The organism is Winogradskyella ludwigii, from assembly GCF_013403985.1.
GTDB lineage: Bacteria > Bacteroidota > Bacteroidia > Flavobacteriales > Flavobacteriaceae > Winogradskyella > Winogradskyella ludwigii.
The window spans coordinates 1-57,671 of sequence record NZ_JABFDF010000006.1 but is presented as its reverse complement, the minus strand read 5'-3'; the positions used below and the strand labels follow the sequence as shown (position 1 = coordinate 57,671).

At 32.4% G+C, this 57,671-nt stretch carries 52 protein-coding genes and 3 tRNA genes; 28 read left to right on the top strand and 27 right to left on the bottom strand.

Going from position 1 to position 57,671, the window contains the following annotated elements:
• Positions 1–98 precede the first annotated feature (98 nt).
• Complete coding sequence (locus HM981_RS14085; RefSeq protein WP_179339447.1) at positions 99–869, bottom strand: SDR family NAD(P)-dependent oxidoreductase; 771 nt, start codon at positions 867–869, stop codon at positions 99–101.
• 469 nt (positions 870–1,338) lie between these two features.
• On the opposite strand from HM981_RS14085, the gene HM981_RS14080 reads away from it, so the two are divergent.
• The 3 genes from HM981_RS14080 (at position 1,339) to HM981_RS14070 (ending at position 2,774) form a co-directional block, all read left to right on the top strand.
• Positions 1,339–1,494 carry a YqaE/Pmp3 family membrane protein gene (locus HM981_RS14080; RefSeq protein ID WP_179339446.1) on the top strand — a complete coding sequence of 52 codons (156 nt, stop codon included), beginning with the start codon at positions 1,339–1,341 and terminating at the stop codon, positions 1,492–1,494.
• 6 nt (positions 1,495–1,500) lie between these two features.
• Positions 1,501–2,142, top strand: a complete 642-nt coding sequence (locus tag HM981_RS14075; protein ID WP_179339445.1) for an SDR family oxidoreductase — start codon at positions 1,501–1,503, stop codon at positions 2,140–2,142.
• Between the two features lie 71 nt (positions 2,143–2,213).
• Positions 2,214–2,774, top strand: coding sequence for a type 1 glutamine amidotransferase domain-containing protein (locus HM981_RS14070; protein ID WP_179339444.1), 561 nt, complete (start codon positions 2,214–2,216; stop codon positions 2,772–2,774).
• Between the two features lie 107 nt (positions 2,775–2,881).
• Here the strand turns inward: HM981_RS14070 and recG are convergent, their stop codons facing one another.
• The 6 genes from recG to HM981_RS14040 all read right to left on the bottom strand — a co-directional run bounded on the left by recG (position 2,882) and on the right by HM981_RS14040 (position 10,673).
• Positions 2,882–4,984, bottom strand: coding sequence for an ATP-dependent DNA helicase RecG (recG, locus tag HM981_RS14065; RefSeq protein ID WP_179339443.1), 2,103 nt, complete (start codon positions 4,982–4,984; stop codon positions 2,882–2,884).
• A gap of 183 nt (positions 4,985–5,167) precedes the next feature.
• Positions 5,168–6,628, bottom strand: coding sequence for a class I adenylate-forming enzyme family protein (locus tag HM981_RS14060; RefSeq protein ID WP_179339442.1), 1,461 nt, complete (start codon positions 6,626–6,628; stop codon positions 5,168–5,170).
• 11 nt (positions 6,629–6,639) lie between these two features.
• Positions 6,640–7,620, bottom strand: coding sequence for an NAD(+) synthase (gene nadE, locus HM981_RS14055; protein ID WP_179339441.1), 981 nt, complete (start codon positions 7,618–7,620; stop codon positions 6,640–6,642).
• 2 nt (positions 7,621–7,622) lie between these two features.
• Positions 7,623–9,620 carry an asparagine synthase (glutamine-hydrolyzing) gene (gene asnB / locus HM981_RS14050; RefSeq protein WP_179339440.1) on the bottom strand — a complete coding sequence of 666 codons (1,998 nt, stop codon included), beginning with the start codon at positions 9,618–9,620 and terminating at the stop codon, positions 7,623–7,625.
• Positions 9,621–9,642: 22 nt separating this feature from the next.
• Positions 9,643–9,891 (bottom strand): acyl carrier protein, encoded by a 249-nt coding sequence (locus HM981_RS14045; RefSeq protein ID WP_179339439.1) that lies wholly within the window; start codon positions 9,889–9,891, stop codon positions 9,643–9,645.
• A 170-nt stretch (positions 9,892–10,061) separates the two neighbouring features.
• Positions 10,062–10,673 carry an acyltransferase gene (locus HM981_RS14040; RefSeq protein WP_179339438.1) on the bottom strand — a complete coding sequence of 204 codons (612 nt, stop codon included), beginning with the start codon at positions 10,671–10,673 and terminating at the stop codon, positions 10,062–10,064.
• 399 nt (positions 10,674–11,072) lie between these two features.
• Here HM981_RS14040 and HM981_RS14035 point away from each other — a divergent pair, with 399 nt between their 5' ends.
• The 3 genes from HM981_RS14035 (at position 11,073) to HM981_RS14025 (ending at position 15,178) form a co-directional block, all read left to right on the top strand.
• A complete protein-coding gene (locus HM981_RS14035) occupies positions 11,073–13,046 on the top strand; it encodes a M1 family metallopeptidase (protein ID WP_179339437.1) in 1,974 nt (657 codons plus the stop codon).
• Positions 13,046–13,930 carry a patatin-like phospholipase family protein gene (locus HM981_RS14030; protein ID WP_179339436.1) on the top strand — a complete coding sequence of 295 codons (885 nt, stop codon included), beginning with the start codon at positions 13,046–13,048 and terminating at the stop codon, positions 13,928–13,930. The genes HM981_RS14035 and HM981_RS14030 overlap by 1 nt, the downstream gene beginning before the upstream one ends.
• A gap of 90 nt (positions 13,931–14,020) precedes the next feature.
• On the top strand, positions 14,021–15,178 hold the full coding sequence (locus HM981_RS14025) for a lycopene cyclase family protein (RefSeq protein WP_246286279.1): 1,158 nt from the start codon (positions 14,021–14,023) through the stop codon (positions 15,176–15,178).
• Between the two features lie 20 nt (positions 15,179–15,198).
• Here HM981_RS14025 and HM981_RS14020 read toward each other — a convergent pair whose 3' ends face one another.
• Together HM981_RS14020 and HM981_RS14015 are read right to left on the bottom strand one after the other, a co-directional pair.
• On the bottom strand, positions 15,199–15,441 hold the full coding sequence (locus tag HM981_RS14020; RefSeq protein WP_179339435.1) for a hypothetical protein: 243 nt from the start codon (positions 15,439–15,441) through the stop codon (positions 15,199–15,201).
• A gap of 41 nt (positions 15,442–15,482) precedes the next feature.
• On the bottom strand, positions 15,483–15,941 hold the full coding sequence (locus tag HM981_RS14015) for an SRPBCC family protein (RefSeq protein WP_179339434.1): 459 nt from the start codon (positions 15,939–15,941) through the stop codon (positions 15,483–15,485).
• Between the two features lie 256 nt (positions 15,942–16,197).
• On the opposite strand from HM981_RS14015, the gene HM981_RS14010 reads away from it, so the two are divergent.
• The 10 genes from HM981_RS14010 (at position 16,198) to HM981_RS13965 (ending at position 31,712) form a co-directional block, all read left to right on the top strand.
• Positions 16,198–18,141: a peptidylprolyl isomerase gene (locus HM981_RS14010; RefSeq protein ID WP_179339433.1), complete on the top strand. Its 1,944-nt coding sequence runs from the start codon at positions 16,198–16,200 to the stop codon at positions 18,139–18,141.
• Positions 18,142–18,184: 43 nt separating this feature from the next.
• Positions 18,185–19,003: a peptidyl-prolyl cis-trans isomerase gene (locus HM981_RS14005; RefSeq protein ID WP_179339432.1), complete on the top strand. Its 819-nt coding sequence runs from the start codon at positions 18,185–18,187 to the stop codon at positions 19,001–19,003.
• On the top strand, positions 18,966–20,408 hold the full coding sequence (locus tag HM981_RS14000) for a peptidylprolyl isomerase (protein WP_246286277.1): 1,443 nt from the start codon (positions 18,966–18,968) through the stop codon (positions 20,406–20,408). The genes HM981_RS14005 and HM981_RS14000 overlap by 38 nt, the downstream gene beginning before the upstream one ends.
• A gap of 6 nt (positions 20,409–20,414) precedes the next feature.
• Entirely contained in the window at positions 20,415–21,368 is a 954-nt protein-coding gene (locus tag HM981_RS13995) for an AAA family ATPase (protein WP_179339430.1), read from the top strand.
• Between the two features lie 322 nt (positions 21,369–21,690).
• On the top strand, positions 21,691–24,465 hold the full coding sequence (locus HM981_RS13990; RefSeq protein WP_179339429.1) for a bifunctional aconitate hydratase 2/2-methylisocitrate dehydratase: 2,775 nt from the start codon (positions 21,691–21,693) through the stop codon (positions 24,463–24,465).
• A 216-nt stretch (positions 24,466–24,681) separates the two neighbouring features.
• On the top strand, positions 24,682–26,952 hold the full coding sequence (locus HM981_RS13985; protein ID WP_179339428.1) for an aconitate hydratase: 2,271 nt from the start codon (positions 24,682–24,684) through the stop codon (positions 26,950–26,952).
• Between the two features lie 118 nt (positions 26,953–27,070).
• Positions 27,071–29,335 (top strand): T9SS type A sorting domain-containing protein, encoded by a 2,265-nt coding sequence (locus HM981_RS13980; RefSeq protein WP_179339427.1) that lies wholly within the window; start codon positions 27,071–27,073, stop codon positions 29,333–29,335.
• 115 nt (positions 29,336–29,450) lie between these two features.
• Positions 29,451–30,122 carry a Crp/Fnr family transcriptional regulator gene (locus HM981_RS13975; RefSeq protein ID WP_179339426.1) on the top strand — a complete coding sequence of 224 codons (672 nt, stop codon included), beginning with the start codon at positions 29,451–29,453 and terminating at the stop codon, positions 30,120–30,122.
• A gap of 70 nt (positions 30,123–30,192) precedes the next feature.
• Entirely contained in the window at positions 30,193–31,062 is an 870-nt protein-coding gene (locus HM981_RS13970) for an anti-sigma factor (protein WP_179339425.1), read from the top strand.
• 74 nt (positions 31,063–31,136) lie between these two features.
• The gene (locus HM981_RS13965; protein ID WP_179339424.1) at positions 31,137–31,712 is read left to right on the top strand and encodes a TlpA family protein disulfide reductase; all 576 of its coding nucleotides are present in this window, start codon (positions 31,137–31,139) and stop codon (positions 31,710–31,712) included.
• A gap of 19 nt (positions 31,713–31,731) precedes the next feature.
• Here the strand turns inward: HM981_RS13965 and HM981_RS13960 are convergent, their stop codons facing one another.
• The 7 genes from HM981_RS13960 to HM981_RS13930 form a co-directional block, all read right to left on the bottom strand.
• Entirely contained in the window at positions 31,732–32,178 is a 447-nt protein-coding gene (locus HM981_RS13960) for a sterol desaturase family protein (protein WP_179339423.1), read from the bottom strand.
• Positions 32,179–32,197: 19 nt separating this feature from the next.
• Positions 32,198–33,037 (bottom strand): phytoene/squalene synthase family protein, encoded by an 840-nt coding sequence (locus HM981_RS13955; RefSeq protein ID WP_179339422.1) that lies wholly within the window; start codon positions 33,035–33,037, stop codon positions 32,198–32,200.
• 101 nt (positions 33,038–33,138) lie between these two features.
• Positions 33,139–34,599: a phytoene desaturase family protein gene (locus tag HM981_RS13950; RefSeq protein ID WP_179339421.1), complete on the bottom strand. Its 1,461-nt coding sequence runs from the start codon at positions 34,597–34,599 to the stop codon at positions 33,139–33,141.
• The gene (locus tag HM981_RS13945) at positions 34,592–35,503 is read right to left on the bottom strand and encodes a MerR family transcriptional regulator (RefSeq protein ID WP_179339420.1); all 912 of its coding nucleotides are present in this window, start codon (positions 35,501–35,503) and stop codon (positions 34,592–34,594) included. The genes HM981_RS13950 and HM981_RS13945 overlap by 8 nt, the downstream gene beginning before the upstream one ends.
• Positions 35,504–35,657: 154 nt before the next feature.
• Positions 35,658–35,741, bottom strand: a tRNA-Leu gene (locus HM981_RS13940).
• 56 nt (positions 35,742–35,797) lie between these two features.
• Positions 35,798–35,870 (bottom strand) — tRNA-Lys (locus tag HM981_RS13935).
• Between the two features lie 282 nt (positions 35,871–36,152).
• A tRNA-Lys gene (locus tag HM981_RS13930) sits at positions 36,153–36,225 on the bottom strand.
• Between the two features lie 128 nt (positions 36,226–36,353).
• On the opposite strand from HM981_RS13930, the gene HM981_RS13925 reads away from it, so the two are divergent.
• Positions 36,354–36,875 (top strand): shikimate kinase, encoded by a 522-nt coding sequence (locus HM981_RS13925; protein WP_179339419.1) that lies wholly within the window; start codon positions 36,354–36,356, stop codon positions 36,873–36,875.
• Here HM981_RS13925 and HM981_RS13920 read toward each other — a convergent pair.
• From HM981_RS13920 to HM981_RS13910, 3 genes are all read right to left on the bottom strand, one after another.
• A complete protein-coding gene (locus HM981_RS13920) occupies positions 36,867–37,370 on the bottom strand; it encodes a phosphoribosyltransferase family protein (protein ID WP_179339418.1) in 504 nt (167 codons plus the stop codon). The two genes, HM981_RS13925 and HM981_RS13920, sit on opposite strands and share 9 nt — an antisense overlap.
• Positions 37,371–37,463: 93 nt before the next feature.
• Complete coding sequence (locus tag HM981_RS13915; RefSeq protein ID WP_179339417.1) at positions 37,464–38,048, bottom strand: methyltransferase domain-containing protein; 585 nt, start codon at positions 38,046–38,048, stop codon at positions 37,464–37,466.
• 39 nt (positions 38,049–38,087) lie between these two features.
• Positions 38,088–38,465 (bottom strand): RNA-binding S4 domain-containing protein, encoded by a 378-nt coding sequence (locus tag HM981_RS13910; RefSeq protein WP_179339416.1) that lies wholly within the window; start codon positions 38,463–38,465, stop codon positions 38,088–38,090.
• A gap of 134 nt (positions 38,466–38,599) precedes the next feature.
• On the opposite strand from HM981_RS13910, the gene HM981_RS13905 reads away from it, so the two are divergent.
• The gene (locus tag HM981_RS13905) at positions 38,600–39,682 is read left to right on the top strand and encodes an FKBP-type peptidyl-prolyl cis-trans isomerase (protein ID WP_179339415.1); all 1,083 of its coding nucleotides are present in this window, start codon (positions 38,600–38,602) and stop codon (positions 39,680–39,682) included.
• Positions 39,683–39,770: 88 nt separating this feature from the next.
• On the opposite strand, the gene HM981_RS13900 is transcribed toward HM981_RS13905, so the two are convergent.
• From HM981_RS13900 to HM981_RS13890, 3 genes are all read right to left on the bottom strand, one after another.
• Complete coding sequence (locus tag HM981_RS13900) at positions 39,771–40,358, bottom strand: outer membrane beta-barrel protein (protein ID WP_449489496.1); 588 nt, start codon at positions 40,356–40,358, stop codon at positions 39,771–39,773.
• A 64-nt stretch (positions 40,359–40,422) separates the two neighbouring features.
• Complete coding sequence (locus HM981_RS13895) at positions 40,423–41,376, bottom strand: transketolase family protein (protein WP_179339413.1); 954 nt, start codon at positions 41,374–41,376, stop codon at positions 40,423–40,425.
• Between the two features lie 19 nt (positions 41,377–41,395).
• Positions 41,396–42,241, bottom strand: coding sequence for a transketolase (locus tag HM981_RS13890; RefSeq protein WP_179339412.1), 846 nt, complete (start codon positions 42,239–42,241; stop codon positions 41,396–41,398).
• A 368-nt stretch (positions 42,242–42,609) separates the two neighbouring features.
• On the opposite strand from HM981_RS13890, the gene tgt reads away from it, so the two are divergent.
• The 10 genes from tgt (at position 42,610) to HM981_RS13840 (ending at position 52,989) form a co-directional block, all read left to right on the top strand.
• Positions 42,610–43,740 carry a tRNA guanosine(34) transglycosylase Tgt gene (gene tgt, locus HM981_RS13885; RefSeq protein ID WP_179339411.1) on the top strand — a complete coding sequence of 377 codons (1,131 nt, stop codon included), beginning with the start codon at positions 42,610–42,612 and terminating at the stop codon, positions 43,738–43,740.
• A gap of 105 nt (positions 43,741–43,845) precedes the next feature.
• Complete coding sequence (locus tag HM981_RS13880) at positions 43,846–44,868, top strand: LptF/LptG family permease (RefSeq protein ID WP_246286297.1); 1,023 nt, start codon at positions 43,846–43,848, stop codon at positions 44,866–44,868.
• Positions 44,855–45,763 carry a DMT family transporter gene (locus HM981_RS13875; RefSeq protein ID WP_179339409.1) on the top strand — a complete coding sequence of 303 codons (909 nt, stop codon included), beginning with the start codon at positions 44,855–44,857 and terminating at the stop codon, positions 45,761–45,763. Before HM981_RS13880 ends, HM981_RS13875 begins: the two co-directional genes overlap by 14 nt.
• Positions 45,764–45,903: 140 nt before the next feature.
• Entirely contained in the window at positions 45,904–46,857 is a 954-nt protein-coding gene (locus tag HM981_RS13870) for an acetyl-CoA carboxylase carboxyltransferase subunit alpha (RefSeq protein WP_179339408.1), read from the top strand.
• A 168-nt stretch (positions 46,858–47,025) separates the two neighbouring features.
• Complete coding sequence (gene dnaB, locus HM981_RS13865) at positions 47,026–48,561, top strand: replicative DNA helicase (protein ID WP_179339407.1); 1,536 nt, start codon at positions 47,026–47,028, stop codon at positions 48,559–48,561.
• Positions 48,562–48,632: 71 nt separating this feature from the next.
• Positions 48,633–49,667, top strand: a complete 1,035-nt coding sequence (locus HM981_RS13860) for an AI-2E family transporter (RefSeq protein ID WP_179339406.1) — start codon at positions 48,633–48,635, stop codon at positions 49,665–49,667.
• 255 nt (positions 49,668–49,922) lie between these two features.
• Complete coding sequence (locus tag HM981_RS13855) at positions 49,923–51,107, top strand: asparagine synthetase B (protein WP_179339659.1); 1,185 nt, start codon at positions 49,923–49,925, stop codon at positions 51,105–51,107.
• Positions 51,108–51,227: 120 nt separating this feature from the next.
• The gene (locus tag HM981_RS13850) at positions 51,228–51,881 is read left to right on the top strand and encodes a T9SS type A sorting domain-containing protein (RefSeq protein ID WP_179339405.1); all 654 of its coding nucleotides are present in this window, start codon (positions 51,228–51,230) and stop codon (positions 51,879–51,881) included.
• A 391-nt stretch (positions 51,882–52,272) separates the two neighbouring features.
• Entirely contained in the window at positions 52,273–52,545 is a 273-nt protein-coding gene (locus HM981_RS13845; protein WP_179339404.1) for an EF-hand domain-containing protein, read from the top strand.
• A gap of 21 nt (positions 52,546–52,566) precedes the next feature.
• Positions 52,567–52,989, top strand: a complete 423-nt coding sequence (locus HM981_RS13840) for a secondary thiamine-phosphate synthase enzyme YjbQ (RefSeq protein WP_179339403.1) — start codon at positions 52,567–52,569, stop codon at positions 52,987–52,989.
• On the opposite strand, the gene HM981_RS13835 is transcribed toward HM981_RS13840, so the two are convergent.
• From HM981_RS13835 to thrS, 5 genes are all read right to left on the bottom strand, one after another.
• Positions 52,963–53,766 (bottom strand): HAD family hydrolase, encoded by an 804-nt coding sequence (locus HM981_RS13835; protein WP_179339402.1) that lies wholly within the window; start codon positions 53,764–53,766, stop codon positions 52,963–52,965. The two genes, HM981_RS13840 and HM981_RS13835, sit on opposite strands and share 27 nt — an antisense overlap.
• A gap of 107 nt (positions 53,767–53,873) precedes the next feature.
• Entirely contained in the window at positions 53,874–54,218 is a 345-nt protein-coding gene (gene rplT, locus HM981_RS13830; protein WP_179339401.1) for a 50S ribosomal protein L20, read from the bottom strand.
• A 103-nt stretch (positions 54,219–54,321) separates the two neighbouring features.
• Positions 54,322–54,519 (bottom strand): 50S ribosomal protein L35, encoded by a 198-nt coding sequence (gene rpmI / locus HM981_RS13825; protein ID WP_115818017.1) that lies wholly within the window; start codon positions 54,517–54,519, stop codon positions 54,322–54,324.
• A gap of 124 nt (positions 54,520–54,643) precedes the next feature.
• Positions 54,644–55,192: a translation initiation factor IF-3 gene (infC, locus tag HM981_RS13820; protein WP_179339658.1), complete on the bottom strand. Its 549-nt coding sequence runs from the start codon at positions 55,190–55,192 to the stop codon at positions 54,644–54,646.
• Between the two features lie 38 nt (positions 55,193–55,230).
• The gene (thrS, locus tag HM981_RS13815) at positions 55,231–57,171 is read right to left on the bottom strand and encodes a threonine--tRNA ligase (protein ID WP_179339400.1); all 1,941 of its coding nucleotides are present in this window, start codon (positions 57,169–57,171) and stop codon (positions 55,231–55,233) included.
• Between the last annotated feature and the right edge of the window lie 500 nt (positions 57,172–57,671).

Sequence of the window (57,671 nt, the reverse complement as noted above, 5' to 3'; positions counted from 1 at the left end):
CAAAACACTAGGCGTTATTTAAGGCCTAGTGTTTTGTTTTTGTTTAATTGGTAATTGTTTGTGTATTAGTGTTTAATTTCGGTTAGTTTAATGTAGAACTACATATTGTAAACGCCTCCGTTAATATCTAGTGTAGCACCAGTAATAAACCCGTCGTATTCTGAAGCTAAATATAAAACAGCTCTTGCTACGTCAGCTGCATTACCAGCACGTTGTATTGGAATACCTGCTGTTGTTGCAGCAGCAGATTCCTTTGTTGTATGTGTATTATGAAATGAGGTTCCAAGTATTAGACCTGGTGCAACAGCATTAACTCGTGTGCCTTGAGGTCCTAATTCTGCAGAAAGTGCTCTTGTAAATGTTAAGATAGCTCCTTTACTAGTAGAATAAGCTAAAGATCCAGGATGTCCTCCTTTACGTCCGGCAAGTGATGCTAAGTTAACAATACTACTAGTTTCATTTTTAGCTAAATAAGGTGCTGCAGCGCGTGTTACAAACATCATAGACGTAAGGTTTATGTCCATTACTTTGTGCCAGAATTCAGCTTCCATTTCACTTAGCATTTTACGTGCTACAAGTGAACCTGCGTTGTTAATTAGTATGTCTAAGCCTCCAAGTGCTTCAACTGTTTTTGCGACTAATGCATTAGCATCAGCTTCTTTTGTTAAGTCACCACTAATAGCAATTGCTTTTTGTCCTTTGCTAGTTGCGTATTCTGTTAATTCGTTTGCGGTGTCAGCACTAGAAAAATAATGAATAGCAACATTGGCTCCGTTATCAATAAAATGTTTAGTGATAGATTCTCCAATACCTTGTGCTCCTGCAGTTATTAGAATATTTTTTCCGGCTAATTTATTGTTGTTTTCCATAGTTTTTGTTTGAAAGTGTTAATGATTGCAGTTAAGTTAGTGCTTATCGCTATTCTTGATAGGCGTTTGTTTTACAAATATAATATAATAGCTCACGTATTTTAAGAAACTGAAGCAGGTGTGTGATTTTTTTAGTATTTCAAATATAAATAAGTGATAATAAGTACTTATGTTTTGTAGTCTGTAATGAATGACTTCTATTCTTTTAGTCTCTTATATAGGTAAAAATCGCGTCTTCGGTTTTAGGTTTTTATAGAGTTATAGGTTCGCTTTAATTTATGGTTGGTTAAGTCAGATGGTTGTAAGGTGAATGTGTTTAATTGTTTTTTTTTTTTTTTAGAGTGTTTTAATGCTAGAAAATAAGAAGATTTTCGATTTTATAATATGCACTAACATAAATGCCATATCAGTTAACCAAAGAAAAGGACTAGGCTTAAATTTGTGTGTAACCAAAAAACAAACAAATAATATGTCAATATTAACAATCATACTTTGCATTCTTATACCACCATTAGCCGTCTTTTTAAAACATGGATTGGGTACCGAATTCCTTATTAGCCTTTTATTAACGCTTGTAGGTTGGGTGCCAGGAGTTATTTATGCATTTTATGTAAACAGCAAATAAAACATTATGGAAAATATATTAGTAGCTGGTGCAAATGGTACCACAGGAAAACAAATAGTAAATTTATTAAAGTCATCTCAATATTTCAATCCGATTGCTATGGTGCGAAAAGAAGAGCAACAAAAACAGTTTGAAGCAGATGGTGTTGAGACTGTGTTAGCAGATTTAACTCAAGATCTTACGCATACTATAAAAAATATTGATAAAGTGATTTTTGCAGCAGGATCTGGAGGGAAAAATGTTGTAGAAGTCGATCAAGAGGGTGCAAAGCGCTTAATGGCTATAGCTAAAATGGCAAATGTCAATAAATTTGTGATGCTTAGCTCGATGGGAGCGGATAATCCTGAATCTGTCGAGGATTTGCAAGATTATATGAAAGCGAAACAAAATGCAGATGAACATCTTAAAGGAAGTGGTCTGAATTATACAATCGTGAGACCTGGTACTTTAAATAACAATAAAGGAAAAGGTAAGATTGAATTAAATGAAAAATTAAACAAGCAAGGTGAAATTAGTAGAGCAGATGTTGCACAAACATTAGTGCGAAGTCTGCATGATGATGCACCACATAATACGACCTTCGAAATAATAGAAGGTGAAACTTTAATTGGTGAAGCAATGAATGAATTGCAGTCTGTGGTTAGTTAGGTGTTACCTATATGTATTCAATCTAATTCGATACAAATAATTTTTAACACAAAACATAAAAACACATCAAGATGAAAGATTTAAATAAGAAAACAGTAGCCATATTAGCAACAAATGGATTTGAAGAAAGTGAATTAAGTGAGCCAAAAAAGGCTTTAGAGAAAGCAGGTGCAGAGGTGCATATCGTTTCTTTAGAGTCTGGTGAAATTAAAGGCTGGTCAGATGGTAATTGGAGTAATTCCTATAAGGTAGATAAAACTTTAAGCGATGTAAGTCAAAAAGATTACAATGCTTTGGTTTTACCAGGAGGACAAATTAATCCAGATCTTTTACGTAAGAATAAGACTGCGGTGTCCTTTGTGAAATCATTTTTTGAAAACCATAAGCCAGTTGCTGCAATATGTCACGCTCCATGGTTGTTAGCAGAAGCAGGAGTTTTAAAAGGACGCAAAATTACGTCATACGATTCTATAAAAACGGATATGATTAATGCAGGATCGAACTGGGTTGATGAAGAAGTCGTTGTAGATGCTGGATTGGTAACGAGTAGGTCTCCTGAGGATTTGCCAGCGTTTAATAGAAAACTAGTAGAAGAAGTTTATGAAGGTAAGCATGAAGAGCAAGTCGCATAATTGAAAACATTTTGCTTTGATTAAGAAAGATAAAAAGGGACGCTAAAAGCGTCTCTTTTTTTGTTTTTTGTTTTCAGTTGAATTATTTAAAATGGGCTTTAGATTGTTTAGGAAATATAATTCCAAATGTTACGATACTTACTCATTTGTCTGTAGGTATGTAGGATTACTTTGTTATCTGCTGAAACTAAACTAGGATCTAACTTAAGCGTGTTTTTAGCATAGTCTCTAGCAACTTGTAAAATATCAGCATCTTTAATAATATCTGCAATTCTAAGGTTTAAAACGCCACTTTGTTGAGTTCCCATAATATCGCCTGGTCCTCGTAGTTTTAAATCTACTTCAGCAATTTCAAAACCGTCACTACTGCGTACCATAGTTTCTAGTCTTGTTTTGCTATTCTGACTTAATTTACGACTTGTCATTAATATACAATAGCTCTGTTCTGCTCCACGACCTACACGACCACGTAATTGGTGTAATTGAGATAATCCAAAACGTTCAGCGCTTTCAATAATCATTACAGATGCATTGGGTACATTAACTCCAACTTCAATAACTGTTGTGGCGACCATAATTTGAGTTTCGCCTTTTACAAAACGCTGCATTTCGTAATCTTTATCTGCTGGTTTCATTTTTCCATGAACAATTGAGATCTGATATTCTGGCATCGGAAATTCTCTAGAGACACTTTCGTAGCCATCCATTAAATCTTTATAATCCATGTTTTCGCTTTCTTGAATTAATGGATAGACGATATAAATCTGTCGTTCTAAAGCGATTTCGTCCTTCATGAATTTGAAAACTTTTAGACGGTTGTTGTCATATCGGTGTACTGTTTTTATGGCTTTTCTACCTGCTGGTAATTCATCAATTACAGAGATATCTAAATCGCCATAAACAGACATTGCTAAGGTTCTTGGAATTGGAGTTGCAGTCATCACTAATACGTTTGGTGGTAACTCATTTTTGTGCCATAATTTAGAACGTTGAGCCACTCCAAATCGATGCTGTTCGTCTATAATAGCAAGCCCCAAATTTTTAAATTTTACTTTGTCTTCAAGTAGTGCGTGTGTACCAATTAAGATCTGTAAATTGCCATTTTCTAGATTTTCATGAATCAACTTTCGTTCTGAAGTTTTGGTTGAACCAGTTAATAATGAAACACTGATTTCTAGTGGTTTACATAGTTCGCTAATTCCTTGGTAGTGCTGAGCTGACAAAATAGCAGTCGGTGCCATTAAGCAACATTGAAAATCATTGTCAAGTCCCATGAGTATTGACATAAATGCAACTATAGTCTTTCCTGAACCTACATCTCCTTGTAAAAGCCTATTCATTTGCGCATTACTGCCTAAATCGAGTCTGATTTCTTTTAAAACACGTTTTTGCGCATTGGTTAATTCAAAGGGTAAATGGTCTTTGTAAAAGGTGTTAAAATAGTCTCCAACTTTATTAAAAGCAAAGCCTTTAATTTTTGATTTATGTATTAGATTCTTAATTATTAATTGCAGCTGTATGTAAAATAATTCTTCAAATTTTAATCGGTATTGAGCTCTTGCTAGTAGCTCTGGAGTCTTCGGGAAATGAACATTAAAAAGAGCATCTGATTTCGAAATTAATTTTAATTCGCTCATCATCTCCGTAGGTAATGTTTCTATAAATCGCCCATTAGTTTCTAAGAATAATTGCTGCATAATTTTAGAGACCACTTTATTGGTGACTCCTTTATTTGACAGCTTTTCTGTAGAAGGATATATAGCCTGCATAGCAGAACGCAAGTTGCTTTCGTGCTCAGATTGTAATTCAATTTCTGGGTGAGGCATACTAAATTTGCCGCTAAACCAATTTGTCTTTCCAAATATAACGTAAGGTTGTCCGGTTTTAAGGCTGTCTCTAATCCATTTTTGGCCTCTAAACCAAACCAATTCCATAGTCCCTGTATCATCTTTAAAAGTAGCAACTAGGCGTTTTCCGCGTTTTTGAGCGACTTCTTTAAAGCCTGTAATAATACCAATAATTTGAACTTCGGCTTCATTGCGTTGTAGATCGTTTATTTTATAATGTTTAGTACGATCTATATAGCGATTAGGGAATAAATTAATTAAATCTTGATACGTTTGAATGCCCAATTCTGAGCGTAACAAATCCGCTCGGTTTGGTCCAACACCTTTGAGATAATCAATGGGAGTTTGTAAATTCACACTCATAGTTGCGAATTTACCAAATTCCTGTGAAGGTTGGAATCTGATACGAGGAGAAATTAATCAATTTATTAAAGAATTAACGTCTCTGTGTCTTTCTGGACAGCGGAGAATCAGATCTTTTTGAAAGTGTGGTTTTAAGAAGAGAGTTTTCAACTTTATAATTATTGAAAATGAAGTTTCAGCGGGTTATTTTATGTTTTTTTTACCTGTGGCATTCATTTTAATTGCTTTTTCAAAAACAATTTTTTGTGGAATTTTATAAAGCGACAAATGTTTAGAGCAGATTTTGAGTATCGTTTCCTTCATATGGTCTTCGTTACTATTTTGATTTAGAACGACAGTAGCTTTTATCGCTTCGCCTAAAAGATCATCGTCAAAGCCAGTAATCATACAATCTACAACCTCAGGTATCGAAAGTATCACTTCTTCAATTTCTTTTGGGCTAACTCTTTTTCCACCCACTTTTATGATTTCTTTTTTTCGTGCTACAATATAAATAAAGTCATCTTCATCCATTTTCGCGATATCACCAGTATATAACCATCCGTTTTTAAGGGTTTGGTTGGTGTCTTCTTGATCTTTAAAATAGCCAAGCATAATGTTTTCTCCGCGAGCAACTAATTCACCTTCTTCATTAGTGTTTACAGTTTCTCCGTTGTCATTAATTATTTTTAATTCAACATTAGGTATCGCTTTTCCGATTGAGCTTGTTTTAGTCGTAATGAATTCAGGAGCTAAATAGGATAGACGCGCTGTGGCTTCAGTTTGCCCATACATGATGTAAAGTTCTTTGTTTGGAAAGTTAGATATTAGCTCTTCGATAAATACAGTATGCAATTTCCCTCCTGCTTGTGTTAAGTATCTTAAATTAGGAAAGGTTTCGGTTTTAAAGCTTTTTGATTTTTTTAATAAGATTTGAAAATGACTTGGTACACCTGCAAATCCTGTGCAGTTGTAATTCTTTAAATCATTTATTACAGAACCTAAGAAAATAAAGCTATTGTTTAAAACCAAGGAGGCTCCAACTTTTAAGTGTGTGTGAAGTAATGACAAACCATAACAGTAAAAGAAAGGTAACACTACACACATTATGTCGTTAGAAGTCAGTTTTAGATATTGAATAATGGAATCTGTATTCGCTATAATATTTTGATGGCTAATCATGACTCCTTTTGGTTCTCCTGTAGAACCTGAGGTAAAAATTATTTCAGCAACACGATTTTTATCAAAATCTGAATCTATAGCAATGATTTCTTGGTGATTAATAATAGATTTGGATTCGTCATCATCAATTAGATGAATATTGGAATCAAATTTTAATCTGCGTTTTAGCGGCTTTGATATGAAAATGGTGGTGCATTCTGTTGTGCTTATGATGTAGTCTAGATTTTCTTGTTCGATTGAAAAATTTACAGGCACACATATGTTACCAGATTTTAGAATGCCTAAATATGCGGTGATGAAAAAGGCAGAGTTTGGGCTAACTAATAAAATATGTTGATTCTCGCCAACAGTTTCTTTGAGATACGATGCAATTTTTAAGCTATCATCATGAAGTTTTTTAAATGAAACGATTTCTTTTGAGCCTAGCAAGAAATCCTTTTCAAGATTTTTAGAAGTATCAAACAGGTGATCAAAAACATTCATGGCTAACAGGTTTAAAATATTGGTCGCATTCTTAAATATTCTGTAGTCTTTCTTTTGCGCTCAAAGTTTTTATAGATGTTTTCGATATCTTGAGTCGTTTTGTTCATGACGTTTGCAACTTCTACTGCTGGATAGTCGTTTTCCCAACCATACCATATTAAATCCATTTGCTCAAATGGCATTTGGTAAAAGAAGTCTTCTTGTGTTTGTTCTGCAGTGTAAGTATCAGTAGTCGGTGTACGGTCAATGATGTCTTGAGGAACGCCTAAATAACTAGCTAATTGATACACTTGTGTTTTGTATAAATGTCCAATTGGCATAACGTCTGCGCCACCATCTCCGTGTTTTACAAAAAATCCTTGTTCTACTTCATGTTTGTTCGGTGTGCCAATTACAGCATAATGTAATCTTTCGGCATGATAGTAAAGCATGCTCATTCTGCTACGTTGTTTAAAATTAGTAGAAGCAACAATTTGAAGGTATTCTTTTACTGGTAATAGTTTGCTAACAATGTCTCCATTTGGTTTTATTACAGTAACAGAAAATACAGGAGGTAGGTTTGAAGCTGCATCTTGTTTAATTTCAATTTTAGCTTTATCAACAGTAGGATCAAAATTGGTAATTACTCTTCCAATGGCGTCGTCTCTTCTTTTGTAACATCCAAATCCTTCTAAAGCCTTTGTAATATCTTCAATCAAAGTATCTGTAACGTCAAATTTAGCAGCTAATTTTTCGGCTAATAATCTACTATCGTCACTAGAGTCTTGCTCAGGAAGCATAATAGCCGTTACTTTTTTAGGTCCAAAAGCTTTGGCCGATAATGCCATGCAGACAGAAGAATCAATTCCTCCACTTATGCCAATTACAGCTCCTCTACGTTGTAATTTACGGCCGACATCATTTTTTAGTTTTGCTATTATTTCATTACAAACAGTTTCTATATTTTCTATGTGAAGAATATCTTTTGAAAAAGGTTTACGTGTTGCTTTCATAGTTAATTCGTTTTGATATCGGATTCGTCTATTATTGTTTTATTCAATACTACAAGGTTGTGTTCTTGTAATTTTGGTATGGATTTGTTAATGAATAAATCATACAAGATTTGAGTAGATAAAATAGCTGTAATTGCCATGTTATCAATTTCAGAGACTTGCTTATTTAATATCATTTTCTTTTTTAATTGGGCAATATGTTTTGGGTTGAAAATACCAAAATCGATTATTTTCTCTTCTGAAAGCATAGTGTTTAGGTAAGGAGGCATATCTTCAGAGAAAAAGGCACTTTGTATGGGTGCTCTGTAGGCTTGTTTTGGTCTGTTTAAAATAGATTCTGGCAATCTATCTTTCATCATTTTTTTTAATAAATATTTTTCATTTAGGCCATTTAATTTTAAATCAGGATTCAAATTCATACAAAACTCAATCACTCTATGATCTAGAAAAGGGTAGCGCCCTTCAATAGAATTTGCCATCGCCATTCTATCCCCTTGAGACGATAATAGATATTTTGACATAAAGAACTTTAGTTCTATCCATTGTGCTTTGGTAAGGTAATCGTAGTCTTTTAGCTTCGGCTCTAATTCTTTTTCAATTTCGGATATGGGATGATGATCCTGAAGCGCTTTTTTGTAGTCTTCAGAAAAATAATTATTAATTCGTGATGTATTGTGCCAGCGCAATAAATGAGAATAAATAGGAGATGTTGTTTCGCTTAATTTATAGCCAAAAAACAGTTTTAATATATTGTTATTTGCTTTGCTTATTTGCGGAATGTATGGATATAATTTTTTGAGCAGTAATGGACGGTATTTAGATTGCGGGTCTTTTGCCCAGAAATGTTTAATCTTAGTTTCTTTAAAAATATTATAGCCACCAAAAAGTTCATCAGCACCTTCTCCTGTTATTACCACTTTAATATTGTGCTCATGGACATGTTTAGCTAAGATGCTCATTGGAGTAGGTGCAGTACGCAACAATGGGCTTTCTGTATGCCAAACAACATCTTTGAAATTCTCTGAAATGTCTTTTGGGCTACAAGTAATACTTGAATGTTCTGTTTTAAAATAGGCTTGTGCTGTATTTTGATATGAAGATTCATCAAAGTCTTTTTCAGTAAACCCAATTGAAAATGTTCTAAGACTATTTGGTGTTATTTTTTTTATAAAGGATGTGGTAATACTAGAATCTAAACCTCCGCTTAAATAAGCAGCTACTGGTACATCTGCTCGTAGTCTTAATTTTACGGCGTCTGTGAAAATGGCTTCAAATTCTTCAGAGGCTTCTTCAGTGGTATTAAATTTGTATTCGTTAGGCTTCTTGATTGGTAATTCCCAATAGCTTTTTATCGTTTTTGAAGTTGCATTACATATCATATAACTTCCAGGAGCAAGTTCTAAGATGTTTTCAAAAGCGGTGTTTGAGGCTGCTGATGTCCAGAATGTGAAATATTCAGATAATGCTTTTGCTGAGATTTTAGGATTAAATTGAGGAAATTCTAAAAAGGATTTAATTTCTGAAGAAAAAATAAAAGAGTCACCAACAGTCGTATAAAACAAAGGTCTAATGCCAACACGATCTCGAGCTAAAAATAATTCTTGCTTAGTTTTGTCCCAAATCGCAATTGCAAATTGACCATTTAATTTGTTAAGAAATTCTGGTCCATATTCTTCATATAAATGAATAATAACTTCAGTGTCACTGTTGGTTTTAAAGCTGTGATTTTTTGCTAGTAGTTCTTCTCTAAGTTCAATATGGTTAAATATTTCGCCATTAAATACAATCCATAAGGAATCGTCGGAGTTAGATAACGGCATTGTGCCAGAAGCCAAGTCAACAATACTTAAACGAACACTACCAAGACCAATGTTTTTAGATAGGAAAATACCACTTTCGTCAGGTCCTCTATGCTTAATTCTAGTAAGCATTTTTCTTAAAGTACTGACTTTGTTGTCTGTACTTGAATTGAAATTAAAAAAACCAGCTATACCACACATATTTTAAGACTAAAATTAGAAATTACATTTTACTCTCAATGAAGCTTAGGATACTATTAATGGATTGAAAATTTTCAACAACTAGCTCTTCGTCATTAGTTGTTAAATTAAACTCTTCTTGTAAAAATTCAATTAAAAACAATAAACCCATGGAATCTAGGATGCCTTCTTCAAAAATTAGCGTATCATCTTTTATTTTTTCTACATCATCAAAAGTAGATTCAATAATGTAATTTTTTACTTTGGTTTTTATGTCAGTTTCTTTCTGCATTATGACGTTGATTATTGTTTGTTTTTAACTACTTACAGTTAATTGTTCTAAATTTTAAATTAATTCATTTCACCTGTTAATCATCAGTTTATTAATTTTGTACGTGAGTTATTACAGGTTGTGATTAAAAAGTTATGCTTTTTGTTTTTCTAATTTTACACAAATAAAGCTTACTTGTTTAAAATTGTATTTTGTTCCAATTCACTTAGGAACTCTTGTTTTTTATCTAGTAGGTTTTTAGATCGTTTTGTGAGTTTTTTTAATGGATTTCCACAATAAATAGTCCAGGAGTTTAAGTTTGAACCAATGAGAGATAAAGCACCAACTGATGCTCCTTCTCCAATAGTAACATTAGGAAGAATAACACTACCAGCACCAATGATGGTATGTTCACCTAAAGTTACTTTTCCGCTTTTCATGGTTTTATATGAATTTGGAACTGTTGGATTCGTTAATGAATTACCAGAATAATCATCAGTTTTACTATATATTTTTACACCTTGAGATAGTCCGCTAAAATCTTTAAGTTCAATGCCATCAGAAGCCAATAAGTGGCAGTACGAAGCAATATGCACATAAGAGCCAATATTTAAATGACCATTTCCGGGCGCTATAATTGAGCAAAATGAATCTATAATTACATGGTTACCTATAGAGATATTGTGTATGCCAAAAATTAAGCAGTTTTTAGCAATTTTAACATTTGTGCCTATAGATTTAAAACCTAATGCTTTTAGATCATTATCGCAGTAGTAACCTATTTCAAATGGGTTTTTAGTCATTAGATTTTGTTTGATTAATAGGGCATATTATAAATAAACATGTTAATACCAAATGTACACATAAAATTAAATATGATTAAGCTATTTGTAACTTGATTAGTAGTTGTTTGTATTAAAAAAGTGTATTAAACTCTTGATTTTTAAAATTTGCAGAATTTATACTATGTTTTTAGGAAATCATTGACGGTTACAGTTATAAGACTTTTTAATTAAGAGTTGAGTCAATGTTGTTGGAGTGAAGTAGCCCCAAGCTGGTCAATTTAAATAATGGTAATGATCAGGAAAATAATCATTTTGTGCTGTTCTATAAATTATAACAAAAGCTAGTATTATGTTAAATAACTTACTTAAGACTATAAGAAAATCGTATTTTGGTCTCATTCATGTTTTATAATGCCTATGAAGAATTTAGTTGTCATTTTTTGTGCTTTTTTTACGAGTTTTTTGGTTGCTCAACAAACGGATTATGTTGATTTTGAACGCGTAGAAGCTATGCTTGTTTTTAATCAATTAAAGGCGGATACAACACAATTCAACAGCTATAATATAAAATTTAAGATCGTTAAGGCAACAGATTCAATCTATTTAGATGCTGTTGATATGACATTTAAAGATGTTGTTTTAGATCGTTCAGAAGTTAAATTTCTTAATGATGGTAAAAAACTGATAATCTTTGGGGATTTTAAAAAAGGAGAGGATTATGACCTTAGTTTTTTGTTTGCTGCTTCGCCTAAAAAAGCCATGTATTTTGTTGGTAGGCAAAATGAGGGACGAAATCAAATCTGGACACAAGGTCAAGGGAAATACACTAGCAATTGGTTACCAAGTATAGATGATGTTAACGATAAAATTGAATTCGATTTAAAATTCAAAGTTCCAAAAGATTATCAAGTTGTTTCTAATGGAGTCTTAACGTCTAAATCTGAAAATGAAGGACTTGTGCTTTGGGAGTATGATATGCAAAAAACAATGTCTAGTTATCTAGTTGCTGTAACTATTGGAGAGTATGCTGTAAAAAGTAAAACATCTAAATCCGGAATTCCTTTAGAATATTACTATTATCCTGAAGATTCCTTGAAAGTAGAACCTACATATCGTTACTCTAAAGAAATGTTCGATTATCTTGAAGACGAAATTGGTTTCGCATATCCTTGGCAAAACTATAAACAAGTTCCTGTGCATGATTTTCTGTATTCAGGTATGGAGAACACGAGTCTTACAATTTTTTCGGATGCTTTTGTAATTGATTCAATTGCGTTTAATGATAAAAACTACGTTAATGTCAATGCACATGAATTAGCCCATCAGTGGTTTGGGGATTTAGTCACAGCAAAGTCTGGAGAGCATCATTGGTTGCAAGAAGGTTTTGCAACGTATTATGCATTGCTAGCTGAACGTAAGATTTTTGGTGATGATTATTTTTATTTCAAACTCTTAGAATCTGTTCTAGATTTAAGTAGGCAAGATCTAACGGGTAATGGAACATCGCTTTTAGATCCTAAAGCGAGTAGTTTAACTTTTTATCAGCGTGGTGCATTAGTGTTACATGTTTTAAAGGATAAAGTTGGCGATCGTGTGTTTAAGCAAGCGGTTAAAAATTATTTAGAGAAACACCAATTTGAAACTGTAGAAACATCAGATTTTATTTCGGAAGTAGAACGGTTATACGGAAGATCTTTAACCAGTTTCGTTAATTTTTGGATTGTAAATAAAGCATTTCCTTACGAAGAGGCTTTTGAAATACTAAAGCGACAATCTGTTTTTATTAATGAGTATGCTATGGTAGATTGTGAAGCGAAATCGTCTAAATGTGCAGAATATCTTAAATATTATGTGTCAGATGAAGCCAAAATCAAGGTTATTTCTCAAGTGCCAGAATTAGTAACTTCAGATACATTTAAAAATAGTTTAAAAGTGCGTCAAGCTATTGCAATGCATTTAACCAAAATACCAGAACATTTAAAAGAAGACTATGAATCTTTGCTAAAGGATAAATCGTACATCACTATAGAAAAGGCACTGTATAATCTGTGGGATAATTATCCGGAAGAGCGACCTAAATATCTTTCTAAAACACGAGAGGTAATTGGTTTTAGTGATAAGAATGTACGCTTACTATGGATTGTTTTAAATTTAAACACACCGTTTTATGATACAGATAATAAGTATGAGTTGTTTAATGAGTTGGTAGGTTATACTAGTGAGAAGCACAATGTAGATCTTAGAATAAGTGCGTTTCATTATTTAGATTTAATGAAGTCGTGTAACGAGGAGTGTCAATCTAATTTAGAAAAAGCGAAAACACATCATAACTGGAGAATGGTTAAGTTTGCTAAAGAATTGTCTAAGAAATTAGAAAAAAATAAAAACTAATGCGAGCTTTAGTCATATCAGGAGGAGGAAGTAAAGGTGCTTTTGCAGGAGGTGTTGCACAATATTTAATTGAGCGTAAAAAGCATAACTATGATATGTTTTTAGGCACTTCTACAGGTAGCTTATTAGTACCGCATTTAGCAGTTAACGAAATTGGAAAGCTTTATGATATTTTTACCAACGTTCAGCAACACGATATTTTTAGTATCAGTCCATTTATTCAGCGAAAAAAAGGAGATCGAGAATATGTGTCTATCGACTTTATAAATTCGCTATGGCAGTTTATGAGACGAAAACGAACATTTGGTGAGAGCAAAGCATTACGAAAACACATTAGAAAAAATGTTACCTACGAAGAGTATTTAAAAATTAGAAAAGAAAAACATGATGTTGTAGTCACGGTTTCTAATTTATCTATGAATCGGGTTGAATATAAGTCTATACAGGAATGTTCTTATGAAGAATTTTGTAATTGGATATGGATTTCATGTAATTATATTCCATTTATGTCTTTGGCAAAAGTAGATGGTTACGAATATGCAGATGGAGGTTTGGGAAGTGTAATTCCTATAAGGGAAGCTATAGAGCGAGGAGCTACAGAGGTTGATGCTATTGTTTTAGAAGCTGAAACTTTAGGTAAACAAAAGGTTTTAGGAAAGAACCCTTTTTCTTTAATGATTAGTTTGTTTGGACACTTATTGAATCAGGTAGAAAAAAATGACGTTATCATAGGTAAGCTTGCTGCTAAACAGAAAAATGTAAAGTTAAATCTATATTATACACCAACAACGCTTACAGAAAACTCACTAATTTTTAGTAAACGTCTTATGGAAAAATGGTGGGAACAAGGTTATAATTATGCAGAGCAGCGGCATGAGAAATAGTCGTTTTGTTGAAGTTATCATTTGCCTGCAGCCTTAAATGATTTCAAAATGCAAAAGCAACACATAGTATTATTTTAGAGTTACAGAATATTGAATAAAATAGAAGTGAAAGAAAGTTACGATTACATCATTGCAGGAGCAGGAGCTTCGGGTTTAATGTTGGCATACAGAATGTCGCAAGATGCCTTCTTTGATGATAAATCTATTTTAATCATAGATAAGGTAAAAGACAAGGGCAATGATAGGACATGGTGTTATTGGGAAAATGGAGTAGGAGAATGGGATTCAATATTAACTAAGACATGGTCTCATATTTTCTTTGGAAGTCATTCGTTTTCTAATACCATTTCAATTTCGCCTTTCGAGTATAAAATGATTAGAAGTGAGGCTTTCTATAAATTGCTTTGGGAGAACATAAATCTGAAACCGAATATTAGTTTTATCGAAGATACAATAGATAGTTTTTCGGAATTAAAAAAAGGAGTTCAAGTTATAACTGCAAATGGTACTTATTTTGGGGCTAAGCTTTTTAATAGTCTACCGGATCCAGAAGCTTACAAGTCTCAAGATAAATATCCTTTAATTCATCAGCATTTTGTGGGTTGGTTTATAAAGACTAAAACGGATACGTTTGATGATTCTGCAGCGACATTCATGGATTTTACAGTGCCACAAAACGGAAACACACGTTTTATGTATGTGATGCCAATAGATAAGAAAACAGCTTTGTTTGAGTATACATTGTTTTCAAAAGAGTTATTGGATTATTCTGAATATGAAAATGCTATAGAAGCATACTTGAAGCGTAAAAAAATATCAGATTACGAAATCATAGAAAAAGAAAAAGGTAATATTCCAATGACGTCTTTCAACTTTCAAGACTTAAACTCAGAGCACATTCTTAATATTGGAACAGCAGGAGGTTGGACAAAAGCTAGTACAGGTTACACGTTTAGTAATACGACTAAGAAAACAAAAGCGCTAATCGATTTTTTATCCAAAGAAAACGACCTGAGAAAATTTCAAAAAAAGACAAAATTTAATTTTTACGATGTAATCTTTTTAGATGTTTTAGCAAACAACAATGAAGAAGGAGCAGCACTTTTTTCATCCATGTTTAAAAAGACAGACATCAAAACTATATTTAAGTTTTTAGATGAAGACTCTTCGCTTTTAGAAGATTTAAAAATTATTCTATCAGTACCACCAAAACGATTTATTCAAGCGTTTTTTAAAAGACTTTTTTAACCTAGTATTAAGCTAATAAATTACTGATTTTCAGAATATACTTGTCCTCTATGAGGTTTTAGTGCGTCTCTAATAGGTTTCATTTCAGTTTCGTCAACAACCAAATACGCTAAAGTGTGCATATCGCTTAGCGTTTCAACTCCAGTAATTGTAATATCTAGTTTGTTATTGGTAATGTATTCTTTAAGATGAATTAAATGATGTTCAGCAGTTTTTTGTCCTGCAGGTCCTCTAAAGTCCCAAATCAATTTTAATTTTCGCATGGTTTAATTCTAAAATTTATCAATTTTAAATTGATGTAATATTAAATAGGTTTGTAAATTGAAATACCATGCTCAACAAAATTTTTAAAGTTGGTCATATGTGTTTTAGTCTGTTGCTTAAATGCAGCAGGCATAAAAAATAACATCATACTCATCTTTAAATTGGTGGTTTGAAATTCATTTTTAGAAACCCACTTAGTGGCACCATTTTCTATCGATTTAAAATAATTCTTCTGAATGTTTCTAACACCTTTAGTCGTGTAAGTTAAATGAAACTCATCAGGACAGCTTCGTTTTGTAACTGTTTCAGTGATTTCCATATTATGGTTTCCAAAACGATAACTCAATTTTATTTTAGATCCAAGTTCATTAGGGATTCCTGAAATATGTTCAGTACTCACTAGGCCTTCTTGCCAATGTTTTAGATTATAGGTTGCGTGCAGGTTTTTAATAACTTCAGAAAAGGGCTTCTCAATTAATATTTCATTAGTGTACAGCATCCATTGTTATTTTTTTACTAGAACTTAAAATTATAAAAAAACTTCGCTATTGCTTTATTTTATCGATGTTTCACATATTTAATTGTTAAAATCCTCGTTAAATAATAAGACTAGTTAATCTGGTATGATTTTTACTACGTAACTAGCAGTTGTTTATATAATAATGCCTAATATTCCACTTGTTAAATACGCTATTTATGTTACATTTGTTCCGTTTAAAAAGTGAATTATTTTAATACCAAAAGAAGATTAAATTATGAGTCTTAAAATTAAATGTTTGTTTTTAGTGCTGTTTGCACTAAATTTTTCTTTTTCACAAGATAAGGATGAGGTTCTTATTACAGTTGACGGAGCGCCTGTAATGGCTTCAGAATTTTTAAGAGTATATAATAAAAACCTAGATCTGGTTCAAGATGAAAGTCAAAAAGATATAGACGGTTATTTAACGTTATTTACAGAATACCAATTAAAACTTAAGGAAGCAAAACGATTAAAGTTAGATGAAGGCAAAACGTATCAGCGTGAGTTTTCTAGATACAAGAAGCAATTAATAAAAAATTATATCTCAGAAAATAAAGTAACTGAGGCTTTGGTTAAAGAGGCTTATGATCGCAGTAATATTGATATAAATGCGGCACATATCTTAGTGCGTTTGGATGCATCCGAAAAAGATACTTTAGCGGTTTATAATGAAGTTTTAGCTTTAAGAGAGCGCGTTTTAAAAGAAGGTTTTGATAAAGTAAAAGCAGAAATGCACAATGGGCAGACCATTTTTTTAGAAGATCTTGGTTCTTTTTCGGCTTTTAAAATGGTTTACAATTTTGAAACAGCAGCATATAATACTAAAGTAGGCGAAATCTCAATGCCTTTTAGAACTCAATTTGGTTACCATGTTGTTAAAGTAAATAGCAGAAGACCTTCTAGAGGAACAATAACTGCGGCTCATATTATGGTGAGTCTAAAAAGTAAGGATTCTTTAAACGATCCCGAACAACGAATTAATGATATTTATAAAAAATTAAACCAAGGTGAAACTTTTGAAGCTTTAGCAAAACAGTTTTCAGATGATAAAAGTTCTGCTAAAGATGGAGGTAAACTATCTCCTTTTAAAAGTGGTCAGTTGAGTTCTTTGGAATTTGAAGACGAAGCATTTGCTTTAAAAAAGGACAATGATGTTAGTAAACCATTTAAAACAGCTTATGGTTGGCATATTGTAAAACGTCTAGAGCTTAAACCAATAGAATCTTACGAGACATTAAAAGCATCGTTTGAAACTCAAGTCAAAAGAGATTCTAGATCTAAGCTAATTAACGAAGCTATGATTGATAAGCTTAAAGAGCAGTACGAGATTACGTATAATGCTAAGGCAAAGTCTTATTTTGAGTCAATTCTTAACAAAGATTATTATAGTCGTTCTTGGACATTACCTAAAGATTTTAAATCAGATGAAACACTTTTTACTATTAATGAATCACCTTTTACATACGCAGCTTTTGGAAATCATTTAAATACAGCACAACGTATTTATGCTGGTAAAACAGAATCTTTTTCAAGTATTGTAGAAAAAGAGTTTAAAAGTTTTTTTGATAAAACGATACTTCAGTACAGAGAAGATAATTTAGAATTAGAAAATCAAGACTACGCAAATATCCTTAAGGAATATAGAGATGGACTTTTGTTGTTTGATTTAATGGAGACAGAGATTTGGAATAAAGCCTCAAAAGATACGTTAGGATTAGAAACGTTTTATAATAAAAACAAATCTAAATATCAATGGACAGATAGAGTAGATGCTGTAATTGCATCATCGGCAGATAAATCTTTTATGAAAAAAATCGGCAAAATGATGAAAAAAGGAAAGTCTGAAGCTGAAATTGAAGCGAAATTGAATAAAAACGATGAGCAGAACGTTATCTTCACTAAAGGTATCTATAAGGTAGATGATCCAACGCTTCCTTCCAATTTTCAAGCTAAAAAAGGGATTTCAGACACCTATAAACACAACGAATCTTTTCATGTTATTAATGTATTAGAGGTACTACCAGCAGGACAAAAATCCTTAGACGAAGCAAAAGGTAATGTCATAAATGATTACCAAACGGAGATTGAAGCTAATTGGATTAACGATTTATATAGTCGTTATAAAATTGAAGTTAATCAAGACGTACTTAGTGCCATTAAGGCTAAAATCGGAAACTAATTCAAATTAATTGAAACATCTTTTATTTATAATATTCTTTTGTTTGTTCTTAACAAGCTGTGATTTCTTTAAAAAGTCTGATGAAGAGAATCCGATAGCTAGAGTTAACGACAGTTACCTTTATAAAGACGATATTAAAGATGTCGTTCCTGAAGGCACATCAAAGGAAGATAGCATCTTTATGGTTAATACTTATATTAATCGTTGGGCAAGGCAATTACTTTTAATGGATGGTGCATTGGTAAATCTTTCAGAAAAAAAGCAAGATAATTTTTCTAAACTGGTAAAACAGTACAAGAATGATTTATACGCTAAAGCCTATTTAGAAGGTTTGGTTAAAAAAAATATTGATTCTACGGTTCAACCTAAAACAGCTCAACTTTTCTATGACGCTAACAAAGAGTCTTTTAAACTTAATGATAATTTAATTCAATTAAGATACATTAGTTTGCCCTTAAACCCCATTAACTTAGATACAATAAAGAAGCGTTTTAAGCGCTTTGAGTATAAGGATAAAGTTTATCTAGATTCTATCTCTGTTCAGTTTAGATCGTATTCTTTAAACGATTCGCTTTGGCTGAAGTTAAGTCGTGTGGTAGATAAAATACCAAGTATAAATAATACGAATAAAAATGAACTGTTAAAAAAAACTAATTTCTTACAACTCAAAGATTCATTAAACCTATATTTGATGCTAGTAAAAGACGTACGGCTTCAAAACGACTATGCTCCGTTGGATTATGTGGAAACGTCAATTAGAAAAATTGTTATAAACAAGAGAAAACTAGAGCTCATCAAGCAACTCGAAAATGATATTACAAAAGATGCGATTAAACAAAATAAATTCCAAATTTATAATTAAAGCTGCCCTTTTGGTTGGTTTTATTTCATTTAACTTAAGCAACGCTCAAGAAATTATTGAAGATGATGTTCCTCAGGTTGAAAAGCCAAAAGATTCTGTCGTAGGCAATAAATCGCGTATCAAAGCAGACGGTGTTGCAGCTGTCGTTGGTGACTTTATTATTTTGGAATCTGATTTAGATAGAGAGATAGCACAATTAAAATCTCAAGGAGCAGATTTAAACGAGATAACACGCTGTGAGCTTTTTGGAAGTTTACTAGAAAGTAAACTGTATGCGCATCAAGCCATTCAGGATAGTGTTATCGTTAACGAGTTATTTATTCAGTCGCGCACAGAGCAGCAAATACAAGGTATTTTAGCTCAGACTAAAGGCGATATGGAAGGTTTGCTTAAATTCTACAAAAAGGATTCTGAACAAGCCTTGCGAGATGAGATGTATGAGATTAACAAAAACGGATACTTAGCACAAGAAATGCAAACTAAGGTTACAGGAGATATCGAAGTAACTCCAGAAGAAGTTCGTACGTTTTTTAACGAGATTCCAAAGGATGAGCGTCCTACATTTGGTACAGAACTTAAGTTGGCACAAATTGTAGTTATTCCTGAAGTTACAGAACAAGCAAAACAAGATGTGATTGATAAACTAAAAGGGTTTAAAACAGATATCCAAGAAAACGGTTCTAGTTTTACAACTAAAGTATTGTTTTATACTGAAGACACAGGCTCAAAAGCAACAGGAGGAAAATATACATTGAATAGAAAGCAACCAAGAATGGTAAAAGAGTTTAGAGATGTTGCCTTTTCTATGCAAGAAGGTGAAATCTCAGAACCTTTTGAAACCGATTTTGGATACCATATTATTTTACTAGAAAAAATTAGAGGGCAAGAATATGATGTTAGACATATCTTAATTCGTCCAGAATTATCTCAAGAAGCAATTAAAAAAGCTAAAGACGAGATTGATGAAGTAAGACAAAAAATTGAAGATGGAACATTAACTTTTGAGCAAGCAGCAAGAGAGTTTAGTGACGAAAAGGAAACTAAATATGAAGGTGGTCAATTAACCAATCCTACAACTCAAGATTTTAATTTTGAATTAACAAGAATGGAGCCAGAGCTTTATTCTCAAATTCAAGATTTAAAGGATGGAGAACTTAGTGAAGTTTTACAAGATGAAGATCGTGTAAACAGAATAAAATTTAAGATTCTAACGGTTACAGATCGTATTGATGATCATGAAGCAGATTTTGCAAAAGATTATTTAAAGATTAAAAATTTAGCCCTACAAGACAAACAAATTAAAGCTGTTGAAAAATGGCAAAAAGAAACTATTGTAGATACTTATATTAAAATTAATGGTGAGTACAGAGACTGTGATTTTCAAAGTAACTGGTTAAAAAAATAAGAGTTTATGTCTGATGTTGCTTTAATTGAAAATTTTGTAAAAAAATATGCAGCTTTAAAACAAGAGGTTGCTAAAGTTATCATTGGTCAAGATGAGGTGGTTAATCAAATTTTAATCTCTATTTTTTCTGGTGGTCATTCGCTTTTAGTCGGAGTTCCTGGTTTGGCAAAAACATTAATGGTAAATACCATCGCTCAAGCTTTAGGATTAAACTTTAAACGTATTCAGTTTACGCCAGATTTAATGCCAAGCGATATTCTAGGAAGTGAAATTTTAGATGAAAACAGACAGTTTAAATTCATAAAGGGCCCAATTTTTTCTAACATCGTTTTAGCAGATGAGATTAACAGAACACCACCAAAAACGCAAGCGGCTTTATTAGAAGCTATGCAAGAGCGTTCGGTTACTGTAGCTGGTCATCAGTATAAATTAAGTTTACCTTATTTTGTGTTAGCCACACAAAACCCAATTGAGCAAGAAGGAACATATCCTTTGCCAGAAGCTCAGTTAGACCGTTTTATGTTTGCTATCAATTTAGAATATCCTTCATTTCAAGAAGAAGTAGATGTTGTAAAAGCAACCACAACAGATGTTAAGGCAACAGTGAATTCATTATTCACTGCACAAGAAATTATAGATTTTCAAAATGTAATTCGTCGTATTCCTGTAGCAGATAATGTTATCGAATATGCCGTTTCTTTAGTGGCTAAGACTAGGCCTAAGGCAGATTCTGCTGCAGATATTGTAAAAGAATTTGTAGATTGGGGAGCAGGACCAAGAGCATCTCAAAACTTAATTCTAGCAGCAAAAACACACGCAGCAACTTTAGGAAAATTCTCTCCAGATATTGAAAATATTCAAGCAGTAGCGACAGGTATTCTAAGACACAGAATCATTAAGAACTACAAAGCAGAAGCAGAGGGAGTTAGTGACGAGAAGATTATTCAGAGTTTATTTTAATCTTTATCCAAAACATCTCTACCCTTAATAATTTTTAACTTAGATTTTAAGATATAAATACTTCAGTTGTTAATTAATTGAGGATATCATTATGTCTAGTTGGTACATGTTGTTTTATTCTTCGTTTTAGTCTATTAATCCTGATAAAATGATAAGCATATTTTAATTTTATGTCGCTATAATAAAATAGTATGATAATAATGTATTAGTCTATTGCATTTTTAAATCTTTATATTAATTTGCATGACTTTTTAAAATTTATAACACGACCGTAATTTTTGACATCGTTAAGATTAAAAAATAGCAACTAAAGATTCCTTACATGAGTATTTATCAAGATTACCTTAAGCAGATAGAAGAACGAAAAGATCAAGGACTTCATCCACAGCCAATAGATGGTGCTGAATTATTAAATAAAATAGTTGAGCAAATTAAAGATTTAGATAATGAATATAGAGATGGTTCTCTTAATTTTTTCATCTACAATGTTTTACCAGGAACAACTAGTGCAGCTAGTGTTAAGGCTAAATTTTTAAAAGAAATTATTTTAGGCGAATCAGTAGTAAAAGAAATTACTCCTGCTTTTGCTCTAGAACAATTATCTCACATGAAGGGAGGACCTTCAGTAGAAGTGTTATTAGATTTAGCTTTAGGTGAAGATACTGCTATTGCAGAAGATGCTGCTAAAGTGTTAAAAACTCAAGTATTCTTATATGAAGCAGATACTGAACGTTTAGAAAATGCTTTTAAAGCAGGAAACACTATAGCTACAGATATTATTAAGAGTTATGCGCAAGCAGAATTCTTTACAAAGTTACCTGAGATTGACGAAAAAATAGAAGTAGTTACTTACATCGCAGGTGTTGGTGATATTTCTACAGATTTATTATCGCCAGGTGGTGATGCGCATTCAAGATCAGACCGTGAGTTACATGGTCAGTGTATGTTTGAGCATAATAAAGACATGCAAAACGAATTGTTAGCGTTAAAAGAGCAACATCCTGATAAGCGTGTGATGCTAATCGCTGAAAAAGGTACCATGGGAGTTGGGTCTTCTAGAATGTCTGGTGTAAATAATGTAGCGTTATGGACAGGTGTTCCTTTTAGTAAATATGTGCCATTTATTAATTTTGCTCCAGTAATTGCTGGTACAAATGGTATTGCTCCAATCTTTTTAACAACAGTTGGTGTAACAGGAGGTATTGGTTTAGACCTTAAAAACTGGGTACAACAAAAAGATGCTGAGGGAAATACAATTCGTGATGAAGAAGGCGAGCCTATATTAAAAGAAACGTACTCTGTAGCAACAGGTACAATTCTTACAATTAATACAAAAGAGAAAAAATTATATAACGGAGATACAGAGTTAAAAGATATTTCTGCAGCATTTACACCTCAGAAGATGGAGTTTATGAAAGCAGGTGGTTCTTATGCTGTTGTTTTCGGTAAAAAACTACAAACATTTGCAGCAAAAGCTTTAGGAATCGAAGCTCCTCAAGTATATGCAACTTCAAAAGAAATAACAATTGAAGGACAAGGTTTAACAGCTGTAGAGAAAATATTCAATAAAAATGCCGTAGGAACTTCAGGCGCAACGTTGCATGCAGGTTCTTATGTCCGTGCAGAAGTTAACATTGTAGGTTCTCAAGATACTACAGGTTTAATGACCTCTCAAGAATTAGAGATGATGGCTGCGACAGTTATTTCTCCAATTGTAGATGGTGCGTACCAATCAGGTTGTCATACAGCTTCAGTTTGGGATGATAAATCAAAAGCAAATATTCCAAGATTAATGAGCTTCATGAACGACTTTGGTTTAATTACTGGTCGTGATCCTAAAGGAAAGTATTTTCCAATGACAGATGTTATTCATAAAGTATTGAATGATATTACTGTTGGTGATTGGGATATTATTATTGGTGGAGATTCGCACACACGTATGTCTAAAGGTGTTGCTTTTGGAGCCGATTCAGGAACTGTTGCCTTAGCATTAGCTACAGGTGAGGCTTCAATGCCAATTCCAGAATCAGTTAAAGTAACTTTTAAAGGACAAATGAAATCTTATATGGATTTCCGTGATGTGGTTCACGCAACACAACAACAAATGTTAAAGCAGTTTGGAGGTGAAAACGTATTCCAAGGTCGTGTGATTGAAGTACACATTGGAACGCTTACTGCGGATGAAGCTTTTACATTTACAGATTGGACAGCAGAGATGAAAGCAAAAGCGTCTATCTGTATTTCTGAAGATGATACTTTAATTGAATCTTTAGAGATTGCAAAAGGTCGTATCCAAATCATGATTGAAAAAGGAATGGACAATGCTAAACAAGTACTTAAAGGTTTAGTAAATAAAGCAGAGACTAGAATTACAGAGCTTAAAACGGGAATTAAGCCATCTTTAAGACCAGATGCTAACGCTAAATATCACGCAGAAGTTGTTATTGATTTAGATGAAATTTCTGAACCAATGATTGCAGATCCAGATGTAAATAATGAGGATGTTTCTAAACGTTATACGCATGATAATATTAGACCATTATCTTTTTATGGTGGTACTAAAAAAGTAGATCTAGGTTTTGTAGGGTCTTGTATGGTTCATAAAGGTGATATGAAAATATTAGCTCAAATGTTGAAAAATGTAGAAGCTCAATATGGCAAAGTAGAGTTTAAAGCACCTTTAATAGTTGCACCTCCTACATATAATATTGTTGATGAGTTGAAAGCAGAAGGAGACTGGGATGTTTTAGTAAGATATTCAGGTTTTGAATTTGATGATAACGCACCAAAAGGAGAAGCGCGTACAGGTTATGAAAATATGTTATACTTAGAGCGTCCTGGTTGTAATTTATGTATGGGTAACCAAGAAAAAGCAGCACCTGGTGATACGGTTATGGCAACATCTACACGTTTATTCCAAGGAAGAGTGGTAAAAGATTCTGGTGAGAAAAAAGGAGAATCTTTATTATCATCGACTCCAGTTGTAGTATTATCTACAATTTTAGGAAGAACACCAACTTTAGCTGAATATGAAGCGGCTGTCGATGGTATTGTTTTAACGAAGTTTAAGCCTTCAACAAAACAATTAGTGAGATAATTAAAATTTTATTTTATATAAGTGAAAGCCTGAATCTAAGATTCAGGCTTTTTTTATGGCTTTATTTAAATTTACTTCTATAAAATAGTGTTCTTAATCTTGGGGCGTTGTTGTATAGAAAATATTTATTCCACTATCATTTTTATATGTTATGAACGCTTTTAAAGTCATATTGCATTTTGTATATTAGTAAAATTAATTAAAAACTGATATACTATGGCATTTGATATTGATATGATTAAAAAGGTTTATGCAAAAATGACAGAGCGTGTTGATGCCGCTAGAGACATTGTTGGAAAACCATTAACACTTTCAGAAAAAATATTGTATTCACATTTATGGGACGGAAAACCTACAGAAGCGTTTACTAGAGGTAAAGACTATGTAGATTTTGCTCCAGACCGTGTAGCTTGTCAAGATGCAACAGCGCAAATGGCATTATTACAGTTTATGCAAGCAGGAAAACCTAAAGTTGCTGTGCCAACTACTGTTCATTGTGATCACTTAATTCAAGCAAAGGATGGTGCTGCAACAGATTTAAAACATGCAAATAGTACAAGTAGTGAAGTTTTTAGTTTTCTAGAGTCTGTGTCTAATAAATACGGTATCGGATTCTGGAAGCCAGGAGCAGGTATTATTCATCAAGTGGTATTAGAAAATTATGCATTTCCTGGAGGTATGATGATTGGTACAGATTCTCACACTGTAAATGCAGGTGGACTAGGAATGGTTGCCATTGGTGTTGGTGGAGCAGATGCAGTAGATGTTATGGCAGGAATGGCTTGGGAACTTAAATTCCCAAAACTTATAGGAGTTAAGCTAACCGGAAAACTTTCAGGTTGGACAGCACCAAAAGATGTTATTTTAAAAGTAGCAGGTATAGTATCAGCAAAAGGAGGAACAGGCGCTATTGTAGAATATTTTGGACCTGGAGCAACATCTATGTCTTGTACAGGAAAAGGAACCATATGTAATATGGGAGCTGAAATTGGAGCAACAACATCAACTTTTGGATACGATGATTCAATGGAGCGTTACCTACGTGCTACAGATAGAGCAGATGTTGCAGATGAGGCAAATAAAATTAGACCATATTTAACTGGGGATTCAGAAGTATATGAAAATCCTGAGCAGTATTTTGATCAAGTTATTGAAATTGATCTATCAAAATTAGGGCCTTTATTAAATGGACCATTTACACCAGATTTGTCAACACCTGCAGGTAAAGAAATGGGAGAGAAAGCGAAAGCTAACGATTGGCCAATTCAAGTAGAATGGGGTTTAATTGGTTCTTGTACCAATTCATCTTACGAAGATTTATCAAGAGCTTCATCTATTGCGCAACAAGCATTAGATAAAGGCGTGAAAATGAAATCTGAATTAGGAATTAATCCGGGATCTGAGCAAGTTCGTTATACTGCAGATCGTGATGGTATATTAGGTATTTTCGAAAAGCTTGATGCTAAGATTTTTACTAATGCTTGTGGACCATGTATTGGACAATGGGCAAGATATAGTGATCCTAAAAATGCACCTAAGAATAGTATTGTGCATTCGTTTAATAGAAATTTTGCTAAAAGAGCAGATGGAAATCCAAATACGCATGCTTTTGTAGCATCACCAGAATTAACCGCTGCAATTGCCATTGCTGGTCGTTTAGATTTTAACCCAATGACAGACAAGTTAATTAACGAAAATGGTGAAGAAATTATGTTCGATGAGCCTACAGGATGGGAACTACCACCAAAAGGTTTCGAAGTAAAAGAAAATGGGTATTTAAAACCAGTAGAAGATGGTAGTGGTGTTGTTGTTTCAGTAGACCCAACTTCAGAGCGTATTCAATTATTAGAACCTTTTACTCCTCTAGGAAATTCTATTACTGGAGCTAAATTATTGATTAAAGCTTTCGGGAAATGTACAACGGATCATATTTCTATGGCAGGACCATGGTTACGTTTTAGAGGACACTTAGATAATATATCTAATAACTGTTTAATTGGTGCTGTAAATGCATTTGGAAAGAAAACCAATTTTGTAAAAAATCAATTAACAGGTGAATTTGGTGGTGTTCCAGATACAGCAAGAGCTTATAAAGCAGAAGGAATTAAAACTATAGTTGTTGGAGATCATAATTATGGTGAAGGATCTTCTAGAGAGCATGCCGCCATGGAGCCAAGACATTTAGGTGTTGCAGCTGTTATAGTGAAGTCTTTTGCTCGTATTCATGAAACTAATTTGAAAAAGCAAGGAATGTTAGGTTTAACTTTTGATAATGAAGCTGATTACGATTTAATTCAGGAAGATGATACCTTCAACTTTACAGATTTAAATGAATTTGCACCAGATAAACAATTACATCTTGAAGCTGTACATGCAGATGGAAGTAAGGATTTAATTGCTTTAAATCACACTTACAATCAAGCTCAAATTGAGTGGTATAATGAAGGTTCTGCTCTTAATTTGATTAAAAAAGAGAACAATGCTTAGTTGTTAAATCATAATTAATAAAAATCCGTTAGAGTTTCTAACGGATTTTTTTGTGCCTATAAATTAGGAAGATAGGACTAAAATAAAAAGAGTATATTCGTTTTTACAATTCAATCCTATGAAAAAAACATTACTCTTTTTAAGTTTCATCTTGTTATTGCAAACCAATGAGATTTTGGCACAAACCATTGAATTACCATCTAGTTTATATTTATGTGACAATGGGATTATTGAACTTGATGGTTCTGTCATAAACACAACCGATACAAATATTACTTATCAATGGTATTATTCCATTTCATTGAATGTTCCCACGATACCAAGTAATGAAATAACAGGTGCAACTAACCCAATATTAACATTAACAGGTGGTGGTACTGAATATGGATACTATAAAGTATTAGCAACACTGTCTGATGGAAGTGTACATGTAGATCAAACTAAAATTTCAATAAGTAATTCAGTAAACACATATCTAATTGTTGATTGTGATTTCTTTTGGATAGAAGACTTGCAAAACTATTATGAGTTGCTATATACATCTAACATAACCTTTAGTTATTATCAAGATGAGATTGACGCCATAGAAGGTAATGACTTAAGTGCTGATAGCTTTTATTTCTATGATTTATATAATCTTTATCTTCGAATTGAGGTTAATGATGGGGAGTGTGTAGATATAATACCTTTAGATATTTACGTGAATAGTATATATGCCTATTGGGTTCCGAATATGGGAGATTGTTCCATTGATGCCACGGACAACGTATTTGATTTAACTACAAATGATGCTCAAATTATTGGAGGACAACAATTAGCAGTGGTTAATTATTTTGTTAGCTATAATGATGCTAGTAATCTAAATAATCCAATTACGAATGTTTCTAATTATACGGCATTGTCGCCAAATCAAACTATTTATGCAAGGGTATATGATCCAAATAACACTAATTTTAATTGCGATCCATATATAAGCATTACCCAATTTCAATTATTATCAATTTCTGAACCAACTCCAAATACAGAGTTAGATTATATTGTTTGTGATACTACAAGTGGCTCTGCTACTGATGGCATTGGTGCTTTTAATTTAACGAGTAGAAATAGTTTAGTGCTATCTGGCTTAAGTACATATCAGTATAATATAAGTTATTATAATACTTTAGTTGATGCAGATACTAATACCAATCCCATTTCATCTCCTAATAATTATATAGGGAGTAATGAGGTAATCTATGTTAGAGTCGAGAGCAGTATAAACTCAGAGTGTGTTCAAATTTCACAGATGAATTTAATAGTACAAGATACTTGTGATGATATTTCAGTGAATTTACTATCATATTGGTCAGCTCCTAGACCAGGATTTACATATAGAAATATGCTAATTGTAAAGAATAATGGCGAGTCAACGGTGAGTTCTGGTAGTGTAACATTTACTAAAGATGCTATTGTTGAATATTCTGGATCTACAGGATTAAGTGCAAGCAATACCATTACACCAACAGCAACTGGATTTACTTTAGATTTTGTTGATTTAGGGCCAGGAGAAAGTGAATCAATTTACATTGACTTACTGGTCTCCACTTCTGCGAATTTAGGAGATTTGATCACTAATGTTGCAGAATATACTACAGTAACAAGTGATGCGGTCGTTGAAAATAATACCTCTAGTCTATCAGAGATTATTATTGGTTCTTATGATCCTAATGATATCAATGAATCTCATGGACCAGAAATTGAACACGTTAGTTTCACGGAAGACGATTATTTGTATTACACTATTAGATTTCAAAATGTAGGTACTGCTAGTGCAATAAACGTAACCATAGAAAATACTTTAGATCTTAAGTTAGATAAAACAACATTTCAAATGTTAAGAGCGAGTCATTCGTATGGCATTGAGCGCGATTTTGATAATTTAACATGGAATTTCTATAATATAAATCTAGCCGATGAAACTACTGACGAACCGAATAGTCATGGTTTTGTGTATTATAAAATTAAGCCATTAGCAGGATATGAAATAGGTGATATTGTACCAAATACAGCAGGTATTGTCTTCGATTTTAATGCGCCTGTAATTACTAATACGTTTAATACAGAATTTGTAGCTTCTTTAAGTGTAATAGATAACAATGTAAATGCTCTGTTTTCATTAGTTCCAAATCCTTCCACAAATCTAGTGAAAGTAAAATTTGGTACATCAGAACAGAATGTAGAAGTTAGTATTTACAATGTTTTAGGAAGACAAGTTTTATTTCAAAATGCTAAACAAGTCATGGAGATACCATTAGACATTTCGTTTTTAGAAAGTGGAATTTATTTTGTGAAAATTAAAAATAGCAATGGAGATTTTGGAGTAAAAAAAATGGTTAAAGAATAACTTCAGTTTCAAAACATAAAAACTCCTAGTATAATGCTAGGAGTTTTTTTATGTTTTGAAAGCAACTAGATATTTTTTCGACTATAATAATCAGTTATATAAACCGATATAAGTTATGAATTCAATATGGACTTTTGAAGATGTCAATCTATTCAACTTATTATGCCCTCATAAATTCAAAGCCTATAAAGCTTGTCATGATTTTGATGCTTATAAAAAAACTGATTATATCTACTTTGAAGACGATGCAGCCAATAAAGTTTATCTTATTGAAAAAGGTAAAGTGAAAATTGGTTACTATAACGAAGATGGCTCAGAGGTTGTAAAATCTATTTTAAGTAAAGGAGATCTTTTTGGTGAAAAGGCTATTTTGGGTGAAGAAATCCGTGATGAATTTGCACAATCCTTAGATAATAATACCTCTATTTGTCCAGTTGGTGTAGATACAATGCATGAACTTATACGAGATAATAAAACGTTTGGTTTAAGAATTTATAAATTTATTGGATTCAAGTTTAAGAGGTTAGAACGCAGACTACAATTGCTGCTATTTAAAGATACAAAAACCCGTCTAATAGAATTTTTAGATGAGCTTTGTGTCGATTACGGTTATGATTGTAAAAAAACAGGAGATCATGTTATTAATCATCCTTATACCCAAAAAGATATTGCGTCATTAATTGGTACATCAAGGCCAACAATAAATATTCTTCTTAACGAGCTTAAAGAAGAAAATTACTTAGATTTTAACAGAAAAGAAATCAGAATCTTAAAAAAATCAGCCTAATGTTAGCTAGCTAACATTTTATAAAAAAGGGTTACTATAATTTTGAAGTATGAACTTTAAAAAAATAGTAATGATGAAAAAAATGATTTTAGCAGTCTTAACACTAGGTGTTTTTGCTGTGTCATGTAGTAGTGATGATGACAACAATACGTCTGTAAATTCAGATTTAACCCTTAGTCTTGATGGTTTAGAGGCTTTAGGTGATGATTTTGTTTATGAAGGATGGATTATTGTAGATGGGTCTCCAGTATCAACAGGAACATTTAGTAGTGTAACATTTCCACAAACATTTTCTGTAAATACCGTACAATTAAATAGTGCTACGGCATTTGTGCTTTCTGTAGAACCTGCCGTGGATAGTGATCCTAATCCAGCTGCAACAAAAGTATTAAGTGGCGATTTTTCTGGAAATGCTGCTGCAGTAAATACTAATTTGGTAGGTGATTTTAGTGATGCTTCAGGGCAATTCTTTTTAAGAACACCAACAGATGAAACAGATGAAAATAATATGAATGATCAAAATGGTGTATGGTTTGGTACTCCAGGAACTCCGCCAACACCAAACTTTGTTTTACCAATATTACCAGAAGGCTGGGCTTATGAAGGTTGGGTAGTTGGCGAAACGGGTCCATTAACAACAGGAACATTTACAAACTTTGACACCGTTGACAATGCAGCACCATTTAGTGCTACAGTACAATCTGGTCCTCCAGTTCCAGGTGAAGATTTCTTTATGAATGCTCCAGAAGGTGAAACGTTTCCATTAGATATTAGAGGGCGTACAATTGTAATTTCTGTAGAGCCAGTTCCAGATAATTCGCCTGCACCATTTGCATTAAAACCATTAATAGGTACTGCAGGTAGCGAAACAGCTCCGGCGGTGCATTCTTTTGACTTAAACTTAGCGTCCTTGCCAGTAGGTACTGTGACAAGAAATTAAAATTAGTTTTAAATTGTTAGATTTGAAGCGTAACACTGATTTTTAGTGTTGCGCTTTTTTATTTTATATAGGATATGACTGAACCAAAGAAAAATAAAGCGAAATTTTATAATATTATGGCTATAGTTGCTATAGCACTTTTTATTATTCCGCAAACCAGAACTCCAATTCAAGTATTGCTGCATAAAGGATTGAGTTATATTAATGGATCTTCGTTAATTGATAAAGAAGATCAAGAGAATGTAGCTAACGTGAGTTGGGAATTATTATCAGAAACTAATGAGCACTTTGACTTAAAAGATACAAAAGGAAAGGTTGTGCTAATTAATTTTTGGGCCACTTGGTGTCCTCCTTGTATTGCAGAAATGCCAAGTCTACAAGAGTTGTATAACGACTATAATGATAAAGTAATTTTCTTGTTTGTAACGAATGAGGATTTTGAAACGGTCAATACATTCAAATTAAAGAAAGCATTTAATTTCGATGTATATCAACCAATATCAGCACCACCTGAAGTATTGACAACACGTTCTATTCCCAAAACATTTATTATTGATAAACGTGGTGCCATTGTTGTTGAAGAATCAGGTGCTGTAAACTGGAATAGCGAAACCGTTAGAAATCAACTTGACGACTTAATTTCAGAATAAAAATGGTATGAGTTGTACTTTACTTAAAGTATTTAAACGGCACAATTAGCATTCCAAAGTTTTCTCCTTTATGTTTTCCTAAGTGTTTATGATGAATTTTGTGTGCACGACGAAGACCTCTTGCATATTTATTATCAATATTTCTAAATAATTTGAAACGTTGATGGATAAAAATATCATGCACAATAAAATAAGCCATTCCGTAAGCCAAAATGCCTAAACCTAGAGGAAGCGTGTACCAAATATTTTCGTAGCTCCATAAATAGAAACACGTTATGCTAATTATTGCATAAAAGATAAAAAAGGCATCGTTTCGCTCAAACCAACTATCATGATCTTTATGATGATGGTCGCTATGAAGGTTCCATAAAAAACCATGCATAATATACTTGTGCGTAAACCAAGCATTAAATTCCATGATAAAAAATGTTCCAAAAAAGATTAGTATCCAAAAAAATGTTTGCATAATAGTTCTTAATAAATGTTTAAAGTAAATTGAGTTGATATTTGACGTAGCTTCGTGTAAGCAGCTCTATCTTTTTATAATTTGCGACCCTAATTCTTGTTGATTTGATTTGTAAAGCAGGAGTCTTTTTAAGTTTTTCTAATAACTTACTATAATAACGGTAAGCCATAAATACACCAAATTTTGCTTCAATAGGTAGGCGCTTTATGCCTTCTAATCCGCGTTCAAAATCGGCTTCAATATCATCGATGATTGCTTTTTTTGAAATTTCATCTAATTGATTTAGATCGGTATCCGGAAAATAAGTTCTATTTAAACCTTCAAAGTCTGCTTTTAAATCCCGTAAAAAGTTCACTTTCTGAAAAGCAGAACCCAAACTCATAGCAGAGTCTTTTAAATCGTCATATTTTTTGTTGTCACCTTTAACAAAGACTTTTAAACACATTAAACCTACTACATCTGCAGAACCATAAATGTAATTTTTATATTCATCATGAGTTAGGTAATCAGTTTTATGAAGATCTAATCGCATACTATTCATGAAAGAATCTACCATGTGTTTATCAATTCCATAGTTATGATACGTTTCTTGAAATGAATTCAATATAGGATTCAAACTAATTTTATCTTCTAAAGCGGCTTCTAAATCGCGTTCAAAATTATTAAAAAGTTTTTCCTTATCGTAATCATGAAATGTGTCTACAATCTCATCAGCAAATCTTACAAACCCATAGATATTATAAATGTCTTGCCTGATATTGGTAGATAACATTTTTGTTGCTAAAGAAAAAGAGGTACTGTAAGCGTTGGTAACAGACTTACTACATTCTTTAGAAACATTGTCAAAAATTGATTTCATGTGTTTTATTTTTTAATGATCAAGTACTGTTCGTTTTTTATAATTTGTTTAGAATTTATAATTTTGAACAAACTCATTTCATGTGGTAAATATGCTAGTTCTTAAAGTTCGTTATTTTCAATCAGTTCTGCAACTAGCTTTCCTGAAATTAATGAAGGAGGCACACCTGGTCCAGGAACAGTTAACTGTCCTGTAAAATAGAGTCCCTCTACTTTTTTACTTTTTAATTTTGGTCTTAAAAATGCAGTTTGCATTAATGTATTTGCCATACCATAAGCATTTCCTTTGTAGGAATTGTAATCTTCAATAAAATCATTAACACAATAAGATTCTTTAAACAAAATATGATCTCTCACCTTCTGTTGTGTTCTTTTTTCAAATCGATTTATAATAATATCAAAATATTGTTCACGCAACTCTGGTGTGTCTTTTAATCCTGGTGCGATTGGGATAAGGAAGAATCCTGTTTCACAACCTGATGGTGCCATACTTTTATCTGTTATAGACGGAAAATTGACATAAAACAAAGGATCTTTTGGCCATTTTGGATCGTCGTAAATTTCTTCAGCGTGTTTTTCAAAATCGGTATCGAAAAATAAATTATGATGTTCTACGTTTTTTAGTTTTTCATTAAACCCAATATAAAAGAGTAGGGAAGATGGCGCAAATGTTCGTTTCTCCCAATAAGATTCGCTGTATTGTCTGTAGTTGGCATCTAATAATGTTTCTGAGTGGTGATAATCTGCACCACTTAAAACAACATCAGAATGTATAATGTCTCCATTAACCTTGATGCTTTTAGCTTTTTTATTTTCAACATTTATTTTTTCGACATTACTATTAGTATAAATAGAGACACCTAAACTTTCGGCTAAACTTTTCATTGCCTTAATAATTTCATACATGCCACCTTTTGGATGCCATGTGCCTAAACCAAAATCTGCAAAGTTCATAAAGCTATAAAATGATGGAGTTTGATTAGGTTTGGCTCCCAAAAATAATACTGGAAATTCTAGTGTAGAAATCAGTTTAGGATTCTTAAAATTTTTGCGAACTTCGGTACTTATGGTTTTAAAGAAGCGGTCCAATCTTGAAACGGTTTCTTTTGTAACCAATTCAAATGGAGATAGACCTGGTTTTAAAACCACTTTATTAATCGCAATATCGTAATGATCTTGCGCTCTTGCTATAAATTTACGAAGAGGTTTGGAGCTGCCTGGTTCAATTCTTTCAAATTCCTCACAGATTTGGTCCATGTGATCTCCAATGGTAATCACATCATCAGCAAAAAATATTTTATACGCAGGACTTAATTTGTCTAATTGATAGTAATCACTTGTCTTTTTGCCAAAATCATTAAAGAATTTCTCAAAAATGTCTGGCATCCAATACCAACTAGGTCCAATATCAAAAGTGAATCCCTCTTTTTTCAATTGTCTTGCTCTTCCGCCTACAGTTTCGTTTTTCTCAAATATAGAAACACTGTAACCAGCCTTAGCTAAATAGCATGAAGCTGATAAAGCTGAAAATCCAGAACCAATAATAGAAATTGTTTTAGGCATTGCTTTTTATGGAATGAGTTAATGATTTAATTGCATTGAATGTTTTTATGTTTTTAGGCAGAAGTTTTGTGTCAATAGTATCCACCATTCGTCCTAATATCCATAATTCGTTATTTGGTTTATTAAGAAGTTGATTATTAAAGACATTAAGATAATTTAAAACTTCTTCTTTTTCTGGTTTAATGGTAAAATAAGATACAAAAACAATATTGTCAAAGTGATTTTGAATATCGATTAAGCTGTCTACAGGTACACTCTGACCTAAAAATATAGATTTGTAGCCTTGTTTAACTATTTCGTGATTAATAAATAACAAGCCAAGATCATGAATTTCGTTATCTGGTAAATACAAAACAAATATTTTTTCTGAAGTAGAATCTTGTTTAGATTGATACTTCTCTGTATTAATTAATACTTTTTGTCTAATAAGTATAGATATAAAATGCTCGTGAGCTGGTGTAATAGTATCTGTTTGCCATAACAGTCCTATTTCGGTAAGTAACGGAATAAAGACGTCGTAGAAGATCTCTTCGAATGTTTTATCATTCATTAGAGATTCGTAGGTTTTATAAAATAACGCTTGGTCAAAGTTAAGCATGGCTAACTTAAAACTATTAATAGCGTGGCTCTCGACATTGACTTTAGTTGCTATTTCTCTAACCAAGTTCGGGATTTCTAGATTCTCTATAGTAGCAATCTTAGAAATTTTATAACCATTATCATTAAGATAACTTATGTTTAATAATTTTTGAAAACTAGCGAGATCATAATATCTAATATTAGTCTCAGTACGCTTCGGTTTTAATAAGTTGTATCTTTTTTCCCAAATTCTAATGGTGTGTGCTTTAATACCCGTAAGATTTTCAAGATCCTTTATACTGAAGCTACTTTTTATATTGTTCATTTTTTGCTTAAAATGTTTAAACAAAAATAGGTTTTATTGTATAAAGTTGCTTGTAATTAACAAAAATTATAGAAAAAAAAGTAATCTAAAGGAAATAGGGAGTTTTAGGACTTTAAAAAATGGAGTGTAGTAGGTGTGGTGTTTTAACTAAAAGTGCGCACGAGAAGACTCGAACTTCCACGGACTAATGTCCACCAACCCCTCAAGCTGGCGCGTCTACCAATTCCGCCACGTGCGCTAAATAATGAAGTAAATATAAAAAAAAGTTAAGCAAAATGCTTAACTTTTTTTTAGTGACCAGTCTGGGGCTCGAACCCAGGACCCTCTCCTTAAAAGGGAGATGCTCTGCCAACTGAGCTAACTGGTCGTTATATTTTTTTCTAACGAGGGTGCAAATATAAAACCTTTATCCAAATAGAAAGAATAGAATTTGAAAAAAATTAATTTTTTTTATCTGAAGTGAGTTTCAAATAGGACTAGCGGAATAGTATTTAGTTTTAATAGTTTGTTTTTTAGTGTTTTAATGTTTTTTAGCTCTAATTGTTTCAAAACAATTTTTTTAGGAAATAATATTGACAATCGTTTATTTAAAGAATATCAATTGAGTTTAGAGCAAAAAAAAGTTAAGCGTAATGCTTAACTTTTTTAGTGACCAGTCTGGGGCTCGAACCCAGGACCCTCTCCTTAAAAGGGAGATGCTCTGCCAACTGAGCTAACTGGTCATATTGTTTTTCTCTAACGAGGGTGCAAATATATAAGCTTTCTTTAAATTAACAACACTTTTTTAATATTTTTTTTGTTTTTTTGTTGTGAACAAACCTATGGGTTTAATAATCAATTTATAAGCATTATGATTATAGTTTTAATAGGGTATATGGGCTCAGGAAAATCAACTATTGGCAAGGAATTAGCTACATCTCTAAGTTACAGTTTTTTAGATTTAGATGATTATATTTCTGACCAAGAAAAGGCATCTATTAGTGACATATTTAGAACCAAAGGGGAAATCTATTTTAGAAAAATAGAAACTAAATACATGGAAGAGGTCTTAAATTCTTCTGAAAATATAGTTCTTGCGCTAGGAGGTGGTACTCCATGTTACGGAAAGAACATGGATTTATTGATTGATAATGCCAACGTAAAGAGCTTTTATCTAAAGCTTTCAGTGTCACTATTAGCTACACGTTTGTTTAGAGAGAGAGCAAAACGACCTTTAATTAGTCACTTAAATACAGAAGAAGAGTTGTTAGAGTTTACCGGTAAACATTTATTTGAACGTTCTTACTATTATAATAAAGCACAAACCGTTTTAAGCACAGATCATAAAACTAAAGAAGAAATTCTCAAAGACCTTTTAACACACTTAATCTAAATAAGCTTCGTAAGGTTGCTTAGATAAGTTTACGTGAACATGCTCAAATAAAGATGTAGAAAGCGAAATACCTTTAAAATCTGCTTTTACAGGGTATTTTTTATGATTACGGTTAACTAGTACAGCTGTTTTAAATTGTTTTAATGGTACATCTAAAAAATGCTTAATACCATATATTAAAGTACTTCCTGAATTTAAAACGTCATCTATAAGTACTAATGATTTATTGGAATAATCTTCTTTAGATATAGATGTTTTTATCGGTGTTGTAGGTTCTAACTTATTAATGGTGACTTTACACAACGTAGATTCTATTGGAGAAATCTTATCTAAGCTTAATTTAATTTTTTTAGCAAGAAGATAACCATTGCTTTCAATACCCGCTATTATAAGCTCTGTCTCATTAACGTTACTCTCATAAATTTGATACGCAATACGTTTTATTTTGTGCTCAATTTCTTTATGACTTAAAATAGTGTTCTTAGTAAGTGCCATAGGTTTTCTTTACAAAATTATGATTTATCATTAGCGACAGGTTGATTGCTTAACTAATTATGCTGTTAATAAGCAATGTCTCTCAAATACCCATTATGGGCATTCAAATATAAAAAACAGTTCTTTACCTTGTCTTTCTTTTATAGAATTAATTGAAGGTTCTAACGTTTTTATTTTAAAAGCAGATTGAAATAGTGATCGGTATTCAAGTAGATTCCCTCCAAAAGGTGGTCCTTTTTCTGTTAATTCAAAATCAAATAATAGACCAACAAGTTTCCCTTTGGGTTGCAATAGATGATGCATTTGTTTTACGTAACGGCTTCTTAAATTAGGATTAAGAGCACAGAAAAATGTTTGTTCAAAGATGAGATCAAATTGATTATCTAACTCAAAAAAATCTATATTTAAGAGTTGGTCTTCTGGGAAATTTGGTATGCGATGTTTTAAATGTTTTAGAGGTTGGTGTGCAAAATCTAAAACATATACATTTTTAAAACCATTATTCCATAAATACTCTGCCTCATAACTATTACCAGCACCAGGAATTAAAATCTTTAAAGATTTATCTTCTATTTGGTCAATATAGGATTTAAGCGGAGTTGATATGTAGCCAATATCCCAACCAATTTGATGATTAGTATACCTATTTTCCCAATAAGCTTTATTAATTTCAATCATAATTAAAACATGATATTGAATGGTTTATAATTCTATAGATTATTCTTCTTCGTCATCATCACGAAAATCATCAATATCACGTCTGTCTTTTTTAGTTGGTCGTCCTGTACCTTTTTTTCGATAATAGTCTTTACTGTATTTTAAAAGCTCTTTAGCTTCAAAAGCAGATTTAGGAGTTGTATCTACTCTATATAAATCTACTAGTTTTGCTCCAACACGATTTGGAGGCAAATCATTAACTGTAAGCTGGTAAATAATTTGATCTTTTCTTAGTTCTATTTTATCTGTAGGGAAAACTTCTCGCGATGGTTTTACAGCAGCGCCATTAACTTTTACCTGTCCTTTTTTGCATGCCTTAGTAGCAATGCTTCGTGTTTTGTAATAACGTACACACCATAAATATTTATCAATTCGCATATCTTTTTAGCTAAAAACTACGTTAATGTTGTAGTGCAAAAATATTATATTATTGTATCTTGCGGCTTAAAAATAAGCAATAATGAACTTCGTATGACAACTGTGGTGGTTTAATACGTTCAATATAAATTTCTATGAAAATTAAAACTCTAAAATTTAGTCTCTTATTAATGGCTCTAATTACCGTTATGATCTCTTGTAAAAATGATGATGATGACGATGATTTTGTTTTTGTTGAAGAAGATAGAACAGAACAACAAGTTAAAGATAAAGACTCTATACTATTGTATTTATCAACGCACTATTATAATTCTAGTGATTTTGATACAGGTTTAAATCATAAATACACAGATATTGATATTACAGAATTACCTAAGGATGACGAAGGGAATTATTTAGCATTACCAGATCCAACAAATAATACATTATTATTAGATGCTGTTGATACTTATACAACAGAATATTTGGATGTGAGTTATGAGTATTACGTACTAAACTTAAATCAAGGCGGAGGAGACTCGCCTGCATTTACAGATATAGTTCGTGTAAGGTATGAAGGAACTTCTGTTAATGATGCGTTATCAGGAACCAATGAAGTCTTTGATTCTAGCGTTACTCCAGTTAATTTTAACCTACAATCTAATGGTATATCAACTTCTGTGATTAAAGCATGGCAAGTTGTTTTTCCAATGTTTAATGCGGCGTCAGGTTTTGATATTAATGACAATGGTAATGGTATCGTTGATTTTAATAACTTTGGTTTAGGCGTAATGTTTATGCCTTCTGGTTTATGTTATTTTTCAGGAACTAGTACAGGATCTTCTTATGATAATCTTATTTTTAAATTCGAATTATTACAATTTGAAGTTGAAGATCATGATAATGACGGCATTCCTTCTTATCTTGAAGATTTAGACAATGATTTGGATATAACAAATGATGATACAGATGAAGATGGGTTTGTGAATTTTATAGATTCTGATGATGATGCAGATGGTGTTTCAACACTTAGTGAATTAATACCTAATACATATATAGTCGATACTACTACAACGCCTCCAGGTGTAGAACCAACAATTGCAGCAAATGAGTTTGTAAGAAGTAGGACAGAAGTTGAAGGTATTATTACTATAAAAACGGTTACTATTGCTGATTTTAATAATGACGGTACACCAGATTATTTAGATGAAAACATTACTATTGATTATAATGAATAAGCAATAAAATAGAGATTAAAGATATAAGTAAAAAGAAAACCCGCTCATTGAGCGGGTTTTCTTTTGTTTAAAATTTTATTTGCTCTTCTTATAAAGCAATCGCTAAGCTAAGAATTAATTGATCTGGTCTTGCATCAATTCTATTTAAAGCACCAGTACTTATATTAGTGTCAATAAAAGTAGCTTCGTTATGATTGAAACCTCTTTCGTATCTTAGGTCTATCCCAATACTCTTAAAGCTTAGTGCAAATCCAAAATTTAATCCAACAGAAAAATCTTCTTCAAAATCATTAATAGTTATACCATCAAAATCGGTGTCTAAAATATATTGAAAAGAAGGTCCTGCGAAAACACTAAGAGGACCTAATATTTTAACACCAACTAATATAGGTGCATCAATTTTCTTAATTGAAAACTCATCACTGGCATAATCACTTTTTGTTGCTGTATAAACGAGCTCAGGTCTTAAGTATAGTCTGTTTCCAATTTTTCCAAAAACACCAATATGGTAACCAATGTTGCGGTCAGAGCTTCTAGCTTCACTAGCAGATTCAAAATAGTCACCATTGGCACTATAATTTAAACCACCTTTAATTCCAAAAGAATCTCCATTCTGAGCTGAGGCTGTAAATCCAACAAAAGCAAAAAATGCACTAGCAACAATTGATTTTTTCAAATTATTCATAATATTCGTTTTTTAAGATTAGGTTCCTACATCCAAAAACGATGCCAAATCAAAATTATTTTCTTTTCAATACTTTTTTAGCAGCATTTACAATTGCGCCTCTGTTTAAACCATACTTATCCATGAGTTGTGCAGGTGTTCCAGATTCTCCAAATGTATCGTTGGTTGCAATAAATTCTTGAGGAGTAGGATGGTGCAGTGCTAAAACTCTAGCAACACTTTCTCCAAGACCTCCAAGGTGGTTGTGCTCTTCTGCTGTAACAATACATCCTGTTTTTGCAACAGAGTCTAAAATCGCTTTATCATCTAAAGGTTTTATAGTATGAATGTTAATGACTTCTGCAGAAATACCAGCTTCTTGCAGTGTTTTTGAGGCCTCTAAAGCTTCCCATACCAAATGCCCTGTAGCCACAATAGTAACATCAGTTCCTTCAGTTAATTGAACTGCTTTTCCTATTTCAAATTTCTGATCTGCAGGTGTAAAAATTGGAACAGAAGGACGACCAAATCTTAAATAAACAGGTCCATCATAATCTGCAATAGCAATTGTTGCTGCCTTAGTTTGATTATAATCACAAGGATTAATAACAACCATACCAGGTAACATTTTCATTAAACCTATATCTTCTAATATTTGGTGTGTTGCTCCATCTTCACCTAGGGTTAATCCAGCATGAGAAGCACATATTTTTACGTTTTTATTAGAATAAGCAATAGATTGACGAATTTGATCGTAAACTCTACCTGTAGAGAAATTAGCAAAAGTACCAGTAAAAGGAATTTTTCCTCCAATAGTTAAACCAGCAGCAATGCCCATCATGTTAGCTTCTGCAATTCCTATTTGAAAAAAACGTTCTGGATTTTCATCAATAAATTCGTTCATCTTTAAAGAACCAATAAGATCTGCGCATAAAGCAACAACGTTTGGGTTTGTTCTACCAAGTTCTGCTAGACCAGCACCAAAACCACTTCTTGTATCTTTCTTTTCTGTATATGTGTATGTTTTCATTTTTTCTTTTGATTGATAATTAATAATCTCCTAAAGTCTCAGGATTTTGAGCTAAACCGTTTGCTAATTGCTCGTCGTTTGGAGCTTTACCATGCCACGCGTGTGTATGCATCATAAAATCGACACCATTACCCATTACAGTATGTAGTAAAACACAAACTGGTTTTCCTTGTCCTGTTAAAGATTTAGCTTCCTCTAGACCTTTAAGTATAGCTTCAACATTATTACCTTCTTCAATATCTAAAACAATCCATCCAAAAGCTTCAAATTTAGCTCTAATGCTTCCCATTGGTAAAACATCGTCTGTAGCACCATCAATTTGTTGTTTATTCAAATCAATAGTAGAAATAAGGTTGTCTACCTTTTTAGCAGAAGCATACATTATGGCTTCCCAATTTTGTCCTTCTTGCAATTCACCATCACCATGAAGACTATAAACCAAGTGGTTATCTTTATTCAGTTTTTTTGCTTGTGCAGCACCAAGTGCAACAGACATTCCTTGACCTAAAGAACCAGAAGCTATTCGTATTCCTGGTAAACCTTCATGTGTTGTTGGGTGACCTTGTAAACGCGAATTAATAAGTCTAAATGTGTTTAGTTCTTCTACAGGGAAATAACCAGATCTTGCTAATGTACTGTAGTAAACCGGAGAGATGTGTCCGTTAGAAAGAAAGAATAAATCTTCTCCTATACCATCCATATCAAAATCGTCTTTGGTTTCTAATACCTCTTGGTAAAGTGAAACAAAAAATTCGGCGCAGCCTAATGATCCTCCTGGATGACCAGAATTCACCTTATGTACCATTCGCAAAATATCTCTACGAACTTGAGTTGTAAAATCGTTTAATTCTTCAATGTTTGGCATGTTGTATTGCTTAAGTTTAATATATAAATTATCCACGATAGCTCTGCTGTGTGGTTTCTCATTTTATCTTTCATTTTGAAAGATTAGATTTACAAACTGTAACTCTAGGTTGTTTAATATAAAAATATTTAAAACACAAAAATAACTTTTTAACTAGGTTTCTCAAAGGTTGAGCGCTTCCATTTATTAACGAATCATAGGATTTGCTAACAATTTTTATTTTTAATTAAGAATGAATGCCAATGAGTTATTTATATTTGCCGTCAGACTTATATTTCAAGAAACGACAATGCTGAAATTATTAACGCCAAAAAGGATGATTAATTTTGAAAAACATGTGTCCGCTGAAAAACAATACGTATAAACACATGAAATTTCAAAGAGTAGCAAAAGATAAGGAAACAAAGGCAAGAGCAGGAACTATTACCACAGATCATGGGACTATAGAAACGCCTATTTTTATGCCTGTAGGAACCGTTGGTTCTGTAAAAGGAGTACACCAAAGAGAATTAAAAAATGATATAAATCCAGATATTATTCTTGGAAACACATATCACCTTTATTTAAGACCTCAAACTACAATTTTAGAACAAGCCGGAGGTTTACATAAATTTATGAATTGGGATCGTAACATTTTAACCGATTCTGGTGGTTATCAGGTATATTCTTTATCTGCCAATAGAAAAATTAAAGAAGAAGGTGTAAAGTTTAAATCTCATATTGATGGGAGTTACCATGTTTTTACTCCAGAAAATGTTATGGAGGTACAGCGTAGTATTGGTGCAGATATCATTATGGCTTTTGATGAATGTACACCATACCCTTGTGATTTTAATTACGCTAAGCGTTCTATGCATATGACGCATCGTTGGCTAGAACGTTGTTTAACGCACTTAAAAAAGACTCCGTTTAAATACGATTATGAACAGACGTTTTTCCCAATTGTTCAAGGGAGTTGTTATAAAGATTTACGTGAACAGTCTGCAGAATACATCGCGAATGTTGGTGCACAAGGAAATGCTATTGGTGGACTTTCAGTAGGTGAGCCAGCAGAAGAAATGTATGCCATGACAGATGTGGTGTGTAGTATTTTACCAGAAGATAAACCACGTTATTTAATGGGCGTTGGTACACCAATCAATATTTTAGAAAATATAGCGTTAGGTGTAGATATGTTTGATTGTGTTATGCCAACACGAAATGCTAGAAACGGAATGTTGTTTACAGCACATGGTTCAATTAATATTAAAAACTTGAAATGGGCAGATGATTTTTCTCCTATTGATGAGATGGCAATAACGTTTGTAGATACGGAATATAGTAAAGCCTATTTAAGACATTTATTTACCGTGAATGAATTATTGGGAAAGCAAATAGCAACGATTCACAACCTTGGGTTTTACCTTTGGCTAACTAGAGAAGCTAGAAAGCATATTATTGCAGGGGATTTTAGAACCTGGAAAGAGATGATGGTAAAACAAATGGATAACCGATTATAAGATTCGTTATTCTAATATAATAAAAGTCAACTAAACAACTTAATAAGAAAATTGAAAATATTAGATTGGTACATATTAAAGCGGTATTTATTAACATTTCTAATGATGTTATTACTATTTGTTCCTATCGGAATTACAGTAGATTTAGCAGAGAAAGTAGGTAAGATGCTAGAGAATAATGTGCCTTTTGGAGAAATCGCGGTATATTATTTAAACTTTACGGTTTATTTTGCAAACTTGTTATTTCCTTTATTTCTATTTTTATCGGTGATTTGGTTCACCTCCAAATTAGCTAATAATACTGAAATTGTAGCGTTTTTAAGTTCTGGTGTCTCGTTTTCAAGATTTTTAAGACCTTATATGATTGGTGCAAGTATTGTCGCCGCTTTTGCGCTTTTTTTAGGAATGTATTTAGCTCCAATTGCCAGTCAAGGCTTTAATGAATTTAAATTTAAGTACTTAAAAAAGAATAAGTCCGTCCAAAAAACCCGAGATGTCTACCAACAGATTAATGATAATGATTACATCTATGTAAGTAGTTTTATTCCTAAAACACAATCGGGTATAAATTTTACTTATGAGCATTTTGAAGGTAACGAATTGAAGTATAAGATCTTTGCAGACAATATTCGTTACATGGAAAAAGATAGTCTGTATAGGCTTACCACTTATGTAAAACGGTCTTTTGAAAATGGAATTGAAACGGTCGAAAAAGATAACAGAAAGCTAGTGAATTTTCCATTCGAGTTGGAAGATTTAACACCTGTTGAATATGCAGCAGAAACAAAATCTTATGGAGATTTACTAAGATTTATTGCAGCAGAAAAACGAAGAGGTTCTCCTAATATTGGGCGTTACGAGGTTGTAAAATTGAAAAAATGGAGTTTACCAGTTTCAATATTTATTCTAACTATTATTGCTGTTGCGGTATCTTCTGTAAAACGACGAGGCGGTATGGGAGTTAATCTCGCTTTTGGTATTGCTATTGCCATGATTTACGTCTTCTTCGATAAGATTTTTGGTGTCATGGCAGAACAATCTAATTTTCCAGCTATGGTTGCCGTATGGTTTCCTAATGTAATATTTGGTATTTTAGCTATATATCTGCTACAAAATGCCAAACGCTAAACTTAAGCACTATTTACATCTTCATTTTTTAGTTCTTATTGCTGGTTTTACGGCAATTTTAGGAGAGTTAATTACTATTGGTGCATTAGAATTAGTGTGGTATAGAATGCTAATTGCTGGAGTTTTAATGTTTGTTTATATAAAAATTATAAAACTAAACATTAAGATTAATAGAAAAACGTTTTGGCAATTTTCTGCAGCAGGAGTAATAATAGCACTGCATTGGATTACTTTTTTTGAAGCTATTAATCAAGCCAACGTTTCTATCGCTTTAGCTATGTTTTCTTCAGGGGCTTTTTTCGCTTCATTTATAGAACCTATCTTTTTTAAACGGCGCATTTTAGGTTATGAAATCATCTTTGGAAGTATTGTAGTATTAGGTGTGTTTTTAATAACAAGTAGCGGAATGGACTATATTAATGGTATTGTCTTAGGCTTATTATCTGCATTGTTTTCAACCTTATTTGCGGTAATAAATGGACGTTTTATTGAGCGCCATAATGCTACAGTAATTTCATTTTACGAGTTTTTAAGTGGAGTCTTATTTTTAACTGTATTTATACTTTTATCAGGAAAAACGTTTAATGTAGCGTTCTTTACGCTTTCAAATTCAGATTGGATTTATATATTCATCTTAGCTTCAATTTGTACGGCTTATGCATTTATAGGATCTGTAGAAATTATGCGTTTTATAAGCCCTTTTACAGTAATTTTAAGTTATAATCTAGAGCCTGTTTATGGTATTGCGATCGCTTTGGTTCTTTTTCCAGAGAGCGAAAAAATGTCACCTCAGTTTTATATAGGTGCTGGTATTGTTTTAGTTACTGTTTTATTTGATGCTATTTTTAAAAATTATAAAAGACGAAAACGCAGCATGAGTGAAATTACCGATTAAAGCTTTTATAGTTTCTTCTATAAAGTCTATTTTTGTAGCCATTCAAGGGCAACCTACTTTTATTTGAATAATTCTAAAAATTAAATAAGAATACGTAGGTTTGTATTAACTAACAAAACATAAAACTAACTTCAAATTGTATGGAATATTTAGAGTTTGAATTACCAATAAAAGAATTAGAAGATCAGCTAGATAAATGTCAGATTATTGGCAAGGAAAGCGATGTTGATGTCTCTGAAACTTGTCAGCAAATTGAAAAAAAGCTTGCTGAAACTAAAAAGGATATTTATAAAAACATATCGCCATGGCAACGTGTTCAATTATCACGTCATCCTAATAGACCTTATACTTTAGATCATATTAACGCATTATGTGGTGAATCTTGGTTAGAGTTACATGGAGACAGAAATGTAAAGGACGATAAAGCCATGATTGGTGGTTTGGGTAAAATTGGAGATCAAACATATATGTTTATTGGTCAGCAAAAAGGATTCAATACCAAAACGAGACAATATCGTAATTTTGGAATGTCTAATCCAGAGGGCTATCGTAAAGCATTACGACTTATGAAATCTGCAGAGAAATTTGGGATTCCTGTAGTTACCTTAATAGATACTCCAGGTGCTTATCCTGGTTTGGAAGCAGAAGAACGCGGACAAGGTGAAGCTATTGCTAGAAATATTTTAGAAATGGCACGTCTTAAAGTACCAATCATTACTATTATTATAGGTGAAGGTGCTTCTGGTGGAGCGTTAGGTATTGGAGTCGGAGATCGCGTAATGATGTTAGAGAATACTTGGTATTCTGTGATTTCACCAGAATCTTGTTCTTCAATACTATGGAGAAGCTGGGAATATAAAGAACAAGCTGCTGAAGCGCTTAAGCTAACAGCAAAAGATATGAAACGTATGAAGCTTGTAGACGCTATAATCAAGGAACCACTAGGTGGCGCGCATACAGACAGAAACAAAACGTTTACTGCTGTAAAAAATGCCATTGTAAAGTCTTATGAAGAGCTTAAAAACTTATCACCAAAAGATTTAGTGAATCAACGTATGGAAAAATACGATAGTATGGGAGTCTATAAAGACTAAGTCCACTAAACATAGGAAACTGAAAAAAACTGAAGTTTTAACTTCGGTTTTTTTTGGCACTATTAACAATATATTAGAGTTATTAACAGTTAAATTGTTGAGGACATGTTAACATCGTAAAGCACGCTTCAACATTTCTTCAGCACTATTTAGCTACTTTTGTTACTTATGAAACAACCCAATCCAGTACAAGGCTACAAAGTCGATAAAAGCACAATTATTAATCTTGAAAAAGGAAAAATACCGCCTCAAGCAACTGATTTAGAGGAAGTTGTACTTGGCGCAATGATGATTGATAAAAAAGGTGTCGATGAAGTAATTGACATTTTAAGTCCAGGTGCTTTTTATAAGGAATCTCATAAACACATTTTTGAAGCCATATTTAAGTTATTCGAAAACAGTGAGCCAATTGACTTATTAACCGTTTCTAGTCAACTTAAAAAAGATCAAACGTTAGATGCTGCTGGAGGCGATTTTTATCTTATTTCATTGACGCAACGTGTATCATCTTCTGCACATATTGAGTTTCATGCACGTATTATTCTTCAAAAATATATTCAAAGAAGTTTAATTAAGATTTCAAGTGAAATTATAGAAGAAGCTTATGATGAAACTAAAGATGTTTTTGATCTTTTAGATACAGCAGAAGCCAAACTATACGAAGTTACCCAAGGTAACGTTAAGAAATCTACAGAATCTGCTCAGAGTTTGGTAATTCAAGCTAAAAAGAAAATTGAGGAGATGTCTAACAAAGAAGGCATGAGTGGTATAGCTTCTGGTTTTGATAAATTAGATCAATTAACCTCAGGATGGCAACCTTCAGATTTAATTATTGTAGCGGCTCGTCCTGGTATGGGGAAAACAGCATTTACGTTAACCATGGCACGTAATGTAGCTGTAAATACCAATACACCAGTGGCATTTTTCTCATTAGAGATGTCTTCAGTACAATTAATAACACGTTTAATTTCTAGTGAAACAGGTCTGTCTTCAGAAAAATTGAGAACAGGTAAACTTGAAAAACATGAATGGGAACAACTAAACGTAAAAGTGAAAACTTTAGAACAAGCCCCTTTATTTATAGATGATACACCATCATTATCTATTTTCGATTTACGTGCAAAAGCAAGACGTCTAGCTTCGCAATTTGGAATAAAAATGATCATGATTGATTACTTGCAGTTAATGACAGCTGGTGGAAGTCAAAAAGGAGGAAATCGTGAACAAGAAATTTCCATGATTTCACGTAACTTAAAAGCTTTGGCAAAGGAATTAAGTATTCCTGTAATTGCACTATCGCAATTATCGCGTGCTGTAGAAACGCGTGGAGGAAGTAAAAGACCATTACTATCAGATTTACGTGAATCTGGTGCAATTGAGCAGGATGCGGATATTGTATCATTTATTTATAGACCAGAATATTATAAGATTGACGAATGGGATGACGAAGAACGTTCTCCAACCGAAGGACAAGGTGAGTTTATTGTCGCAAAACACAGAAATGGTGGTTTAGAAAATATACGATTGAAGTTTATTGGTCATTTAGGTAAGTTTGATAATTTAGATGATTTTGATACTCCTTTTGGGGCAGAATTTCATTCAAAAATGAACGATGCTGCTAACGATAATACCTTTACTCCAGATAAATTCCCGTCGCCTTCTGATGCATTTGGTGGACCTGAAGATGATGGTGTGCCATTTTAACACCATTTTTTAGAAATGAAAACTGTATTTTAACTTATCTTTACGTTGCTATTTAAAAAGAATATTGCCCCATGTTAGAAGAAAGACGTACAACAAATGTGTTGCTGTTAATTATAGCAGTTCCTTTAGTATTTTATTTACTAAAGATATTGTCGTTTATATTTATCCCATTGATCTTTTCAATGTTTATAGCATTATTGTTTCTACCATTAATGCGATGGTTAGGCCGTAGAAAAATACCTAAAGTTATTAGTATCATTATTGTTTTGTTATTAGTAGCATTAGGTCTTAAGTTAGGAATAGAACTTGTACAACTCTCTAGCCGTCAAATTTTAGCAAATAACACTGAGTTTTTAGCAAAAGCAGAATTTAAATTAGCAGACTTAAAAGTGTATTTGTTTGATAATTTTGGGATGGAATTTGAAGAAGAGCATAGCTTTTTAGGACAGTTTTTTCAGAAAGAAAATTTAGGTTCAACCCTTGGGTTTTTAAATTCGTTTTTAACAGGATTGTTAATGACGGTTTTCTTTGTGGTACTATGGATGGCAGAATCTATTAACGTGCATAAATTACTTAATAATACATTATTAAAACGAAAACATACGTCTATTAAAACCTTTATGAAGATTGAAACTGATCTGATTAAATTTATTAAAGTAAAATTTTTAGTGAGTGCATTAACAGGTCTGTTTACAGGATTAATGTGCGTGTTTTTTGATGTAAGTTTTCCTATATTTTGGGGTTTATTTGCCTTCGCCATTAATTTTGTACAAATGGTTGGTTCGTTTATTTCAGTAATCTTATTATCAATTTTTGCTTTTGTAGAGCTAGATCCATCGAGCACATTGTTCTTTTTTATCTTTTCAATATCTATGGTTCAAGTTACATTTGGAGCTGTTTTAGAACCTATTTTTATGGGAAAATCATTTTCTATAAATGTAATAGCGGTTTTAGTAATGCTAATGTTTTGGGGCTTTTTATGGGGCATTCCAGGTTTAATAATGGCAATTCCAATAACCGTTTTTATTAAAATTATTTTAGAACAATTTGAAGGAACGAAAGTCATTGCTAGTATTCTTTCTGGTAATGAAACAAAGATTAATTAGTCTTTAAGCAATTTCTAAATTTTAAGGTAAAGACCGTAATACAGTCTGAATTAAAATACCAATTAATAGGCTTAAATGTAGATTTGTGCATTTTTGTCATTCAAAGTAGCTCTTAAAAGAATTATAAATTCAGCCCAAACAGCCTAAAATTTAGTTATATTTCGTTCTAAATCTATAGTCTTGAAAAATTTATTTGTTATAATCTTTACACTCTTCTTAAGTGTCAATGCCTATGCATCTTACATTCTGATTCCTATGGATTCAGAAACTCAAAAAAATCATTTAAAAGCATATGGAGTTACCTATTGGACTTTAGAGAGAGAGCTAAAAGTAAAGTGGTTACTAAATTATCGAGGTGGTTCTTTTTTGTTACCAGATGCAGAAATTATTCAGCGCGAATGCCAAATTAGAGGTGTGTCTTTTGAAGTGATTTCAGATTCAAAAGCAGCTCAGATTCTAGAAGATATTGCGAGTCCTGCAGTAAACCAAGAAGCTGTTGTTTTAGAAAAAGCACCAAAAATTGCCGTGTATACACCTACAGGAAAGCAACCTTGGGACGATGCCGTAACTATGGTATTAACGTATGCTGAGATTCCCTATGAAACCATTTACGATGAAGACGTTTTAAAAGACGAGTTATTGCTTTACGATTGGTTGCATTTACATCATGAAGATTTTACAGGTCAATATGGTAAATTTTATAGAGCCTATCGCTCTGCAGCTTGGTATATAGAAGAAAAGAAAAAAGCAGAGGCTTTAGCAAAACGATTAGGTTATAATAAAGTCTCTGAAGAGAAACTTGCTGTATCATTAAAGATTAGAGATTATGTTGTTGGTGGTGGTTTTATTTTTGCCATGTGTTCTGCAACAGATAGTTTTGATATTGCCTTATCTGCAGAAGGTGTAGATATTTGTGAACCTATGTTTGATGGTGATGGAAGTGATCCTGGATATCAGAATAAAATTGATTTTTCTAAAACCTTTGCATTCAAAGATTTTATCTTAGAGCGAAGTCCTAATGTTTATGAATTTTCGTCTATAGATATGACGCAGAAAAGAAAAATCCCCAAGACAACCGATTATTTTTCGTTGATGGAGTATTCTGCAAAATGGGATCCAATTCCTACAATGTTAACTCAGAATCATACAGCCTTGGTTAAAGGGTTTATGGGACAAACAACGTCATTTACTAGAGATCTTATTAAATCTAATGTTTTGGTTATGGGAGAAAACAGAACCAATGGCGAAGCTAAATATATTCATGGCATTAAAGGAAAAGGTTTCTTTACGTTTTATGGAGGTCACGATCCTGAGGATTATACTCATCGTGTAGGAGATCCAAAAACGGAATTAGATTTGCATCCTATGTCTCCTGGTTACCGTTTGATTTTAAATAATGTCTTGTTTCCTGCGGCTAAAAAGAAGAAGCAGAAAACGTAAAGTGTTCTTGTTTTATATGATTTTTTTTTGCTTAAAAATCAGTAATTTAAATGCGAAATTAATATTTTGACATATAAAACGACCATCCGGATACTTTTAATTTTTTGTGCGATTTTATTTATGAAAAATGTAAATGGCCAAGATTCTAATCTATATGGTACCTGGTATTTGCACCAATTAGAAGCAGACCTACAAGGATTAGTTTGGGATATAGAAGACGTACAACCAGATTTTATACCCTCTCTAACGATTAATAATGATTTAACTTTTGAAGGTTTAGGAGCTTGTAATGGTTTTGGTGGAGATTATTCTTATGATGCCAGTGAAAATACACTATACCCAAATAATTTTTCGCAAACCCTTATACTTTGCGATACTTCAGAAGATGTTAATTTCGAGAATCTCTTTTTTGCTCAAGTTTCAGCGAATACAAATAATTCAGTTACAATTAATATGAATGCTAATTTTACAGAACTAAAATTAGAGAATTATCCAGGTTATTTAGCGACCTATAGAAATGTGAGTTTATCAACTCCAGAGCAAAGTTTAGCTGCATTGAAAATTTATCCCAATCCGGTTTCAGATCAATTGTTTATTTCAAATCGAAATAGTAAAGATTTAGATATTGTAATATATGATATTTTAGGAAAACAAGTTCTACAGAAAAAATCTATAAAGCAATCAGTGGATGTTTCAAATTTATTGGATGGTATCTATTTTCTAGAAATTAATTCTGATAATGGAATGCGAATAGAAAAAATTATAAAATCTTAATTATAACAACTCAAGTCATTGTGTTATTTGTAATCCTTTCATTCACATATAAAAAATAGTATTTCTAGTCTTACTGTTTGTATAGTTCATATCTAAATATAATTTTCTAAGTGCTACTTGTAATATTTGAAAATTTAGTGTTTTCATAGTTATAAATGTAGATATGTAAAGTGAAAAGTTGATTTTGAATTTGTGGAACGTTAGACAATCTATTCTCAAAATTTAAGCCTAAAATATATCAGCTGTGGTTAAGTGAAATCTAGGTAATAGAGATTAAGGTCTAAATTTTAATCACCTTAAAAAAAATCATAGCAACGTTACGGTTTTTTTGTTTGTTAATATTTGAATATAAGCCAGTATTATTTCTTATTTTTAATAAAACCCGAGACTTATGTTATCTAAAGAAACCATACTTAACAAGATCCAAATCTTAATAACACATCACTTTAATACACCAGAAGAAGCGTTTGCATTTTTTGATAAAGATGGAGATGGAAAACTAAACAAAGCTGAAATAGTTAAACTACTAAAAGAAGCAGAGATTAACGGATTTATTCGCGGTATGATATCTTCAAATCTAATAGAAGGTTACGATAAAGATGGTAGTGGTTTAATTGATTGGGACGAATTTAAAAGTGCCATTGATGAAATTTCGGAAAAATAATAATAGACAAGCAATAACTTAATGCAATTTATTCAAAAAGCAATTAGTCTAAATCCATTTCAGAGAGGTTTTCATTTAATCACACCTCATGTTTTAAGAGAAATTCCAGAAATTAGTAAGATTAAAATTGGGCAATTACAAGTGTTTATTAAACATACGTCGGCAAGTTTAACAATAAACGAAAATGCAGATCCAACGGTGAGATTAGATTTTGAAAGTCATATTAATAAAATGGTGCCAGAAAATCAACCATACTATAACCATACTTTTGAAGGCTCTGATGATATGCCAGCACATATCAAAGCATCTTTAATGGGCGTTTCGGTTCAAATCCCTATTACAAATGGTAAATTGAATCTCGGAATTTGGCAAGGTATTTACCTCTGCGAGCACAGAAATAGAGCAGGTCGACGACAGTTAGTGCTTACGGCTTTCGGTAACTAAGTGCTCTAATATTAATTCTACACCAAATTGATCGTTTGACTTGGTTTCAAAATTAGCAATAGCTTTTATGTTTTCATGTGCATTTGACATGGCATAACTGTATTTTGCACATTTTAATAGTTCTAAATCGTTATTATAATCACCAAAAGCCATGGTTTCTGAAGGCTTAATATTAAGGAGCTTTTGTAACATCGTAATAGCATGACCTTTATTAGATATGGATTCTGAGATATCTACCCAATGGTTTCCAGAAACTACGACACTAAGTTCTGGCTGTAGATCTTTAAGAAAAGGAAAGATATATTTTTCTGAATTGATTTCATGATACAGTGCAATTTTAATAACGTCGTCTTTTATCTCATCAAAACTATCAATGATGGTATAAGAGCAATAGTATTCTGAAAATGTTTTTATCAAATCATCAGATGCTCTAAGCATATAAGCTTTATGTTTGGTGCAGAAAATAGGGTAGGTGTCTTTGATATTACTAACTATCGTATATAATTGAGCTAAACGATTAGGATTAATAATATTAGATAGTATTACGTTTTCATTTTTAATAACTAGACCACCATTTTCTGCTACAACAATAATATCATCTTTAATTTGTTTAAGTTTATCTACAATACTGTAATAAGGTCTTCCACTTGCAGCAACAAATAATATGTTTTGTTCTAGTAATTCTTTAAAAACGGTAAAGAATCTAGAGCTCACTTCATGATTAGAATTTAGCAACGTGCCATCCATATCTGTTACTACCATTTTGATATCTTTCATCTGAAATAAGTTTTAGAGTTTTTAAAATAGTGAAAATAAAAAATCCGATTCAAATTAATGAACCGGATTTTATAAGCGAAATGTTGTTATTAATTTGGCTAAAAGCCTTATTTTACTTTGTTTATTACTGCTTCAAAAGCTTCTGGGTGATTCATAGCTAAATCTGCAAGAACCTTACGATTCAAGTCAATATTATTAGCTTTTAATCCTCCCATAAATTTTGAATAGCTCATTCCATGTTGTCTTGCACCTGCGTTAATACGCATAATCCATAACGAACGGAATGTTCTCTTTTTTACTCTACGGTCTCTGTACGAGTATTGCATCGCTTTGTCAACCGCATTTTTTGCTACTGTCCAAACGTTTTTACGTCTTCCGAAGTAACCTTTTGCTTGCTTAAGAACCTTTTTTCTTCTGGCTCTTTTTGCTACTGAATTTACTGATCTTGGCATTTCTTTTAATTGTTTTTTGTAGTAGGCGACCTTAATTGGTACTTGCTAAATTGTTTTGCCTAACTCCAGGGTTTGTAATTTATTTTAACCGATTAAAACCGTATTACTTTAAACGTAACATTGTTTTAATATTGTTCTCATCTGCTTTATGTACTAAAGCATCATGAGTTAACGCAAGCTTACGCTTTTTAGACTTTTTTGTCAAAATATGACTCTTAAAAGCGTGCTTTCTTTTAATCTTACCAGTACCAGTTAGTTTGAAACGTTTCTTGGCACTTGATTTTGTTTTCATTTTAGGCATTTTCTCCTCTTTTAAATTTACGTTTCGCTTATTATCTTAAATACACTAAAGTGTTTGGCTATAGTGATTTTTGTATGATGTTAAATGATCAGCTAAATTAATATGTAGCCGAACATAGCCGAAGCTATTTTTTCTTAGGTGCAATGAACATAATCATTCGCTTTCCTTCAAGTTTAGGCATTTGTTCTACCTTTCCATATTCTTCAAGATCTTGGGCTAATTTTAATAATAAAATTTGTCCTTGTTCTTTAAAAACAATAGAACGTCCTTTAAAGAATACAAATGCTTTTAATTTAGCACCTTCTTTCAAGAACTTTTCAGCGTGTTTCTTTTTAAACTCGTAATCATGGTCATCAGTTTGAGGACCAAAACGAATTTCTTTTACAACAACTTTAGTTGCTTTAGATTTTAACGCTTTCTCTCTTTTCTTCTGTTCGTAAAGGAATTTTTTATAATCCATAACTTTACAAACAGGAGGTTTCGCATTTGGCGATATCTCTACAAGATCTAAACCTTGTTCGTCGGCTATTGATATAGCCTGTTTAACAGGATAAACTCCTATTTCGACATTATCTCCGACTAGTCTTACTTCTTCAGATCTGATTTTAGAATTTATACGGTGTTTATCTTCTTGAGATACACGTCTTGTATAATTCTTTCTGTTTCTACGAATTGCTATGGCTTCTGTAATTTAAATTAAACTTATTTTCTTTATATAAAAGTCTTTAAACTCTTATTCACTTTGTCTCTTACTATTTTAGAAAAGTCTTCTACAGAAATTGTGCCAAGGTCTTCACCACCATGTTGACGCACAGTTACTGTATTATCTTTTTCTTCTTGTTCACCGACAATAATCATATACGGAAACTTTTGCATTTCAGCTTCACGAATTTTCTTACCTACTGTTTCGTTTCTATTGTCTGTAAGGGCGCGAATTTCGTCATTTTCTAGCGAAACTAAAACTTTTTCGGCGTATTTTTCATATTTCTCACTTATTGAAATAATAATAACCTGTTCTGGCATTAACCAAAGCGGGAAATTCCCACCTGTATGTTCCAATAATATGGCTATAAAACGTTCCATACTTCCAAAAGGAGCACGATGAATCATAACTGGCCTGTGCATCTCATTGTCACTGCCTTTGTAGGTTAAATCAAAACGTTCAGGTAGGTTATAATCAACTTGAATTGTACCTAATTGCCACTGTCTTCCTAAAGCATCTTTAACCATAAAATCTAATTTAGGTCCGTAAAAAGCAGCTTCACCTGTTTCTACAACATAATTTAATTTTTTATCTATGGCAGCATTTAAAATTGCTTTTTCAGCTTTTTCCCAGTTTTCATCACTTCCAATATACTTATCCGGGTTTTCCGGGTCTCTTAAAGAAACCTGTGCAGTAAAATCTTCAAATCCTAAAGATCCAAAAACATAAAGAACTAAATCTATAACAGCTTTAAATTCACTATCAAGTTGATCTGGAGTACAGAAAATATGAGCATCATCTTGTGTAAAACCTCTAACTCTCGTTAAACCATGTAATTCACCACTTTGTTCATATCTATAAACCGTACCAAATTCTGCATAACGTTTTGGTAATTCCTTGTAAGAAAAAGGTTTAACGTTGTATATCTCACAGTGATGTGGGCAATTCATAGGTTTTAATAAGAACTCTTCTCCTTCAGAAGGAGTTGTAATAGGCTGAAAACTATCTGCACCATATTTTGCATAATGCCCAGAAGTTTCATAAAGCTCTTTCTGTCCAATATGTGGTGTAACTACCATTTCATAACCAGCTTTCTTTTGTGCAGCTTTTAAAAAGTTTTCTAAACGCTCTCTTAAGGCCGCACCTTTTGGTAACCATAATGGTAAACCTTGACCTACTTTTTTCGAAAAAGCAAAAAGTTCAAGTTCTTTACCTAATTTTCTATGATCTCTTTTCTTAGCTTCTTCTAAAAGATGAAGGTATTCGGTCAATTCTTTTTGTTTAGGAAACGAAACCCCATAAACTCTTGTCAATTGTTTGTTGTTTTCGTCACCTTTATAATAAGCACCAGCAACGCTCAAAATCTTAACAGCTTTTATAATACCTGTATTAGGTATATGGCCACCACGACATAAATCTGTAAAAGTAGAATGATCACAGAAACTAATAGTTCCATCTTCTAAATTTTCAATTAAGTCAACTTTATAATCATTTTTTCCTTTATAATAAGACAAAGCATCTGCTTTAGAGACCTCACGCAATTTAAAATCGTGTTTACCTCTAGCGATTTCTATCATTTTATTTTCAATAGACTTAAAGTCTTTCTCAGAAATTGTGCCTTCACCTAAATCAACATCATAATAAAAGCCATTATCAATAGCAGGTCCAACCCAAAGCTTCACACCAGGATAAAGTTCTTCTAATGCTTGAGCTAAAACGTGAGCAGAAGAATGCCAAAATGCTTTTTTACCTGCGTCATCTTTAAAAGTATATAAAGTAAGACTACCATCTGTTGTCAATGGAGTGGTGGTTTCAACAACAGTATCATTGAATTTTGCCGAAATAACATTACGCGCAAATCCTGCACTAATGTCTACAGCCACTTCATAAGGAGTTACATCTTTTTTGAAAGACCTAACCGAACCATCTGGTAGAGTAATTTGTATCATTATATATAGTATAAATTTTAGCCTACAAAGATATACCTATATAAGGAATAGTCAAAGTGAAGTAACTATAAATATAAGAGGAGTTTTTTTATAGCGTTTCACTTTTGTTTTTAGGGAACAAAAGAGTCACGTCATCCGCTATATCTTTTTAGTTGGACTATAATTTGAGATTATTTTAGTAATACTATTGTCTTTATATATAGTATTAAGTAATCAAAACGCAAAAAAGGATGCCGCTACTACCGCTAACGCGAGAACTTAACTAGTGTTTCGGTCATCCCAATATCTGGTTTATATATAAGTTTTCTTAGATAATGGATTATGGAGGATGGCTAATTAGAATAAAATGGATTATAAAATATTGGTTTTAAGAGTCTTAAAAAATATATTAAAATAAAGTGATATAAAGTAGTGTTAGTTCTTAAAAGGGTTTTATATTTGCACCCGCTTAGCGCAACAACGTTAAGAGAAAGTAAAGAAAAGTTCATTAACATATTGAA

Bases quoted from the DNA above. Each gene is read 5' to 3' on its own strand.
- HM981_RS14085 (WP_179339447.1), bottom strand. From the start codon at position 869: ATGGAAAACAACAATAAATTAGCCGGAAAAAATATTCTAATAACTGCA.
- HM981_RS14080 (WP_179339446.1), top strand. From the start codon at position 1,339: ATGTCAATATTAACAATCATACTTTGCATTCTTATACCACCATTAGCC.
- HM981_RS14075 (WP_179339445.1), top strand. From the start codon at position 1,501: ATGGAAAATATATTAGTAGCTGGTGCAAATGGTACCACAGGAAAACAA.
- HM981_RS14070 (WP_179339444.1), top strand. From the start codon at position 2,214: ATGAAAGATTTAAATAAGAAAACAGTAGCCATATTAGCAACAAATGGA.
- recG (WP_179339443.1), bottom strand. From the start codon at position 4,984: ATGAGTGTGAATTTACAAACTCCCATTGATTATCTCAAAGGTGTTGGA.
- HM981_RS14060 (WP_179339442.1), bottom strand. From the start codon at position 6,628: ATGAATGTTTTTGATCACCTGTTTGATACTTCTAAAAATCTTGAAAAG.
- nadE (WP_179339441.1), bottom strand. From the start codon at position 7,620: ATGAAAGCAACACGTAAACCTTTTTCAAAAGATATTCTTCACATAGAA.
- asnB (WP_179339440.1), bottom strand. From the start codon at position 9,620: ATGTGTGGTATAGCTGGTTTTTTTAATTTCAATTCAAGTACAGACAAC.
- HM981_RS14045 (WP_179339439.1), bottom strand. From the start codon at position 9,891: ATGCAGAAAGAAACTGACATAAAAACCAAAGTAAAAAATTACATTATT.
- HM981_RS14040 (WP_179339438.1), bottom strand. From the start codon at position 10,673: ATGACTAAAAACCCATTTGAAATAGGTTACTACTGCGATAATGATCTA.
- HM981_RS14035 (WP_179339437.1), top strand. From the start codon at position 11,073: ATGAAGAATTTAGTTGTCATTTTTTGTGCTTTTTTTACGAGTTTTTTG.
- HM981_RS14030 (WP_179339436.1), top strand. From the start codon at position 13,046: ATGCGAGCTTTAGTCATATCAGGAGGAGGAAGTAAAGGTGCTTTTGCA.
- HM981_RS14020 (WP_179339435.1), bottom strand. From the start codon at position 15,441: ATGCGAAAATTAAAATTGATTTGGGACTTTAGAGGACCTGCAGGACAA.
- HM981_RS14015 (WP_179339434.1), bottom strand. From the start codon at position 15,941: ATGCTGTACACTAATGAAATATTAATTGAGAAGCCCTTTTCTGAAGTT.
- HM981_RS14010 (WP_179339433.1), top strand. From the start codon at position 16,198: ATGAGTCTTAAAATTAAATGTTTGTTTTTAGTGCTGTTTGCACTAAAT.
- HM981_RS14000 (WP_246286277.1), top strand. From the start codon at position 18,966: ATGCGATTAAACAAAATAAATTCCAAATTTATAATTAAAGCTGCCCTT.
- HM981_RS13995 (WP_179339430.1), top strand. From the start codon at position 20,415: ATGTCTGATGTTGCTTTAATTGAAAATTTTGTAAAAAAATATGCAGCT.
- HM981_RS13990 (WP_179339429.1), top strand. From the start codon at position 21,691: ATGAGTATTTATCAAGATTACCTTAAGCAGATAGAAGAACGAAAAGAT.
- HM981_RS13985 (WP_179339428.1), top strand. From the start codon at position 24,682: ATGGCATTTGATATTGATATGATTAAAAAGGTTTATGCAAAAATGACA.
- HM981_RS13980 (WP_179339427.1), top strand. From the start codon at position 27,071: ATGAAAAAAACATTACTCTTTTTAAGTTTCATCTTGTTATTGCAAACC.
- HM981_RS13975 (WP_179339426.1), top strand. From the start codon at position 29,451: ATGAATTCAATATGGACTTTTGAAGATGTCAATCTATTCAACTTATTA.
- HM981_RS13970 (WP_179339425.1), top strand. From the start codon at position 30,193: ATGATGAAAAAAATGATTTTAGCAGTCTTAACACTAGGTGTTTTTGCT.
- HM981_RS13965 (WP_179339424.1), top strand. From the start codon at position 31,137: ATGACTGAACCAAAGAAAAATAAAGCGAAATTTTATAATATTATGGCT.
- HM981_RS13960 (WP_179339423.1), bottom strand. From the start codon at position 32,178: ATGCAAACATTTTTTTGGATACTAATCTTTTTTGGAACATTTTTTATC.
- HM981_RS13955 (WP_179339422.1), bottom strand. From the start codon at position 33,037: ATGAAATCAATTTTTGACAATGTTTCTAAAGAATGTAGTAAGTCTGTT.
- HM981_RS13950 (WP_179339421.1), bottom strand. From the start codon at position 34,599: ATGCCTAAAACAATTTCTATTATTGGTTCTGGATTTTCAGCTTTATCA.
- HM981_RS13945 (WP_179339420.1), bottom strand. From the start codon at position 35,503: ATGAACAATATAAAAAGTAGCTTCAGTATAAAGGATCTTGAAAATCTT.
- HM981_RS13925 (WP_179339419.1), top strand. From the start codon at position 36,354: ATGATTATAGTTTTAATAGGGTATATGGGCTCAGGAAAATCAACTATT.
- HM981_RS13920 (WP_179339418.1), bottom strand. From the start codon at position 37,370: ATGGCACTTACTAAGAACACTATTTTAAGTCATAAAGAAATTGAGCAC.
- HM981_RS13915 (WP_179339417.1), bottom strand. From the start codon at position 38,048: ATGATTGAAATTAATAAAGCTTATTGGGAAAATAGGTATACTAATCAT.
- HM981_RS13910 (WP_179339416.1), bottom strand. From the start codon at position 38,465: ATGCGAATTGATAAATATTTATGGTGTGTACGTTATTACAAAACACGA.
- HM981_RS13905 (WP_179339415.1), top strand. From the start codon at position 38,600: ATGAAAATTAAAACTCTAAAATTTAGTCTCTTATTAATGGCTCTAATT.
- HM981_RS13895 (WP_179339413.1), bottom strand. From the start codon at position 41,376: ATGAAAACATACACATATACAGAAAAGAAAGATACAAGAAGTGGTTTT.
- HM981_RS13890 (WP_179339412.1), bottom strand. From the start codon at position 42,241: ATGCCAAACATTGAAGAATTAAACGATTTTACAACTCAAGTTCGTAGA.
- tgt (WP_179339411.1), top strand. From the start codon at position 42,610: ATGAAATTTCAAAGAGTAGCAAAAGATAAGGAAACAAAGGCAAGAGCA.
- HM981_RS13880 (WP_246286297.1), top strand. From the start codon at position 43,846: ATGTTATTACTATTTGTTCCTATCGGAATTACAGTAGATTTAGCAGAG.
- HM981_RS13875 (WP_179339409.1), top strand. From the start codon at position 44,855: ATGCCAAACGCTAAACTTAAGCACTATTTACATCTTCATTTTTTAGTT.
- HM981_RS13870 (WP_179339408.1), top strand. From the start codon at position 45,904: ATGGAATATTTAGAGTTTGAATTACCAATAAAAGAATTAGAAGATCAG.
- dnaB (WP_179339407.1), top strand. From the start codon at position 47,026: ATGAAACAACCCAATCCAGTACAAGGCTACAAAGTCGATAAAAGCACA.
- HM981_RS13860 (WP_179339406.1), top strand. From the start codon at position 48,633: ATGTTAGAAGAAAGACGTACAACAAATGTGTTGCTGTTAATTATAGCA.
- HM981_RS13855 (WP_179339659.1), top strand. From the start codon at position 49,923: ATGGATTCAGAAACTCAAAAAAATCATTTAAAAGCATATGGAGTTACC.
- HM981_RS13850 (WP_179339405.1), top strand. From the start codon at position 51,228: ATGAAAAATGTAAATGGCCAAGATTCTAATCTATATGGTACCTGGTAT.
- HM981_RS13845 (WP_179339404.1), top strand. From the start codon at position 52,273: ATGTTATCTAAAGAAACCATACTTAACAAGATCCAAATCTTAATAACA.
- HM981_RS13840 (WP_179339403.1), top strand. From the start codon at position 52,567: ATGCAATTTATTCAAAAAGCAATTAGTCTAAATCCATTTCAGAGAGGT.
- HM981_RS13835 (WP_179339402.1), bottom strand. From the start codon at position 53,766: ATGAAAGATATCAAAATGGTAGTAACAGATATGGATGGCACGTTGCTA.
- rplT (WP_179339401.1), bottom strand. From the start codon at position 54,218: ATGCCAAGATCAGTAAATTCAGTAGCAAAAAGAGCCAGAAGAAAAAAG.
- rpmI (WP_115818017.1), bottom strand. From the start codon at position 54,519: ATGCCTAAAATGAAAACAAAATCAAGTGCCAAGAAACGTTTCAAACTA.
- thrS (WP_179339400.1), bottom strand. From the start codon at position 57,171: ATGATACAAATTACTCTACCAGATGGTTCGGTTAGGTCTTTCAAAAAA.